Here is a 56027-nt window from a genome sequence, read left to right on the forward strand (position 1 = left end):
GGTTAGCTACGTTCGGGATGGATAACCGCTGAAAGCATCTAAGCGGGAAGCCGGCCTCAAGATGAGACTTCCATACCTTCGGGTGAGAGGCTCCCAGCTAGACTACTGGGTTGATAGGCCAGATGTGGAAGCACGGTAACGTGTGTAGCTGACTGGTACTAATAAGCCGATGACTTGATAACACACCGTTCTAGGTGTTCGCGTCCACTGAGTGGTTCTCGATGTACGGTCGAGAACCCCAACAACATGACTCGTCATGTTCTTGGTTTTGATTGAAACATCAATAGTGTTTCGGCGGCCATAGCGTGAGGGAAACGCCCGGTTACATTCCGAACCCGGAAGCTAAGCCTCACAGCGCCGATGGTACTGCAGGGGGGACCCTGTGGGAGAGTAGGACACCGCCGGACTCCTTTTAGACGAAAGAGGCCACCCAACGCAGGGTGGCCTCTTTCGCGTTAACAGGACCACCGTGAGAGGATCGCGCCATGCCGGAAGAAGAAGACCGCCGTTCGGCGTCCCGAGACGCATCGCAGCGGCCCAGCCGCCGCTTCGTCGACGGTGAGTCCCGACGCGGGTTCCGCGCTCCTCGGGATCACGGTGACCGACCTGCCGAGCGACCGCGCCCGGCGGGGAACGAACGCGGTACGCGCTCTGATTCCTCCTCCCGGGCGAATGCGCCTCGTCGTGAGGGTGATCGCCGTGAGGGCGGATTTCAGCGTCGGGATGGTGCGCCTCGTCGTGAGGGCGATCGCCGTGAGGGCGGGTACCAGCGTCGGGACGGTGCGCCTCGTCGTGAGGGCGGATATCAGCGTCGGGACGGTGCGCCTCGTCGTGAGGGCGATCGCCGTGAGGGCGGGTACCAGCGTCGCGAGGGTGCGCCTCGTCGTGAGGGCGATCGCCGTGAGGGCGGGTACCAGCGTCGCGAGGGTGCGCCTCGTCGTGAGGGCGATCGCCGTGAGGGCGGGTACCAGCGTCGGGACGGTGCGCCGCGTCGTGACGGTGCGCCTCGTCGTGAGGGCGACCGCCGAGACGGCGGCTTCTCGCGTCGCGACGGCGGGCACTCGCGCCGGGACGGTGACCGCACGCCGTATCGTTCCGAGCGGCCTCGGCGGGACCTGCGCGCTGCCGATCGGCCGCGGGACCCGGAGCTTCCCGACGAGGTCACCGCGAAGGATCTGCACCCGTCTGCGCGCAACGAGCTCAAGACCCTGAGCAAGGAGAACGCGGACGCCGTCGCCCGGCATCTGGCGATGTCGGCGATGCTGATCGACGAGGATCCCGCGCGCGCGCACGAGCACGCCCTGGCGGCGTCGCGTCGCGCGGGCCGGGTCGCCGTCGTCCGGGAGTCCGTCGCGATCACCGCCTACGCCGTGGGCGATTTCGCGCTGGCGCTGCGGGAGCTGCGCACGTACCGCCGCATCTCCGGTCGCGACGACCAGATCGCGCTGATCGTGGACAGCGAGCGCGGGATGGGGCGTCCGGACCGTGCCCTGGAGGAGGGGCGGTCAGTGGACCGCGCCGCGCTGCCGACACCGGCGCGTGTCTCTCTGGCGATCGCGATGTCGGGCGCGCGCCTGGACCGCGGTGAGACGGAACTCGCTCTCGGCGAGCTCGAGATCCCCGAGCTCGACCCCGACCGGGCCTTCGAGTGGAGCCCTGCGCTCTTCAGCGCACGGGCTGCGGTCCTCGAAGACCTCGGGCGCCACGAGGAGGCGGCCTTCTGGCAGCAGCGCGCCGACGTCGCTGCCGAGGCGCTCGGCCACGGCACCGACGACGAGCTGCTCATCGAGGACGCCCTCGTCGAGGACGCCGACGACGTCGATGGCGCGGAGGACGCGTCTCCTTCCGAGCCGGCCGAGCCGTCCGAGCCGGCCGAGCCAACTGAGCCTGCCGTGTCCACTGAGCCGGGTGAGCCTGCTGCGCCCACGGAGCCGGCTGAGTCCGCCGAGCCCGGCGAGTCCTCGCTGTGAGTCTGTTCGGCCGATCCCGGCGATCGCCGCTGACGGACGTGGATGTGGTCCTCGCCGACCTGGACGGGGTCGTCTACGCAGGACCCGGGGCGATTCCGCACGCGGTGGAGAGCCTCCGCGAGGTGGAGCGCACGCGCCGGATGGGGTACATCACGAACAACGCCTCGCGGACGGACGCCTCGGTCGCCGCGCACCTCACGTCCCTCGGGCTGCGCGTGTCCGCCGACGAGGTCGTGACGAGTCCCCAGGCGGCGATGCGTCTGCTCTCGACGATGGTGCCGGCGGGGGAGACGATCCTCGTGGTCGGCGGGGAAGGCCTCGTCGTCGAGGCGGAGAAGGCCGGCTACCGGGTCACGCGCAGCGCCGAGGACGCACCGCGCGCGGTGGTCCAGGGCTTCGCGCCCGAGGTGGGCTGGACGGATCTCGCCGAGGCCGCGTTCGCGCTCTCGCTCCCCGAGGAGGAGGGCGGCATCCCCTGGATCGCGACGAACACGGACTGGACCATCCCGCAGGCGCGGGGCATCGCTCCGGGCAACGGCACGCTCGTGTCCGCCGTGCACACCGCCGTCGGCCGCCTCGCTACCGTGGCGGGCAAGCCCGAGACGCCGATCTTCGAGGAAGCGGTCGCCCGGTTCGGCGCGACGAGCCCCCTGTTCCTGGGCGACCGGATGGACACCGACATCCTCGGCGCCAACCGGGCGGGGATCCCCTCGGCTCTGGTCCTCACGGGGATCGACCGGCCAAAGCATGTCCTCGCCGCGTCGGAGGGATCCCGCCCGACCTACCTGCTGAGTGATCTGCGAGAGCTTCACGAGCCGTACCCGGAGACCGTCGTGAAGGGCGACGTGACCTCCGTCCGCGACGCGGCGGTCCGCATCGACGGTCCCGACATCACCATCCTCCGGGAGGGGGACCGCCCCATCGACCTGCTGCGCGCCGGGGCGGCTGCGATCTGGGCGACGGGTCGTCAGATCTTCGGCTTCCGGGTGCCCGAGCGCCTGTACGCGGACCCGTTCCACCGGCCGTAGCGATTCCGGTTCCTCCGGCGTCGCTCTGCGGTCGCGCGGGGCGCCGCGTCTAGGCTGGATCCGTGAGCGACGAGAGCAGCGCGGAGCCCGCCGACGGGCTGTGGAGCAGACTGCGGCTGATCGAGGGACAGCCGCTGCAGAGTCGCGCCGAGGCGTATTCGGCTCTGCACGACGAGCTCTCCCGGCGCCTGGAGAGCGCTCCTCGCGACGACCAGGGCTCCCGTGCGCGGGACGCGTCCGAGCCCGGATGACCATGCGGTTGGACGCCGCCCTCGCCGCGCGGGGGCTCGCTCGGTCGCGCAGCCACGCGGCGACGCTCATCGCCGACGGCCTGGTGCGGGTCGACGGGAAGCCGGTCGTGAAGGCATCGACCCGGATCGAGGACGACGCCGACCTCGCCGTCGCGGAGGCCGATCACTACGTCGGACGCGCCGCGCACAAACTGATCGCGGCGCTCGACGGATTCGGCATCCCGGTCGACGGGCGCCTGGCGCTCGACATGGGCGCATCCACCGGGGGCTTCACGCAGGTCCTCCGCGAGCGCGGGGCCCGACGCGTCCTCGCCGTTGACGTCGGTCACGGACAGCTCGCTCCGGCGGTCGCCGCGGATCCCGGCGTCGCGGCCGTCGAGGGATACAACGTGCGGCACATGACCGCGGAGAGCCTGGCCGCGGCGACGGGCGAGCCGGACGCGCCCGATCTCATCGTCGGCGACCTCTCGTTCATCTCCCTGGAACTGGTGCTCCCGGCCGTCGCCACGGTCGCGCCCGAGGGCGCCGACGTCATCCTCCTCGTCAAACCGCAGTTCGAGGTCGGCCGGACCGCCGTGCGCGGCGGACTGGTCACCGACCCCGCGACCCGTGCGGACGCCGTGGCACGGGTCCTGTGGTCCGCGTGGGACCAGGGGTTCGGCGTGCTCGGGATCCTGCCCTCGCCGATCCTGGGCACGCACGGCAACGCGGAGTACCTGGCGCACCTCGCGCCCGGCCGCGGGACCAATCCGACAGAATGGTTGAGCACGATCGATCGGATCGCAGGAGGACGATGAACGAGCGCAGCCACGCGACGGCGCGGAACGCCGGACACGGCGTCCCCGGCCGCCGGACCGCCGCCCCCTCGGCCGCCGACACCCGCGCGAGGGGGACTCGATGACGGAGCGCACGATCCTCGTCGTCGCCCACGCCCACCGCGACGACACCGTCGAGGCGGCGCGTCGCGTCATCGCCGCGCTGCGCGCGGCCGGTGCTCGTCCTGTGCTGTCCGCGGACGATCGGGTCGACCTCGCCGCGGTGGACCCGGCCTTCGCCGAGGTCCCCGTCCTGGGCGCCGACGCCTCCGAGCAGGAGCTCGAGCTGGCGATCGTGCTCGGCGGCGACGGGACGATCCTGCGTGCGGCCGAGCTCGTCCGTCCCGGATCCGCCCCTGTCCTCGGCATCAACATGGGGCACGTCGGCTTCCTCGCCGAGATCGAGCGCGACGACATGGACGCCGCCGTCGCCCGCATCATCGACCGGGACTACGACGTCGAGGAGCGCATGGCCCTGTCCGTCCGGGTGAAGGACGCGGCGGGCGCCGTCGTCTACGAGACCTGGGCGCTGAACGAGGCCACGGTCGAGAAGGCCAGCCGGGAGCGGATGATCGAGGTCGTCCTGGAGATCGACGGACGACCGCTGTCCACCTTCGGGTGCGACGGGATGGTCGTGTCGACGCCCACGGGCTCGACCGCATACAACTTCTCCGCCGGAGGGCCGGTGATCTGGCCGGGGGTGGAGGCCATCGCCGTCGTGCCGTTGTCGGCGCACGCCCTGTTCGCGCGCCCGCTCGTCGTCGCGCCCGACGCGCCCATCGCGATCGAGCTTCTGGAGCGTACGGACGGCACCGGGATCCTCTGGTGCGACGGACGCCGCTCGCACGAGCTCCCTCCCGGGGCGCGGGTGATCGTCCGCCGCTCGTCCCGTCCGGTGCGTCTGGCCCGGCTTCACCCGAGCGCGTTCACGGACCGGCTGGTGCGGAAGTTCCAGCTCCCCGTCGAGGGATGGCGGGGGGCGGCGTCGTGATCGAGGAGATGCGTCTGCGCGATCTCGGGGTGATCGCCGAGGCCGTGCTGCCGATCGGTCCGGGCTTCACGGCGATCACCGGTGAGACCGGCGCGGGCAAGACCATGGTGGTGACCGGGCTCGGGCTCCTGCTCGGCGCTCGCGCCGACTCCGGCGCCGTCCGAGCGGGGGCGTCCCAGGCGTCCGTGGCCGGCGTCTGGGTCGTGCCGAACACCGGCCGCGTGGCCGAGACGGTCGCCGACGCCGGCGGAGAGCTGGAGCCGCTCGACGATCGGCGCGGTGAGCTGTATCTCTCCCGAACGCTCACCGCGGAGGGGCGGAGCCGAGCCAGCGTCGGCGGTCGCGCGGCGCCGGCGGGCGTGCTCGCCGACCTCGCCGAGGAGCTGGTCGTGGTCCACGGCCAGTCCGAGCAGCTGCGGCTGCGCTCCGCGGCCGCCCAACGCGACGCGCTCGACCGGTTCGGCGGCTCCGCGATCGCGGAGGCCCGCTCGGCGTATGCGGAGGCATGGGAGCGGTGGCGCGCGCTCGACGCGCAGCTGGAGGAGATCACCGCCAATCGCGAACGACGACAGGCCGAGGCGGAGGACCTGCGCGCCGCGCTGGCGCTCATCGAGGCGACGGACCCGCAGCCGGGGGAGGACGAGGCGCTCACGGAGCGCGCGGAGCGTCTCGCCAATGCGGAGGATCTCCGCCTGGCGGCTTCTCTCGCCCGCGCCGCGTTGTCCGACGAGGAGGGCGAGAACGACATCTCCTCGCTCGCGGCGGAGGCCCGCCGTGCGCTGGAGCGCGCCGCGGACCCCCAGCTCGCCGCGCTCGCCGAGGGGATCGCGGAGCTCGGGTACCGGGCGACGGACATCGCCGGCCAGCTCTCCGCCTACCTCGCCGATCTCGACGAGTCGGGTCCGCACGAGCTCGCCGCGGTGGAGGAGCGACGGGCGGCGCTGGGCGCCCTGATCCGCGCGCACGGATCACTGGATGCGGCGCTCGAGCTCTGGAACACCGGATCGGCGCGCCTGGCCGAGCTGGACGACGACGGCGAGCGCGTCGAGCGCCTGACGACGGAGCGCGACGAGGCGCGCGCGGCCCTGGACGAGGCCGCGACCGTGCTCACCCGGCGGCGGACCGACGCCGCCGAGCGACTGGGCGCCGCGGTGACCGAGGAGCTGCACGCCCTGGCCATGCCCGACGCCCGTCTGGAGGTGTCCGTCTCGCCCGGGTCCGAGAGCGCCCACGGGCGGGACGACGTCGCCATCCTGCTCGCGCCGCACCCGGGGGCCGAGCCCCGCTCCGTCTCGCGCGGCGCGTCCGGCGGCGAACTGTCGCGGGTGATGCTCGCCATCGAGGTCGTCATCTCGGCGACCGATCCCGTGCCGACCTTCGTGTTCGACGAGGTCGACGCCGGCATCGGAGGCGCCGCGGCGATCGAAGTCGGGCGCCGCCTGGCGCGTCTGGCCCGCACGTCCCAGGTGATCGCGGTCACCCACCTCGCCCAGGTCGCGGCGTTCGCCAGCAACCACCTCACGGTCGTGAAATCGAACGACGGACAGGTCACCGCCTCGAGCGTGCGACGGCTGGAGGGCGCGGAGCGGGAAGCGGAGATGGCGCGCCTGCTGTCGGGACTGGCCGACTCCGACGCCGCGCTGGAGCACGCGCGGGAGCTTCTCGCCCTCGCCGACTGAGCCTCCGCGTCCCGGGTCGCCGGCGTTCCTCGCGGAGCGCCGGGGGGATAGCGTGGGCACACCGAGACGAGGAGGATCCGCGATGCGCGGGACAGCGGTGATCGGCGAGGCGCTCGTCGACGTTGTGGGCGGCGAGGAGCATCCCGGGGGTTCGCCGATGAATGTCGCGGTCGGCCTGGCCCGGCTCGGCGAGCCGGTGGTGCTGCACACCCTGCTGGGCGCCGACGCGCGGGGGGACCGGATCCGGGACCACCTCGACCGTGCCGGCGTCGTGCTGGGGCCGGAGTCGTCGGGCGACGGCGCGACGTGGACGGCCACGGCGACGCTCGACGACGAGGGGCGCGCGAGCTATCGGTTCGCGCTCGACGGCGTCATCCCCGTGCCCGCTCTCGACGGGCTGCGTCTCGCCCACGCCGGATCCATCGGCGCGCTGAGGGCGCAGGAGGCGGGCGCGGTGCGCGCGGCGTTCCAGGGCGCCGACGCGGCGACCCTGCGCAGCCTCGACCCGAACATCCGCGCCGACGTCATGGGGGAGCAGGTGAGGGAGCGCATGCTCGCCTTGGCTTCCGCGTGCCACGTCGTGAAGCTCAGCGACGAGGACGCCCTCAGCCTCTTCCCGGGAGCGACCGTGCGCGAGGCCGCCGACCGGATCGCGGAGGCAGGGGCCCGGCTCGTCGTGGTGACGCGGGGCGGAGAAGGTTGCGCGGCGCTCGCCGACGGCGTCTGGTCCGAGCGCCGGGCCGCGCCCGCGACCGTGGTCGACACGATCGGTGCGGGGGACGCGTTCATGTCGGGGCTGCTGTTCGCTCTCCTCCGGGACGGCACGGACCGCCTGCTGGTCGACGGCTCCGCCCTTCCGGCGGCCGCGGTGGAATCCGCCCTCGCGACGGCGTCGGCCAGCGCCTCCATCGCCGTGTCCCGCGCCGGGGCGAACCCGCCCGACGCGGCGGAGCTCGACGCCGCGCTCGGAGCGTCGCTCGGTGACGCCACGGAGACGGGCTGATAGGATCGAAGTCCGTGATGCAGACTTCAGGCGCGCGGGCAGCGGACGACACCAACCGGACTCCTTTCACCACGAAGCACATCTTCGTGACGGGCGGTGTCGTTTCTTCGTTGGGCAAGGGACTCACCGCGGCGAGCCTGGGGAACCTCCTCACGGCGCGCGGACTGCGCGTGGTCATGCAGAAGCTGGATCCGTACCTGAACGTCGATCCCGGCACCATGAACCCCTTCCAGCACGGCGAGGTGTTCGTGACCGACGACGGGGCCGAGACCGACCTCGACATCGGGCACTACGAGCGCTTCCTGGACATCGAGCTGAGCCAGGCCGCCAACGTCACGACCGGCCAGATCTACTCCCAGGTGATCGCCAAGGAGCGGCGCGGCGAGTACCTCGGCGACACCGTGCAGGTCATCCCGCACATCACGGACGAGATCAAGCGGCGCATGCGCCTGCAGGCGGACGAGACGCCGCAGCCGGACGTCATCATCACGGAGATCGGCGGCACCGTCGGCGACATCGAGTCGCAGCCGTTCATCGAGTCGGCCCGGCAGATCCGCCACGAGCTCGGCCGCAAGAACGTCTTCTTCGTGCACGTCTCGCTCGTGCCGTTCATGGGGGCGTCCGGGGAGCAGAAGACCAAGCCGACCCAGCACTCCGTCGCGGCCCTGCGCTCCATCGGCATCCAGCCGGACGCCCTGGTGCTGCGCAGCGACCGGCCCGTCACCGAGTCCAACAAGCGCAAGATCGCCCTGATGTGCGACGTGGACGAGGATGCGGTCGTCAACGCCGTGGACGTCCCGAGCATCTACGACATCCCGACGATGCTGCACGATCAGGGCCTGGACGACTACATCGTCGAGGCGCTGGGCATGGAGCGCGCGGCGGACGTGGACTGGTCCCGCTGGCAGAAGGTCCTCCAGGCCGTGCACAACCCGAAGCACGAGGTGACGATCGGCCTCGTCGGCAAGTACATCGATCTGCCGGACGCCTACCTCTCGGTCACCGAGGCGCTCAAGGCGGGCGGCTTCGCGCACGAGGTCGCGGTGAAGATCCGCTGGATCCCCTCGGACTCCTGCGAGACCCCCGAGGGCGCGGCCAAGGCGCTGGCCGACGTGGACGGCATCTGCGTGCCCGGCGGCTTCGGCATCCGCGGCATCGAGGGCAAGCTCGGCGCGCTGCGCTTCGCCCGCGAGCAGGGCATCCCCGCGCTCGGGCTGTGCCTGGGTCTGCAGTGCATGGTGATCGAGTACGCGCGACACGTCGCGGGGATCGAGGGCGCGTCCTCGAGCGAGTTCGACCCGGAGACCCCGGAGCCGGTGATCGCGACGATGGCCGAGCAGATCGAGATCCTCGACGGCGGGGACCTCGGCGGGACCATGCGTCTGGGCCTCTACAAGGCAGCGCTCGGCGAGGGCACCCTCGCGGCGGAGCTGTACGGTGCCGACGAGGCCTCCGAGCGCCACCGCCACCGGTACGAGGTGAACAACGCCTACCGCGACCGGCTGGCCGAGGCCGGGCTGGTGTTCTCGGGCCTGAACCCGGAGCTGGACCTGGTCGAGTACGTCGAGCTGCCGCGGGACGTGCACCCGTTCTACATCGCCACGCAGGCGCACCCTGAGCTGCGGTCGCGCCCGACCGCCCCGCACCCCCTGTTCCGGGGGCTCGTCGGCGCCGCGATCGAGCGTCACCGCGCGAGCGAGCTGTTCGACGACGAGGCCTGAGGCCATGACCGAGCCCCGGACGGACCCGTCGGGCACGGCGGAGGTCTCGGACCTGCGCGACGAGCCGTTCCGCCCCGAGGTGGTCTCCAGCGAGGAGGTCTACCGCGGGGCGGTCTGGAGCATCCGCGAGGACCGTGTCCGCTACGGCGACGGCGAGATCGTGCGACAGTACACGGACCACACCGGCGCCGTGGCGGTCGTCGCGCTGGATGATGAGGGCCGGGTCCTGCTGATCCAGCAGTACCGGCACCCGATCCGGCACCGCGACTGGGAGCTTCCGGCGGGGCTGCTCGACGTGGAGGGCGAGGATCCGCTGGCCGCCGCGCGTCGCGAGCTCGCCGAGGAAGCGGACCTGGTCGCCTCCGGCTGGGAGCCGCTCGTGAGCACGTTCGTCACGCCCGGCGGCAGCGACGAGGTGATCCACCTGTTCCTGGCGACGGAGCTCTCCGCGGCGCCGCATCCGCACCCCCGCGAGGACGAGGAGGCCGACATCCGTCTCGCCTGGGTGCCGCTGGCGGGGGCGGCCGACGCCGTGCTCGAGGGGCGGTTCCGCAACGCGATCCTCGCCGTCGGCGTGCTGGCGGCCGAGCGTCGGGTCCGGAGCGGGGACGAACGGCGCTGACGTGCAGGTGGACCGTGCTCTGGACGCGTACCTGCGGCATGTGACGGTCGAGCGCGGGCTCGCCGCGCACACCCTCGCCGCGTACCGCCGCGACCTCGGCGGCTACGTGTCGTGGCTGACCGCGCAGGGGATCTCCGACACGGACGACATCGACCCGGCCGCGGTGGGACGGTTCGTCGCCGACCGTGCGGCGGCGGATCCGCCGCCGGCGGCCAGCAGCCTCGCCCGTCTCCAGTCCTCGCTGCGCGGCTGGCACCGCTTCCTGGCGCGGGAGGGGATCGCGACGGACGACCCGGCGGCGCGGCTGCGGCCGCCGAAACTGGGCCGCCGCCTCCCCAAGGCCCTGACGATCGACCAGGTCGAGCGCCTCCTGGCCGCGCCGTCGGCGGACGAGCCCCTGGGGATCCGAGACCGGGCCCTGCTCGAGCTGCTCTATGCGACCGGCGCCCGCGTCTCGGAGGCCACCGCGCTCGACGTGGACGACCTCTCGCACGGCGAGGTGCTGCGCCTGCGGGGCAAGGGGTCCAAGGAGCGGATCGTTCCGGTGGGCTCCTACGCCCGGCGGGCCGTGGACGCCTACCTCACCCGCGTCCGTCCCGCCCTGGCGGCGCACGGGCGGGCCTCGGCGCGCCTGTTCCTCGGCGCGCGCGGGGCTCCACTGTCTCGCCAGAGCGCGTGGCTGATCATCCGCGCGGCCGCCGAGCGCGCGCAGCTGGGCGTCGAGGTCTCGCCGCACACCCTGCGGCACTCGTTCGCCACCCATCTGCTGCAGGGCGGCGCGGACGTGCGCGTCGTGCAGGAGCTCCTCGGGCACGCCTCCGTCGCCACGACGCAGATCTACACGCACGTCTCGGCCGACGCCCTGCGCGACGTGTACATCACCGCGCACCCGCGCGCCCGCTGAGTCCGGCATCGCCGCGCGCCGGGGCCGGGCACGCCCGCCCTGCCGCTACAATCGAGCGAGCACGAGGAAGCAGGAGAACTGGTGGCGAAGACGAAGGACGACACACCGATCGGACCGACCGGGCGTCCCTATCAGGGGTTCGCCATCCCCAAGCCGCTCGCCTCGCACGGGCCTGCCCGCATCATCGCCCTGTGCAACCAGAAGGGTGGGGTGGGGAAGACCACGACGTCGATCAACCTCGCCGCGTCACTCGCGGAGTACGGGCGCAAGGTGCTCGCGGTCGACTTCGACCCGCAGGGCGCGCTGTCGGCGGGCCTGGGGATCGCGACGCACGACATCCCCACGATCTACGACCTCCTGCTGGACACGAAGCGCGACGTCCACGAGGTCATCATCCCGTCCGCCGTCGACGGGCTCGACGTCCTCCCCGCGAACATCGACCTGTCCGCCGCCGAGGTGCACCTCGTCAACGAGGTCGCGCGCGAGACGATCCTCTCCCGGGTGCTCCGTCAGGTCTCGGGGGAGTACGACGTCATCCTCATCGACTGCCAGCCGTCGCTGGGCCTGCTCACGGTGAACGCCCTCACGGCGGCGCACGGCGTGCTGATCCCCCTGGAGTGCGAGTTCTTCGCCCTGCGCGGCGTGGCCTTGCTCATCGAGACCATCGACAAGGTGCGCGACCGGCTGAACCCCTCGATCACGCTCGACGGCCTGCTCGCCACGATGTACGACGCGCGCACGCTCCACTCGCGCGAGGTGCTGGAGCGGGTCGTGGAGGCGTTCGGCGACGACGTTCTGGAGACCGTCATCGGACGCACCGTGAAGTTCCCCGACGCGTCGGTGTCGGGGGTCCCGATCACCGAGTTCGCGCCGGAGCACCCCGCCGCACAGGCGTACCTGCGACTGGCCCGGGAGCTGGTCGCCCGTGGCGCCGTCGCCTGATCCCGAGCAGTCCACCGCCCGGGAGACGGCGCCCGGGCCCGTGCCCGAAGCGGGCGCCCCGGTCGTCGAGACCGGCGAGGGCTTCCGGGTGTCCCTGTCGAACTTCGACGGCCCGTTCGACCTACTGCTGACGCTGATCTCCAAGCACGAGCTCGACATCACCGAGGTGTCGCTGAGCCGCGTCACGGACGAGTTCATCTCGTACCTCCGCGAGCTCGGGCCCGAGGAGGATCTCGACGAGGCCTCGGAGTTCCTCGTCGTGGCCGCGACGCTGTTGGACATGAAGGTCGCCGGACTCCTCCCGCAGGGCGAGCTCGTGGACGCGGAGGCCGTCGCGCTGCTGGAGGCGCGCGACCTCCTGTTCGCCCGGCTGCTGCAGTACCGCGCCTTCAAGGAGGTCTCGGTCTGGTTCGCCCGCAGCCTCCAGTACGAGGACCGTCGGCACGCCCGGGCGGTGCGGCTCGACGAGAAGCACCGCGCGCGCACCCCCGAGCTCGTGTGGACGCTGAGCGCCGACGACTTCGCCGCGCTGGCCCTGCTCGCGTTCGCGCCGAAGGAGATCCCCACGGTCGGGCTGGACCACCTGCACGCGCCGCTGGTGAGCATCCGAGAGCAGGCCGCCATCGTGGTCACCCTGCTGCGCGGCGCCGAGTCGGTGTCGTTCCGGGAGCTGGTGGCCGGCGTCTCCGAGCCGGGGATCGTGGTGGCGCGGTTCCTGTCCGTGCTGGAGCTGTACCGCCACGCGGCGCTGTCCTTCGAGCAGCTCGAGCCCCTGGGCGAGCTGACGCTGCGGTGGTCGGCGGAGAGCTGGTCCGACGAGATGCTGGCGACGCTGGGAGCCGACTATGACCGCTGAGCCCGACCCGACCCCGCCCCGCGTATCCGAGGCGACGCCGTACGCCGACCCGAACCCGAAGGACGACATGACCGAACCCGCGACCGAGGAGCAGGAGCCGCGACCCGCCGGCGCGCCCGTGCCGGCGGTGCCGGAGGGGCCGCTGACCGAGCGGCTGGAAGCGATCCTGCTCATCATCGAGGAGCCGCACAGCCTGGTGTCGCTCGCCGCGGCCGTCGGCGCGCCCGTGCCGGCCGTCCGCCAGGCGATCGAGACGCTCGTGGAGGAGTACGAGGGACGGGGCAAGGGACCGCGCCGCGGGTTCGAGCTGCGCGAGGTCGGCGGCGGCTGGCGTCTGTACGTGCGGGAGGAGTACGACGACCTCGTCGCGGACTTCGTCGGCGGACAGGCCCCCTCCCGGCTCTCGCAGGCGGCGTTGGAGACCCTGGCCGTGATCGCGTACAAGCAGCCGGTCACGCGCAGCCAGGTCGCCTCGATCCGCGCGGTCAACGTCGACTCGGTCGTGCGGACCCTGCTGGCCCGCGGACTCATCACGGAGCTGTTCCAGGACTCCGAGACCGGCGCCATCAACTACGGCACGACGGATGCGCTCCTGCAGAACCTCGGCATCAACTCGCTCGACGAGCTGCCGCCGATCTCCCCGCTGCTGGACGACGGCGCCGACGGCTTCGACGAGAGGACGATCTGATGACCGCGCCCACCGAACGGGACAACGGCGCCGCGCCGACGGGCGAGGGCGTGCGGCTGCAGAAGGTGCTCGCGAACGCGGGCGTCGCGTCGCGCCGGGTGATCGAGCAGTACATCGTCGAGGGACGGATCCGCGTCAACGGCGTGACCGTGACCGAGCTGGGATCCAGGATCGATCCCGAGCACGACAAGGTCGACGTCGACGGCACGGCGGTGCAGCTCGACGCCACCAAGCGGTACGTGATGCTCAACAAGCCCACCGGCGTCGTCAGCTCCATGAAGGACGAGCGCGGGCGCCCCGACCTCCGCCGCTACACGAAGGACTGGCCCGAGCGGCTGTACAACGTCGGCAGGCTCGACGCCGAGACCAGCGGCCTGCTCGTCCTCACCAACGACGGCGAACTGGCGCATGTGCTGGCTCACCCCTCGTTCGGCGTGACGAAGGTGTACATCGCCAAGGTGGAGGGACGGGTGACGCCGCAGACGATCGCGCGTCTCACGCGGGGGATCGAGCTGGAGGACGGCCCGATCGCCGCCGACCGCGCCCGGCTGTTGGACACCTCGTCCGCCTCCCGGTCCCGGGGCGCGGAGAAGGGCGGATCCAGTCTGGTCGAGCTCACGCTGCATTCGGGGCGCAACCGGATCGTGCGGCGGATGATGGCCGCCGTGGGGCATCCGGTGACCGAGCTCGTCCGTCGCCAGTTCGGCCCGCTGCACCTGGGCACGCTCCCGGTGGGGCAGGCGCGGGAACTCAGTAGAATCGAACTCGGCGCGCTGCTGACTCTCGCGCGCCAGGACGCCTCCGCGGAGGACCGATCGGACTCAGACCAGCAGGGGTGACGCAGTGAACGAGACCGTTGCCGTGCGGCTGTCGGGCACGGTCCGCATCGTCGGCGCCGGCCTCCTCGGGGCCAGCATCGGCCACGCGCTGACCGCCAAGGGCGTCGACGTGGCGCTCGCCGACACCTCCCCGGCCCAGCTCCGCCTGGCCGTGGACTACGGCGCAGGGCGACTCGCCGCCGACGACGATCGGCCTGTCCTGGTCGTCGTCGCCGTCCCGCCGGACGTGACGGCGGACGTCGTCCAGGTCGAGCTCGCCCGGTACCCCGACGCCGTGGTCACCGACGTCGCGAGCGTGAAGCTCGAGCCCTATCGGACGCTGCGCGACCGAGGCGTCGACCTCACCCGCTACATCGGCTCGCATCCGCTCGCCGGCCGTGAGCGCGGGGGCGCCATCTCCGCCCGCGCGGACATCTTCATCGGCCGCCCGTGGGTCGTGTGCCGCGACGCCGAGACCCGTCCCGCCGACCTCGCGCTCGTCGAGTCCCTCGCGCTGGAGCTCGGGGCCATGCCCCTGGAGATGACGCCCGAGGAGCACGACAGGGCCGTCGCGCTGACCTCGCACGTGCCGCAGGTCGTCGCCAGCCTCCTCGCCGGGCGTCTCGCCGACGCCGACGACGGCGCGCTGCGCCTCGCCGGGCAGGGGGTGCGCGACACCACCCGCATCGCCGCCTCCGCGCCCGAGCTGTGGGTGCAGATCCTCGGCGCCAACGCCGCCCCGGTCGTGGAGGTGCTGGATGCGCTCGCCGCGGATCTCGCCCAGGTCGCCGACGCGCTGCGGGATCCGGACAGGATGGGCGCCCGTCGCGTCATGGCGGAGGCGATCCGCCACGGCAACGAGGGCGTCGAGCGCCTGCCCGGCAAGCACGGCCAGAACCGGCGCTTCGAACAGTTCGTCGTCATGGTCGACGACACCGCGGGGCAGCTCGGGCGCCTGTTCGGCGAGCTCGGCGAGCTCGGCGTCAACGTGGAGGACCTGCGCCTGGAGCACTCGCCCGGCGCGCAGTTCGGTCTCGCCGAGATCAGCGTCGCTCCGGCGACCCTGCGCGGCGCGATCGAGGGGCTGGAGGCCAGGGGATGGCGGATTGCGAGCACGACCAATGACTGACGCCTCGACGGCTCCGTTCATCATCGCCGTGGACGGCCCGGCCGGATCCGGCAAGTCCAGCGTGTCCAAGGCGGTCGCCCGGCGCCGCGGCTACGGCTACCTCGACACCGGCGCCGCGTATCGCGCGCTCGCCTGGCACGTGCTCGAACGCGGCGCGGACACGGCCGACGAGGCCGCCGTGCTCGCGGCGGCCGCGGACTTCGCGCTGCGTCAGGGGCTCGACGCCGACGATCGGCGGGTGTTCGTCGGGGACGCCGACGTCACCGACGCGATCCGCGAGCCCCGGGTCTCCGGCGCCGTCAGCGGCGTCGCGCGCGTGCTTCCCGTGCGGGCGCAGGTGAACGACATGTTCCGCCGGATCGTGGCCGAGTCCGGGTATCCGGCGGTGGTGGTCGAGGGGCGGGACATCACGACGGTGGTCGCCCCCGACGCACCGGTGCGCATCCTGCTGACCGCCGCCCCCGAGGTGCGGGCGGCCCGCCGGGCGGGCGAGCTCGCGGGCGAGGACGCCGCCGCGGTCGCCGCGGCCCTGCACTCGCGCGATGCCAAGGACAGCGCCGTGGTGGACTTCCTCACCGCAGCGCCCGGGGTCGAGGTGGTGGACTCCACCGCCCTGGACTTCGATCAGACCATCGACGCCGTTCTCGCGGTGATCGACCGACGCGCGTCCGACGTGCAGCGAGGAGCCGACCATGGCTGACGACGACTACGACCCCTCGACCGGCTCCGGGATCGGCGACGACCGTCTCGCGGAGAAGCTGGAGGCGCTGGACGACGAGCTCGTCGAGGCGCGTGCGGCCGCCCTGCGCGCCAGCCTCGACGACTACGAGCTGGACGAGGAGGACACCGGCCTGCTCGCCGGCGTCGAGGTCGGCGAGGACGGCATCGAGTACCTCCCGGCGTTGCCGGTGGTCGCGATCGTCGGTCGTCCGAACGTCGGCAAGTCGGCGCTCGTGAACCGCATCCTCGGCCGTCGCGAGGCCGTGGTGGAGGACACCCCCGGCGTCACGCGCGACCGGGTGACGTACAAGGCCGAGTGGATGGAGCGCCGCTTCTCGCTCGTGGACACGGGCGGCTGGGAGCCGGACGCCAAGGGCATCGACCGCTCCGTCGCCGCGCAGGCGGAGGTGGCGATCGACCTCTCCGACGTCGTGCTGTTCGTCGTCGACGCCATGGTCGGCGCGACCTCGACCGACGAGCACGTCGTGCGCCTGCTGCGCAAGAGCGGCAAGCCGGTGTTCCTCGTCGCCAACAAGATCGACGACGCGCGGCAGGAGCCCGAGGCCGCGGCGCTGTGGAACCTGGGCCTGGGCGAGCCGCACACCGTGTCCGCGATCCACGGCCGCGGCGTGGCCGACCTCCTCGACACGGTGGTGAAGGCGCTCCCGGAGGTCTCCGCCGTCGCCAAGCACGAGATCGGCGGGCCCCGCCGCGTCGCGATCCTCGGCCGGCCGAACGTCGGCAAGTCCTCGCTGCTGAACAAGGCCGCGGGGGAGGAGCGCGTCGTCGTGAACGACCTCGCGGGCACCACCCGGGATCCGGTGGACGAGATCGTCGAGCTCGGCGGGAAGCTCTGGCGCTTCGTCGACACGGCGGGCATCCGCCGGCGCGTCCACCTCCAGCAGGGGGCCGACTTCTACGCGTCGCTGCGGACCTCCGCGGCGTTGGAGAAGAGCGAGGTCGCGGTGGTGGTGCTGGACGTGACCCAGCCCATCAGCGTGCAGGATCTCAACATCATCGACCTGGTGCTGGAATCCGGTCGCGCGCTCGTCCTGGCGTTCAACAAGTGGGATCGCCTCAGCGACGACGACCTGGAGAACCAGGACCGCCGCCGGTACCTGGAGCGTGAGATCGAGAAGGACCTCGCGCACGTCGCCTGGGCGCCGCGCGTGAACATCTCCGCGCGGACCGGACGCCACCTGGACAAGCTCGTCCCGGCGCTGGAGCTGGCGCTGGAGAACTGGGACCGCCGGATCCCGACCGGGAAGTTCAACGCCTTCCTCACCGAGCTCGTGGCCGCCCACCCGCACCCGCTGCGGGGCGGCAAGCAGCCGCGCATCCTGTTCGGCACCCAGGCGTCGACGCGTCCGCCCACCTTCGTCCTCTTCACGACCGGGTTCCTCGACCCGGGCTACCGTCGGTTCATCCAGCGCCGGCTGCGCGAGCTGTACGACTTCGAGGGCACTCCGATCGTCATCAACATGCGGGTCAGGGAGCGCCGCCAGAGGTAGTCCGCGGACCGGTCCGGGGAGGGCGCCGCTCCTCGCCCGGCGTGGGGGCGTGCGGCAGAATGGTCTCGGCCCGCCGCACAGCCGCGGCGGACGCAGAGCACAGCCCACAAGGCTTCGCCGAAAGAGGACCCGATGAACCGTCTGCCCCTGCCCGAATTCGCCCACGAACGCGTGGAGGTGGTGAGCGGCCGGCGAAGCGGGCTGTTCCTCGCCGTTGCCCTGCACTCGTCCGTGCTCGGGTCCGCCCTCGGCGGCGCACGCCTGTGGACCTATCCGCACTGGAGCGACGCCCTCGGCGACGCGCTGCGGTTGTCCGCCGCGATGACGCTGAAGAACGCCGCAGCCGGTCTGGACGCGGGCGGCGGGAAGTCCGTGATCGCCCTGATGCCCGGTGAGGAGCTGGACGCCGGGCGACGCCGGGATGCGTTCCTCGACCTCGGCGACGCCGTGGAGAGCCTCGGCGGCCTGTACCGGACGGCGGAGGACGTCGGCAGCACCACCGACGACATGCTCGTGGTCAGCGAGCGGACTGCGCACGTCGTCGGGCTCCCGGACGCCGTCGGCGGGTCGGGGGAGCCCGCCGGGCCGACGAGCCTGGGCGTCTACTCGTCGCTGCGCGCGGTGCTGGAGCGGATCGCGGGCTCGCCGGACGTGGCCGGACGGCGCATCACCGTGTCGGGACTGGGGCAGGTCGGCGGACGCCTCGCCCGCCGGCTGGCGGCGGAGGGCGCGGTCCTCACCGTCACCGACGTCGTGCCCGCGCGTCGCGAGCTCGCCGAGGACCTGGGCGCGGCCTGGGCGGAGCCGGGCACCGAGCACCTCGTCGACGCGGACGTCTTCGTGCCCGCGGGAATCGGCGGGATCCTCACCGACGAGGTGATCGACGCGCTCACGGCCCGCGCCGTCTGCGGCCCGGCGAACAACCCCCTCGCGGACCACTCCGGCGCCGAGCAGCTCGCCGGACGCGGCATCCTGTACGCGCCCGACTTCGTCGTGAACGCCGGCGGTGTGATCTACCTGGACCTGGAGGCCAAGCGGATCGGGAGCAGCGACGAGATCATGGCGCGCGTCGCGGGCATCGGCGACACCGTGCGGCGGATCCTGGACGACGCGGAGCGTCGCGGGATCACGCCGCTGGCAGCCGCCGAGGAGCTCGCCGCCGCCCGGCTCGCCGGTGGGGTCGCGCAGGCCCAGTCCTGACACCCGTGGTGGGTTTCGGTCGTTGAGCGAGGAGCGGAGCACCGAGACGAAACGCGGTGACCTGATGCGCCTGTTCGGTTCGGGCAGGTCTTCGTGGGTCGGGACGCGGGGCGGGTTTCGGTCGTTGAGCGAGGAGCGGAGCACCGAGACGAAACGCGGTGACCTGATGCGATCGTTCGGTTCGGCGGGTCTCCGTGGGTCGGGACGCGGATCGGGTCTCGGTCGTTGAGCGAGGAGCGGAGCACCGAGACGAAACGCGGTGACCTGATGCGCCCGTTCGGTCCGGGCAGGTCTCCGTGGGTCGGGACGCGGGGCGGGTCTTGGCCGTTGAGCGAGGAGCGGAGCACCGAGACGAAACGCGGTGACCTGATACGCCCGGTCGGTCCGCTCAGGTCGTGGGTCGGGACGCGGATCGGGCCGGAGTTGTTGCGGATCGGGTCGGGGACGGCGCGCGGGGTCGGTGAGCTGTGAAAGGCTGAACGGGTGACGATCGTCCCGCCCGAACCCGGTGAACCGCGCCGCCCCCTGGGCCCGCTGGACAGCGGTGACGCCTGGGTGATCGCGCCCACCGGGGAGCGGTACTGGGGGCGGTACGGGGCCGCGGGGCTCCTCGCGTACGACGCCGCGCGCGGGGTGCTGCTGCAGCATCGGGTCGGATGGAGCCACTTCGGCGGGACCTGGGCGCTGCCCGGCGGCGCCCTGCACGAGGGCGAGTCGGCGATCGCGGGGGCCCGTCGAGAGGCGCAGGAAGAGGCCGGCGTGCCCGACGGCGCGGTCCGAGCCCGCTTCGCGAGCGTGTTCGACCTCGGCTACTGGTCCTACACGACGGTCGTCGCGGATGTGAGCGTGCCCTTCTCGCCGGTGATCAGCGACCCGGAGAGCGTCGCCCTGGAATGGGTGCCCGTGGACGAGGTCGGCGAGCGGCCGCTGCATCCGGGCTTCGCCGCGGCCTGGCCCGCGCTCCGCGAGCTGCTCACCGTGCGTCCCGTCGTCGTGGTGGACGCCGCGAACGTCGTGGGCTCGGTGCCCGACGGCTGGTGGAAGGACCGCGCCGGTGCCGCAGGACGGCTGCGGGACCGCCTCGACGCCTGGCGCGCCAGCGGTGTGCCGGGCGCAGCTCTGGGCGTCGCCGGAAGCGAGTGGCACGGGGACGACGGGGGACAGGGCGGCGCCCCTGAGGTCTCCGACACCGCGCATGACGACCGGACCCGCATCGTGTGGTTCCCCGAGATCGATCTCGTGGTGGAGGGCGCGGCGCGGGACGTCGCGGAGCGGAGCGAACCGGCGGGTGGCGGGGACCCGTTCCCCCGCACGGAACCGCTGGCCGACGCGGGGGTGGAGGCCGGCAGGACAGGCGCGGTCGGCGTCTCCGTGGTCCGCGCGGCTGGCCATGGCGACGATGCGATCGTCGAGCGGGTCGCGGAACGGGTGGCGTCCGGGGCGCTGGTCACCGCGGTGACGAGCGACCGAGAACTCCGCGAGAGGGTGGAGACGGAGGGCGCATCCGTCCTCTCGGCCGGACGACTCCGCGCACTCCTCGACGCCTAGCCCGAGGGGAGGTGCGACACCCGGACGGGGTCGTGGGCAGCGACGGTGACCGATCGCGAGACGGGTGAGCACGTTTCGGCTCGCTGCGCTCGCTCAACGACCGGGGGTGTGCGCGGAGGGCGGGGGCGTTTCGGCTCGCTGCGCTCGCTCAACGACCAGCGGGGGTCAGTGCTCGTCGCGGCCGCGGAGGCGGTCGATCTCGCGACGCTCGCGCTTCGTCGGCCGCCCGGCGCCGCGGTCCCGGAGCCCCGCCGCTGCCACGGGTTCGCGGGGCGGCGTGCGATCCTCTGCGGCCGCTGCGGCGAGCGGGGCGCCGACGCGCTTCGAGATCGGTTGGCGGACGACGAGGATCCGATCGAAGCCCGAGATCCGCACGCGCAGCTCGTCCCCGACCCGCAGCGTCTGCGCGGCCTTGACGCGCTCCCCGTTGACGCGGACGTGACCGGCGCGGCACGCGGTGGTGGCGGCCGAGCGCGTCTTGTACACGCGGACGGCCCAGAGCCAGCTGTCCACGCGGACGGTTCTCGTCGGATCGACCTCGCTCATCGGACGACCTCCTCGGAGGCGGCGGCCGGGTTCGAGGAGGGGGAGACGCGCAGAACCCTCAGGGCGCCCCACACGAGCAGCCCCTGGCCGAGGGTGTAGGTCAGCATCACGGCGGGGCTCGTCCAGGCCGGCATGGCGTCGGGCAGGAAGAGGCGGAAGGCGAGGATCGAGTCGCTGAGCAGGAAGAACGCTCCGCCCAGGGCGATGATCGGGGTGCAGCGCGCGGCCGTCGCCGCGGTCCCCGCGAGGACGAGGCCGTACGCGCCGACACCGACGAGGAGCGGTCCGGTGTGCGGGCCGAGCGTCACCAGCATCAGCATCCACCAGACGGCGTACACGACCGTCCAGAAGGGCAGTCGGCGCACCCGTAGCACCCGGAGGAACAGGACGATGTACGCCACGTGTGCGATGCCGAAGAAGCCGAGCATGAGCGGCAGTTCCGGCGCGAACGGGAAGAAGAGTCCCGCTTCGTCGCCCAGCCAGGAGAAGAACAGCGCGCCGAGCAGGAGCATCACCGGCGTGCGGGAGCGAAGGGCGATGATCCGACGGGCGTCGAGGAGCACGGGGACCGCGAGGAGCGGCATGAGGAGCGCTTTCGTCGGCACCGCCAGGGGGCTCTGGGCCGCGAGCGCCGCCACGTGAACGATCGAGACCACCACGAACGGCAGGAACGCGCCCAGGGTGCGCATGCGGGTCGACGGCGGGGTCTGCATCCGTCCATCGTATTCAGCGCGGACGAGTAGAGTCGTGGGCATGTTCTCGTCGTCCTCCGTGGGGTGGTGGCTGCGCTCGCAGCCGTAGACGACGTGTCTCGTCGGGGGCTGCATGGTGCAGCCCCGCCGCGGGAGCGATCCGTGCAGTCCCTTCGTTCAGAAGGGAAATCGGAGATGGACTCATTCGAGGCGACCCGGGCGCGCATGCCCGAGCTGGAGCGACGGATCGATCAGGATCCCGGGGCGTTCCGCGTGCTGACGGGGGAGCGGCCGACCGGGCCGCTGCACCTCGGGCACTACTTCGGCACCCTGCGCGAGCGCGTGCGGCTGCAGGAGCGAGGGGTGGAGACGTTCGTCGTGCTCGCGGACTACCAGGTGATCACGGATCGCGAGGTCGCCGGAGACGTCGGCCGGTTCGTGCGCGAGGCGGTCCTCGACTATCTGGCCACCGGATTGGATCCTGAGCGGACGACGATCTTCACGCACTCGGCGGTTCCCGAGCTGAACCAGCTCCTGCTGCCGTTCCTGAGCCTCGTGTCGGAGGCCGAGCTGCACCGGAACCCGACGGTCAAGGCGGAGCTCGCGGCCTCGGGGCGGGCGCTCAGCGGACTCCTGCTCACGTACCCCGTGCATCAGGCCGCCGACATCCTGTTCTGCAAGGGGAACCTCGTGCCGGTGGGCAAGGACAACCTGCCGCACGTGGAGATCACTCGGACGATCGCGCGGCGCTTCGCCGAGCGGTACGGAGCGTTGTTCCCGGAACCCGAGGGGATGGTGACCGACGCGCCCGAGCTGCCGGGATTCGACGGCGGCAAGATGTCGAAGAGCCGCGGCAATGCGATCGCGCTCTCGATGACGGCCGACGAGACGGCCGCGCTGATCCGTCGTGCGCGGACCGACAACACGCGGGCGATCACGTACGACCCCGTCTCGCGCCCGGAGGTGTCCGGGCTGCTCTCCGTGGCGGCCGTGTGCTGCGGCCGGGTGCCGGAGGATCTCGCGGCGGACATCGGGTCGGCGGGCGGCGCGGCGTTGAAGGCGACGGTGACCGAGGCGGTGAACGAGTTCCTCGCTCCGTTCCGCGCGCGTCGGGCGGAGCTGGCGGCGGATCCGCGGATCGTCGACGACGTCCTCGCCGCGGGGAACGACCGTGCGCGAGCGATCGCGGCCGAGACTCTGCGGGAGGTCCGTGAGGCGATGGGGATGGGATACGCGAATCCGCCGCGGGGGTGCGCGGCCTGAGGGCCGGTGCGGGTGGCGGGTCGGCCCGGAGGCGCGCGGGGCTAGGCCCAGAGGCGTTCGCGGATCCAGGTGTCGGCGTCGCGACGGTAGCGGAGCCGCTGGTGCGCTCGGTCGGGGGACCCCTGCCAGAACTCGACCGACTCCGGGCGGATCCGCCAGACGGTCCATTCGGGCGAGACCGTGGCGGGATCCTGCTCCAGCCGTGCGGCGGACGCGGCGATGAGAGTCGCCGGATCCTCGTCGTCGCGGATCGCGTCGCCCTGGCGTCCGAGGAGGGCGATGGCCTTGGCGCCGGCGGCACGGGCGCGGAAGTCGGCGGCGGACTCCTCCGGTGACGCCGTAACGGCGACGCCTCGGATCCGGATGGCGCGGGCGAGCGGTGACCAGTAGAAGGAGAGGGCGCAGGCCGGGTTGGCGGCCAGCTGTGCACCCTTGGCGGACTCGCCGCCCGAGGCGATCTCGAAGGAGCCGTCGGCCGTCACGTCCTTGAGCGTGAGGACCCGGGCATCCGGCGACCCTGCAGCATCGACCGTCGAGAGCGTCGCGGCGTGCGGCTCGGGAACGCCGGCCGTGATCGCGGCGTCGAGCCAGTCGAGGAACAGGCGGTGCGGATCCGCCGGTGCCGAGGCCGGGTCGAACGGCGGGGGAGAGCCGACGATCGCGGGCAGGGCGCGGAGACGGTCGCGGATGCTCGGCATGGCTCCAGTATCCCTTGCGGGTGGGACAGGCGTCCTTGGGTGGGGTGCGGCGGGTCCGTACTGTCTGGCGGAGCCGGGATCTGCGGTGCGGGCAGCGGGCTGGGCCGCATACTGGTGACGTGGAACCGGTGCGGCGAATCGAGGTGCCCGAGATCGTGGGCGCGGCCGTGACGCTTCGTCGGTTCGCGCTGACGGACATCGACGCGGTGCTGGACGCATCGACGGATCCGATGATCCCTCTCGTCACGACGGTTCCGGCGGTGGCGGACCGGGCGCTCGCCGCGGCGTCGATCGCGCGTCAGCACGATCGTGCGGCCACGGGTGCCGGCTACTCCTTCGCGATCGAGGCCGAGTCGGGCTGCGTCGGGCAGATCGGCCTCTGGCTCCGCGACATCGACCGGGGCCGCGCGACGATCGGCTACTGGATCCGGCCCGGTGCTCGCCGGCGCGGTTACGCGTCCGCCGCGCTGGCCACCCTGGTCGACTGGGCGTTCACGAAGCAGGAGATCCCGCGGCTTCAGCTGTACGTGGAGCCGAACAACGTCGGTTCCTGTCGGACCGCCGAGCGGGCGGGCTTCGAGCGGGAGGGGCTGCTTCGTTCCTGGGAGCTCGTCGGTGAGCAGCGGCGCGACATGTACTCCTACGGACTTACGCGTGAACGGTGGTCGAGCGCGCCGCGGGGTCCGGTGTCGTAGCCGGACGACTCGGTCAACCCGCGGTGGTCAGCGTCACGAGGGGACGGCCGGGCTTGAGCTCTCCGGTGGCGGAGAATCCCGCGGCGAGGAACGTCGAGAGGGCGCCGTGGAAGAGGTCGTTGGAGTGGACGTTGCCGCCGGACGTGTCGATGGGGTAGCCCTCGATGACCCGGGCGCCGGCCTCGCGGGCGTAGATGACCGCGGCGTCCAGGAGCACGCGGTTGATGCCCATCCCGCGGAACTCCCGGCGCACGCTGAAGCAGCTCACCGCCCAGACGCTCTCGTCGTCCAGAGACTCCGCCGTCGCCGCCTTGATCGCGCGAGTCCGTCCGAGGCGCTGCTGGGCCGGGCGCGGGCCGATCCGGATCCACCCCGCTGCCTCGTCGTCGACGTACGCCACGATGCCCGGCGGAGGACCCTCCAGCTCGGCGCGCAGCATGTCTCGACGGGTCTCCACGGTCGTGGACTCCCACTCCTTGTTGCTGATCATGGGCCAGATGCACTGACAGCTGCGTCCGTCGCCGCCGCCGGAGAGCGCGCTCTGCACGTCCTCCCATTGCGCGGGCGTCGCCAGGGCCGTGGTGATGGTGGGCATGTCCGCACGTTACGCCGCACCTCCGACATCGGCAACGGCTCCCGGGGTTGGTGGTGTGTTCGGCTGGGGGATCGGGGGACGGCGGCGCGCCCGGTGCCCCGTTGGTTCGCGGTGGCCTCGCCGGTCGGCTACGATGGGGGAGTTGCCCGCGCTTCGGCGCGGTCGTCCACGGGCTGTGGCGCAGCTTGGTAGCGCACTTGACTGGGGGTCAAGGGGTCGCAGGTTCAAATCCTGTCAGCCCGACCATTTAGGGCCGGAATCTCGCAAGAGTTTCCGGCCCTTCTGGATGTCCGGGATCGCCAACCCCTCCAAAACCCCTCCAGTGCGCAAGGCCAATGTGAGTCAGCGATAGCCTGATGGCGTTGGATGACGGAGGACGAGATGACGACTTACACACGCCTGAGGCCCCTGCAGACGGGTGGGCAGGGTTCGGTTTGGCTGTGCCAGAGCGAGACCGGAGAGTTGGCGGCAGTCAAATACCTGCTCCTCACCAATGAAAAGGCGGTCAACGACGAGCGCCGACGTCGGTTCGCCCGTGAGGTGAAGTCGCAAATGTCGCTTCAGCACCCAGGAGTCATGCCTGTACTCGGGGCAACTCTCGATGCCGACCCGCCTTTCTTCATCATGGCGTTCTCTGAGGAAGGGTCGTTGCGGGACCGACTTCCGCTCGACGCAGATCCGCCCGTTGCGCTCCCGGAGGAAGAGGCCTGGCACATCTTCGACCAGCTTCTCGATGTGGTTGCGTTTGCCCACGAGAACGGTGTGGTGCACCGGGATCTCAAGCCGGAGAATGTGCTTTTCTACGACGGTCGAGCAGTAATATCTGACTTTGGCATGATCAAAGACATGCGTAGCGAAAGCACCTTGCTTACCGCGAGTGGTATGGTGCTCGGCACATGGGGATACATTGCCCCTGAACAGATCAAGCGGTCGAAGGACGCCGACGCGCGATGCGATGTTTATGCGCTCGGACGTATGCTGCACGAACTCCTAACTGGGTCATACTCGCCAACAGCCATCGATGTAATGGATGTGCCTCCCGCCTACCGCCACATCATTAGCAAGGCAACTCGAATGAACCCCGACGATCGGTTCCAGGACGCGTCGGAAATGCGCCGGGAGTTCGCGCTCCTCAGAAGCGACTCCGAGGATACCCAGCAGCCGTCGGAGCGAGCTGCAACCCTCGTCGCGGCTATGGCTGCCGGCGACGACACACTAGCTGACCAGTTCGTGCGACTGGTGATCGAGAACGATGACGATGTCGTTCTGCTGCGCAAGGTGGTTCCGCTGCTGCCGGAGTCTGTACTGTCGCAGATCGCGATCCGAGACCCCGAGCAATATCTCGCCTTGGTGCAGATCTTTGATCGCTACGCTGACGGCAGCTTTGCCTTTGAGTTCACTGACACAATCGCCAGGTTCCTAGTCGCTGCGTATCGAGCGACGCAGGACATTCGTGTTCACGAGGTAATTCTGAACCGGATTCTGGTGCTCGGGGCTACGCACAATCGCTTCTTCGTGCGGAACACCTTCATTGACCTCGTGGACAGTGCGATCAAGCAACCCCACTACGCGCCGATTGTTGCGAACCTACTGCGTGCGAACGAGGACGCCCTCGATTTTGTCCGTGAGCCACTGCGCGAACTGTCGCTCCCGAAGGTCATCGCAGAAGTTGTGGCTGCCTAGCCCCCGATCTGGCGCAGAGGAGCGACCGGCGCGCTGGCAGCCGAGATGCGAGCCGAGAACGCGGCGCGGTGAGCGCTGAAGTCGCGCGGCCGGACGTGCGCATAGACTTTGTCGGTGATGGCGTAGCTCGCGTGTCTCATGGCGCGGGACAGCTCGTGCATGTCGAGCGCGCGGGACTCCAGCGCGAGCGTGGCGAAGGTGTGGCGTAGCTCGTGGAAGTGCAGTCCGTCGAGACCAGCGCGGGTCGCGGCTGGCTTGAACGTGTACCGATAGAAGCCCTTGGGGTCGAAGGTGTGCCCGTAGCTGAGCTTGTTGTGCCCCGGCACCTTTCCCGGCCACAATCCGGCTTCCAGGTTGTCGCGGTGTGGGTGGTCGCGCAGGTACTTGCCCAGATCGCGGAACAGGGTCTCGTCCAGGATCGGCACATCGCGCACGGCGCGTGCGGTCTTCGGCGTGCCCACGTCGTAGCCCCTGCTGGTGTGGGTCATGCTCCGCCGCACCTGGACCTCGCCACGGCGGAGGTCGATGTCGCGAATGCGCAGCGCGGCAACCTCCCCGATACTTAGCCCGGTCAGAGCACCAAAGCGCACCAGCAAGTCGTGCCGTGGCTGAGCCGACAACTCGGCGCTGAGCCGGTTGACCTCCTCGACGGTGAGGAATCGCGCCTCGGCGGTGTCCGCCTTGGGCTTGGTGACGGCGATGCAGGGGTTGAACGGGATCAGCCGGTGCGCGTAGGCGTATGAGAACACCTTCCGCACCACCTTGTAGGCGCCGAGCGTAGGCGCCGAGCACACTCGTCGCGGTGCGCGGCTTACCGTCCGCCTTCGGCTTGGCGCGGAGGTCAGCGAGCCACGTGTCCAGGTCTGCCGCCTTCAGGGTCGAGATGCGCCGGTTCCGGAACGCGGGGTAGCGTGCACGCGCAGTGCGATCTCGTAGCCGTCGAGGGTCTTCTGCTTGAGGTGCGCGCTCGCCGCAATCATCGCCTCCGCGACCTGCCGGAACGTCTTCGACCGGCCTGCAAGGTGCTCGGTCGAATTGCCCTCGTCCAGCTCACGTTCGACCTTGTCGCGTTGCCGCTCGGCTTCGCGCTTCACATAGAACGTCTTCTCCTTGAAAGTGCCTGCTTGGGGTCGCCACTTGACGACGTACGCGGTGCCCTTCGAGGTCTCCTTGGTAGTGATGTGAGTCATCGGTTCTTCTCCTGGGGGGGAAAGCGCTCCAGGAACTCTTCGGTCGTCTCGTTGCTGTCCAACGATGCCTGGAGCGTCTCGCTCTCCTCCGGCGTCAGGAATGTGTACTGCGTGAAGGCATTCACGGAGCGGTTGCCCCGCGACCGGTGATCCTGCAACTCCTTCTTGGTCAGTGTCCGCTTGATGGGCATGGTCAGTTCTCCTTCTGGTTATAGGTGGTGGTCGGCAGTGCAGCGGCGGTCTCGGGCGAGACGACGCGGTACGGCTCCAGACCCGCTAGGATCAGGCTCCGCACGAACGCGGCTCGGCTCACTCCGGAGAGGTCGGCCAGGGTCTTGATCGCCTCCGCGACTTCGCCGGGAACGTGCGTTTCGACAACGGCGCTGTCTGGCAGCACGGTCGGGCGGTGGTTCGGCTTGGTCATGTCGTCTCCTTGTGGCGGCTTTCCCTGCGTAAGTCTCGTGTGGGTAGTCATCAGATGGCAAACGTGATTTGCGCGCTGATCAGGTAAAAGGTGCAACCTCGCGGTGTGCGCGACGGGGCGCGCGTGGAGCAGAACGGACTCGAATCGACACCCCATCAGGAGAAACCATGACCCCGAACTATGAGCAGACATTCCAGGACCGCAGTGAGTACGCGGGTGGAGGCGGACCGCAGTACCGCACGCCCGCAGGCGCGCCGCGCGATCTGAGCGTGGGGGAGCGGGCGCGGCTCCTGCGCCGCGAGGGCATCGCCAACCAGGCAACGCCCACCCACCCGGACGAGCCGATGGACTACGGCGAACGCCTGGCCTGAGAGCACCACCGCGCCCACGAGGGTGGCCAGGGCGTGAAGAAAGCCCCGACTCCGGTACGCCGGGACAGTCGGGGCTTTCTACGTGGTGAGCGTGGCGCGTAGCGGCTCAGAGGTCGGCCTTCTCTGCCGTTGCCTCTGCGGCGGCACGCACGGTGGCCGGAATCGCGTCATAGAGAAGTGCGGCCTGATTCGGCTTCGTGATCAGCTCTTCGACAACGTCGTTGATGGTCTGGAAGATGATCGGGAGCAGGTCAACGTCCTCGTCTGAGAGCAGCAGGACAACGGCGTCATCGGGCGCATCATCGACGTGGAGAGACTTGTTCCCAACGTGGCGGATGAGCGTCAGAAGCTTGCCTGTTGCAACATTGACACGGGGGATGACGCGAGCGATGTACTCGTCCAGGCGTGATCCCTTGGGTGCGTCCGGATCGAGGAGCTTCAACAGCCGTTCCAGAGTGGCACGCGCGAAGGCAGCCCCGGCGCGCTTCGAAACAGACGCAACGGCGCTGGCTTCGTCGTACAGCTCGCGCACTTCCGGCGGCATGTCCTCACTTGGCACCGGTGCGGGCGAGCTCTGAGGATAGATGAGTACATCCCCGCGCCAGACACACCGGTGCGTGCAGGAAGCGCACTCGCTCATCGACCACATTGGCGCCGTGTCGGCGTCCTCGACGTTCTCGACCTGCGGCCCGCCCGAGTTGATGTCGTAGGCAGCGGCCCAGGCATCTCCGTTCCCCCAGGCGCTTGACGTTTTGTAACTGAGGTAGTGCCAGGTGTGTGATGCGAACGAATTACAGCGCGGGCAGATGAAGCGCTCGGCGTCGAGCGCGGGCTGGCGAGAGATCGGATCGGGCATGGGCTGATGATATCGAGACCCGGAGGCTTGCTAACCCCTCCGAAACCCCTCCAGCGGCGCCTGACGTAGCCTCCCGATAGCTCCCGTCAGCGCCCGGCAAATCGGCGATATGCGCGGAAGCACGGGGCGAAACGGGGACAGGCGGGAGCTGTCGCGCTCCTCGGAAATCGCCTCGGGGCTGCCTGGGGGGTCAAGGGGTCGCAGGTTCAAATCCTGTCAGCCCGACCGAGAGGTCCCGGAAACTCAAGGGTTTCCGGGACTTTTTCTATAGGTGGATGTGATCCCGTCGTCGAAAACCCATCGCCTTGACGTTCTCGCGTCATTTTCAGGCCGCCGCGTTCCGGTAGCGGAGCGGCCGCGCCGGTTGCTCCCGAGTCGCGGGTGGGAGGAGGACGCACCTGTTCGGTATGGATACCGAACACCGCCCGACGTGATTGAAGCGCTTGATTCACTTCAGCAAGGATGGTGTTCCGACATCCCTTGAAGGCACGGCAAGGGCGGTTCCTCTGACGAAGACAGGACTCCTCGCTCGCCACAGCCCGAACGCGCATTGCCCGGATAGAGATGCCTCTGGTCGCCCCAGGATGCCTGGCAATCGAACGCGTAGCGACAGTCGGGGCGTGGCAACCGGCCGAAAAGCCACCTCAACCGGATGGTGCTGATTTGATAGAGAGATGGGTGCTAAGCAACATCCAGACCAGACACCGCCGGTGCGGCCAGTCGAATGGCGGATGGAGAAGACCGACGATCGTTGGCTCTTCGGCGGCGTCCGCAGACACGACAATGGCGCTGGTTCCATCGTTATCTCACGTCTCGATCTAAGCCGGACGCCCGTGACCGATCTGCGGAGGGCGATGCTTCGTGCTGGCAGACAGGAAATGATGCCAGGCGATGTAGGCTCAGGACGCTCGAGAGCCGGGCTTCGAGCGATAGAGACTCCTCGGGAGGCCGAAACTGCATGCGGCGTTGCACGAATCCACTAGTGTGCTCTTGAGCATTCGATAGCCGACCAGATGAGGCAGCCATGGGGTTCAAAGTACGCAAGTCCATCAAGATTGCCCCTGGCGTGCGTCTCAACGTGTCGAACAAGAATCTGGGTCTTTCCGCCGGTGTTCGTGGCGCTCGTGTCAGCGTGAACACGAACGGGCGCACGACGCGGACCGTGGGTATTCCTGGCACCGGTATCTCGCATACCTCGACGACCACGTCGGGTAGGCGGTCATCGTCTTCATCATCGAACCGTTCCAAGCAGCAACCCCGGCCGGTGAGGGCGGTCGCGCCGAAGAAAGCTAAGCCCGGTCTCACAGCTCCTGCGTGGGAGAAGCAGCTCTTCAAGCAGGTCAACAGCACGCCAGACGCAGCCGCTATCCACGCAGTCGGTCAGCAGTACCCGGCCGCTGCGGCGACCGCTGCGATGGTTGAGATGCTTCGTGTGGTCGGCCCCAACAAGGACGGTGGACGAGCCCGTGTTCTTGCTGGATGGCTGTTCGACACCGGGTACGACCCCTCCGGCGACCCGTTCATTATCAGGTACGTCGAACGCCCGGAGATCAGCATCCCTGTGGCTACCGGCGTCACTGCGGAGATGCCGTGGGATCGCCAAGCGATGGGCCTGTTCGTTGCTGAGCTGGAGCAATCTTTCGGAAACCTGGACCGTGCCATTGCCGTCGTCGAAAGCCTCGAACCTACGACGGTCGCCGCTGTGTCGCTCGCCGAACTATACGCAGAGACGGCGCGCTGGGCAGACATCGTCGACATCACCAACGGCTTGACGAATGACGATGTCGCAGCGACCTTCCTCCTGATCCAACGCGGCACGGCACTTCGTGAGCAGGGTTACTTCGAAGCGGCGCGCGAGGCGCTCAAAGAAGCTCTGCGGCCACGATCGCGCCCCGTCGAGCTGCGGCACCTCGCGCTGATCGCGCGAGGACACACCTACCTTGCCGAAGGCAAGACGAGTATGGCTCGGAAAGACTACGAGCGGGTACTTGCCGACAACGCCGCGTATCCCGGACTACGGGAGATGCTGGACGCTGCTGCCACCTGACGTGTGTGCCGAGCGTTGCGCGGCCCTTTCAACTCCGCGGAGATCGGTTCCTCCAGCGCCGATCTACTGGCTTCCGCTCGGACACGGTTCGAGCCGATGTCCTGCGCGGGAACTGGATCGATATGCGGGCACCGGATCAGCAGCGCCGCTTCAAGTCGTTGTCTCATTTTTGCGCCATCGGTGGCAACCGATGCTTGGCCCGAAACGCTTCATCGTCTGACACTCGTGGCGTCTAGCGCGCGTATACGCCGCCCGGTGCTTTGCGCGATAGCGGCTCCGCATGCACACGACCCCCGACGCGTCGCCGCGTCGAGGCTTCCGAACGCGCTGGGCCGTCCGTCAACCTCCCGAACCCGAACGACTCCACGCAGCTTGACATCGCGCGCGCTGGCCACGTACCAGAAACCCATCAGGTACCCATCTCAATCACCCGCCAAGGTCCGCCACCGGCCGGCTACACTCGTACCAAGCGAACCGCCCGGTTCCTGTACGCACAAGGGAATCCGCGAGTTCCCGAGACGATTGGCGGAGACCGGAAAAATGACCGGATCCTCCAGGGGTCGCAGGTTCAGATCCAATCAGCCCGACCGAGAACGCCCTGATGAGAACTAGCTCTCATCAGGGCTTCATCGTGTTGCGGTGCTGAGTGACACGAGCGCATGACTGGAAACAATGGGACCCTTGCACGGCACGAAGGGTGTCGCTCGGATCACTACGATGACGGGGAGACGGACGTACGTTCTCGAGGCGAGGGGCGGGGCACACGTCCCCTCGGCTGGTGCGCCGCGGCGCGCCCAACGCGCCCCGCGGAGCGATAGAAGGAGATCAGTTGAAGCGCTTGTTTTCCCGCAGCAAGAAGGCCCAGCCCGCGCCGACCGCGTCGCGGGCCCCGCGGGGGACGGACATCGTCGTACCGCTGCTCTCCGGCCAGGCGTGGGTGGACGCGAACGCGGAGAAGCTGGCGCGGATCCCGGACTTCCCGCCGGGGAACCACCCGTTCAGCCGCGAGATCGCACAGGGGCTGTACGCGGCCTATGCCGTGGATCCGGGACCCAGCTGGGAGATCGTCGACGTGGAGTCCGTCGAGCGCTTCGGCGGCGCCGACGCACTGCACCGCGTCGCTCTGGCGAACCTCCGACGGCGCGGCGATATCCGGCTCGAAGGCGACAACGGGCGGTACGCGCTCACGGTGCCCGACAACCTGGACCTGACCGCATCGATCCTGCTGGACCCCGCCCGATGGCGCGCGGCCATCCCCGCCTCGGGAGACCTCGTGGTCGCCGCCCCGACCCGCCTCTCCGTGTGGGTGTGCAGTATCGACGACCGCGAGTCCGTCGAGAAGCTCGCGTCCGCGGCGATCCACGGTTTCGAGAACGGCGAGGGGAAGCCGGTCTCACCGGACCTGTTTCGCCTCTCGGACACGTCGTTGTCCCGGTTCACCGTCGCGTAGCCCCTCGGGGCCGGGGCAGCCGCGCGCGGGGCACCCTGAACGCACGCACGCACGCCCGCCGCCGATGTCGTCGACGAACGTCCTCGCCATCGCCCGGTGTTCCTCAGCTCGGGGACTGAGGTGGCGCCTCGGGGTACTTGTCGCGCACGCCAGGATCTCGCGGGCCGTTCGGATCCGCCTCGATCAGGACGTCCACCCCGGTGGGATGCCCCGTCACGTCGTCGTGGATGATCACGACGGTGCCGCCGACGACGGGAGCGTGCTCGCGCGGCACGCACAGCCCCTCGGACACCGACCTGATGCCCGTCGCCGCACGGAACCTCGCGGTCACGGTGAACAGCGCATCGTCGTCCTCGTACGTCTGCTCCCACTGGACCGCGGTGATCCTCGCGACGGCCCGGAGACCGTCCCGGCGCAGGTGCTCACGACGCAGATGGCGGGCGTAGCGGCGGCGCAACGACCGGCGGAACGCACGCAGACCGAACAGCCCGAGCAGGACCAGCACGACCCCGAGCCCCGTGATCCCGAGGGCCATCAGCGGATGGACGAAACCCGGCCCGGCGGCGATCAGCCCGGAACCGGCGCCCAGCAGCCCCGCGACGGCCCCCGCGGCGGTCGGCGCGCCTCCGGACTCCGACCAGGGCTCCGAGGTGTCGAGGAAGATCGCGAGCCCGATCCCCGCCATCATGGTCAGGAGGACGGCGGTCACGGTCACGGCCTCGGGAACCTCCGGCCACCGGACGTCGAAGAGGTGGGTGAGCACCGGGTCCCGGTCCCTCGGACAGACGCGTCCTCCCGTCGGCGAGTCCGAGTAGCACTGCGGATCCATCTGCGGCAGTCCGGCCGCGGCGATCGTGAACGTGGCGATCGACCAGAGAGCGGCGATCGCGCCGGCCCGTCGGAGGACGTACCCCCAGCCCTCGTCGGGAACCGGCAGCGGTGCGCTCCGCTCGGGTCCCCGGTCTCCTCCGTACGTCACCGGCGTCGGCCCCGCTCGACGAGGACCGGCGGGATCGGGCGTGGATCTCGCCCGACTCATGTCAGAGCACCCCGTCCGGCCAGACGATGAGGCCGCGGTCGCCGATCACCGCACGTCGGAGGCCGGCATCAGAGGCCGTCACGAGGAGGCTCTTGGAGTTGTTCCCGGCCGCGAGCAGCACCACCTTCCCGGATGGTGCGGTGAGCACCTGTTGCGGGCCGAACACGCCCGCGAGCTCGGCGACCGTCTCGTCACCGGCGCGCATCCGCAGCCCGAAGCGCGAGTCCTCCTCGATTCGATACCCCTCGCCGGCGGGCGATCCCGTCGCGGGATCGAGCACCACGGCGCCGTCGCGGAGCGAGGGTCCGCGTGGATCGACGCCCCAGAGGGCAGAGGACTCGTCGGCTTTCGCCACGGCGACGATGCCGGGATCGGAACCGGCCTCGCAACGGGCAGGCGCCTCGGGACCGCACGCCTTGTCACCCGTCCCGGGATCGAAGCCGAAATTCCCGTTCTCGGTCGCGACGATCACCGGGCCGCCCGGGGCGGCGGACGTGACCCGGACCGGGAAGTTCGCGGCGCCCTCGGCGTCCAGCGGCTCGTCCCACAGAAGGGAACCGTCGACGAGGGAGTACGCGGCCAGCCGGATCGGAAGGATCCCGTCCTGGACCCGCATCCGATAGGGGACGACGACGACCTCGATCTGCTCGCCGTCGTGCATGGTCTCGGTGATCCCGATGCCGATCGACGCGTCAACGGGACGATCGACCTCCCAGGCGAACCGCCCGACGCCGATCACGACGACCCCGAGCAGGACAAGCGCGACGCCGCCGGCGACGAGGACGCGCAGCCAGCGGCGTCGCGGGGTCTTGTCCGGTGTCGTCACGATCGCCTCCCTCCCGTCGAGCGTCGCACATCGGTCTGCCCTCAGGGTGTCGGAGGAACGGCTCTCCCGATCACAGGACGCGCTTGGCCACACCGGCCCCGGTCATCGTGGCCCCGGGGCCCACGGCATCCCGCTGACCCGGCACCCACCGCCCCGCACGTCACCCGCGGGTGATGGAGAACCCTCCGCGGCGGACGCGGACCAGCCCGCCCTGGGCCGCCTGCCCGCGCTGGGAGCCGTCGCCCGCGTAGGTCCGGCCGGATCCGGGCGCCAGGGGATCGACGCGGACGTCGGCGTCCGTGGCGTTGGCGTAGAGGACGGCGGACCCGGTCGTCGTCGCATAGACGGCCGTCGCCACGCGCGGCTGGATCAGGAGGGCGTCCAGCCGGACGTCGCCCCGACTCGTGCACCGCACGGTCACCGGACCATCGGGCAGGTCTCCGCCGAGCCGCTCGGGGACGAGCATGCCGTCCGCCTCCGTGAGCCCGCGGTCGCCCGCGCCGCCGGCTGCCGTGCGCGTGCTCCAGACCAGGCGTTCGCCCGCGAAGCCCTCCCACTCGGCCTCGCCGGCATCCGCGGCCTGCCGCCAGACGAGTCCGTGCAGGATGCCGCCCGGCTCCGTCACGTCGAACTCCACGCTCTCCCCGGCCGGGACCTGTACGTAGGCGCCGCCGGACAGGTTACCCTCGCCGGTCCACGCTCCGCCGTCCGGCCGGACCACCGTGCAACCGGGGGAGAGCCGGGCGGACTCGGCGTCGATCGCCCGCAGCCCGGAGAAGGCGCGCAGCCCCGTGATCGACGTGGCGAGATCCGCGATGTCGGGGTGGGCATCGAGCAGCTGCATCGTCAGCAGACCGTGGATCGTCGACTCCGCTCCGGAATTGCGGTTGACCCGCCCGTCGGTCTCCACTCCGTCGAAGGTCACGCCGGTCGCGGGGTCGTACACGGGGATGCCGGCGGTGTTCGCGCCGAAGAACCACCCTGCGGCGAGCCCCGCGAGCACCCGGAACCCCTCCCCGGCGACCGCGGCGGCCTGCACGGCCCCGGCGACGCGACCGTGCGCGCCATAGGCGATCTGCGCCTCGGCGGGGAGCGGCGCCCAGGCGTTGTGCGGACCGCCCGAGGCCAGCACCTGCGGCGTGAAGCGCCCGGCATCCGCGACGGAGGCCGCGATCCAGTCCTGTCGTCCGAGCACGGCGCCCGCGCGACCGAGCGCCTCGGGAGCGGCGGCGCCCCAGGCATGCCAGAACCCTCGCGACCCGGTCCACGGCAGCACCGCGCCGAACGGCCAGCCCTGACCGGGATCCGTGGCCATCGCCGCGACCGCCTCGCCGTACGTCTCCAGCGCCGCGCGGCTGCGGACGTCGCCGGCCTCGGCCGCCGCGGTGAGGCCGAGCATCGCCTCGGCCGTGGCATCCGCCCCGCCGGCGATGAGCCACGCGGGGAGGTCCCGACCGTCGCTGCGCACCCACTGCCCGGCGCGGGAGAGCGACTCGCGGCCGAGGGCGTCGAGGGCGAGATGCAGCCGGTCGAGCAGGAACGATGCGAAGCCCGGATCCGCCCCGCGGAAGACCGCATAGCCCTCGCCGAACGCCCACACGGAACGGGTGAGCCAGTACGACTCGCCCGAGTCGGAAGGATCGGGCAGCTCCACGGGGATCGCGCTCGGGTTCAGCGCGCCGTCCTCCTGCTGCCACAGCACCACGCGTCCGGCGTTCTCCCCGGTCGTCGTCTGGAGGTAGGCCAGGGCTCGGAGCATCTCACGGGCGTCGTCCCGGCTCTGCGGGTCTCCCGTCGCGACCGCGTCCCGCAGGAAGACGACCGCGGCACGCGCGATGTCGTCGGCGTTGTACGCGCCCTGGCTCCAGTGCCCGGTGGCGGCGTCCCGGGTCCCTCCGCCGACCCGGCGGTAGCCGCCCGCGCCGTCGGCATCCGCGTAGGTCCACGGCGCCCGGACGACCGGACGCGCGCCGATCTCGTACGTCGTGTGCGCGGACGTCTCCGCGACGGGCACGTCGGCGAGCAGGAACCGCAGGTGGGCAAGGTTCGTCAGCCGGGCGCCGGGGGCCGCGGACCCCGCGCGGACGGCGCCGGAGAGCGCCGGCGTCCGGGCCTGCGCGGCCTCCGCAGGCATCAGCGCGAGCGCGGAGGCTCCGGCGGCGAGCAGAAGGAACGAGCGGCGGGTGGTGTCCATGGCGTCACCACTCCTCGTCGGCGACGCGCAGCGCGCGTCCCCACGGCTGCGCGGGGTCGTGGATCGCGACGGCCAGCGTCGTGTCGGACTGCCCGTAGTAGGCGAACCACTTGCCCCGGAACTTCACCAGCCCCTCGACGAAGGTGACGTTCGACACGAGCCCGTTGAGGTCCTCGAAGGTCTGCGGACGCAGCCACGGCTCCTGCATGCGGGCGATGACCTTGGTCGGGTCGTCCGGATCGATCGCGATCTGGCCGCACCGGTAGTCCACGTCGACCGTGCCGTCCTCGCGCACCTCGCGGGTGGCGCCGTTCGTGAGCATGACGAGCAGGCCGTTGTCGGTGACGACGGGGGAGGTCCCGATCTCCACGAGCGCCTCGTCCCAGGTGCCCGGGGTCGGCGCGTACATCGGCTCGGTGTCCGGCGCGCCCGGTGTCCAGTGGAGGAGGTCGTCGCTGGTCGCCCAGTAGATCCCGCCCTCGCCGAAGTACAGCCACCACTTCCCGTGCATCCTCTGCGGCACGATGACGCCCGCCTTCGACCAGTTGAATCCGCGCGGATCCATGGTCTTGAACGTGTCGAAGTCGTCGAACAGCGGCCCGTGCTTGGTCCAGGTGCGAAGGTCGGGGGAGGTGGCCAGGCACAGCTGCGCGCTCCGGCGATCCCACCCGGTGTACGTGAGGTAGTAGGTGCCGTCGATCAGCGCGATCCGCGGATCCTCGCAGCCGTAGCGCTCGTAGTCCTCGGAGGGGGACAGGATCGGCGCGTCCTCGCGCGTGAACGTCACGCCGTCCCGGGAGCGGGCGAGCCCGATGTGCGACACGATGTCGTCGGCGTGCGCGCGGTAGAGGAGCACGACCTCGTCGCCGTCGACCAGCGCCGCCGGGTTGTACAAGTTCGCCGACTCCCAGCTGTCGCCGCGAGGACGCAGGATCGGGTTGCCCTCGTACGGGGTGAACGGACCGAGGGGGAAGGATGCTCCGGTGAACATGGATGCCCTTTCTGGCTAGCCCTTGACGGCCGCGCCGAGGTCGGTGGCGGTGAAGAAGCGCTGGAACACGATGAACAGGATGACGACGGGGAACGCGAGCGCCGTCGCGCCCGCGAGGATCGCGCCGTTGGGGTTCGCCGTCGACTGCGCGACGTTGGAGATGTAGTTGGCGAGGGAGACGGCCAGCGGCTGCAGGCTCGCGTCCTTGGTGATGAGGAACGGCCAGAGGAACTCGTTCCACGGCCCGATGAAGGTCACGAGCACGACGGTGACGAGCACCGGCCGGATCAGCGGCAGCGCGACCGAGGTGAGCAGGCGGATCTCTCCGGCGCCGTCGATGCGCGCGGCCTCGAAGATCTCCGTCGGGAGCGCCTTGAAGAACTGCGTGAAGATGAACACGGCGGTGGTGTTGATGAGGAACGGCAGGATCATCCCGAGGTACGAGTCGCCGAGGCCGTAGTTGCGGGTGATCTGGACGTACAGCGGGATCATCAGCAGCTGGAACGGCACCATCTGCACGAGCAGCATGAGCACCCAGATCACCCCGCGCCCGCGGAAGTCGAGACGGGCCATCGCGTATCCGGCGAGCAGCCCGAACACGACCGTGCCCAGCAGCACGCCGGCGGTGAAGACCAGCGAGTTCAGCAGGGAGCCGACGAGGTCGATCCGCGCGTCGATGGCGGCGAAGTTGTCGAGCGTCCACCCGGTGGTCGGCACCAGCGACGCGGGGGAGTTGGTCGGGCTCTTCTGGAAGGCCCCGACCACCATGAAGTAGAACGGGAAGGCGAAGGCGATCGCCGCAACGGTCAGCAGGATCGTGCTGAGGATGCGCGGCAGCGGCCGGCGTCGGCGGGTCATCATCGCTCCCTCGTGGCGCGGTTGGCGAACAGCGACAGCATCCCCACGAGCACGACGAGGACCATGCCGATCGCCGCCGCGGTGTCGGGGTTCTGCTGCTGGATGCCCAGCTGGTAGATGAGCAGGACCGGGGTCGTGGACGCCCCGTCCGGACCGCCGCCGTTCGTGAGCAGGTAGGGCTCGGTGAAGAGGTTCGCCCCGGTGATGATCGACAGGATGAGCACGAGCGTGGTCGCGCTGCGCACCCCGGGCACGGTGACGTTCCAGAAGCGGGCGAGGGCGCCCGCGCCGTCGGTCTCCGCCGACTCGTAGAGCTCCTTCGGGACGTTCTGCAGCGCGGCGAGGTACAGCAGGATGTAGAACCCGAGCTGCTTCCACGTCACGTACAGGGCGATCATCGGCATGGCGAGGCCGCTGTTCACCAGCCACGACGGATCCGGGGCGAGCGGGCCGAGGATCGTGTTCACGAGCCCGCCGCGCGAGAACAGCAGCATCCACACGCCCACCAGCGAGACGCTCGCGGTCAGGTACGGCACGTAGAACGCGACGCGGTAGGCGGACGCCCAGCGGATGCCGGTGTTCAGCGCCGCCGCGAGCACCAGCGCCAGGACGGCGGTCAGGGGCACGTTGATCACGAGGAACACGAGCGTGTTGCGGAACGAGCCGAGCACCCGCGGATCCGTGAGCACGGTGACGAAGTTCTCGAAGCCGACGAACGGTCGGTCGACCACCGCGCCCGGCGCGGTGAAGAAGTAGTCGTGGAAGGCGATGTAGACGGCGAATCCGAGCGGGTAGGCGAAGATCGCCAGCACGAAGACGAAGTACGGCAGCGCGAAGAGGCCGCCGATCGGCTGCGCACCCAGCAGGCGGGCGCGCAACCGTCGGTTCTCGGTCATGGCGTCACTCGGCGACGAGCTCGTCGATCTTCTTCGCGGCGGAGGCGAGGAAGTCGTCGATCGAGGTCTTCCCGAAGATCACCGCCGACGAGTAGCCGTCGCGGAACGCCTGCCAGGCCTCGACGGAGTTCGGGATGCTCGGCACGTCCGCCGTCGCCTCCGCCTGCGTCGCGAACGCGACGTAGTCCGGGTTCGCCGCGAAGTAGTCCGCGTACGTGCTCTCCAGGTCCGTCCGCATCGGCATCTGGCCGGTCTCCTCGAGGAGCTGCCCGTCGCTGTCCTCACTGGTGGAGAACTTCAGGAACTCCCACGCCGTGCCCTGGTTCTTGCACGCGGTGAACATCGACACGCTCTTCGAGTCGGCGAAGGTCGTCGGGTTCTCGCGGCCGTCCTTCGTCGGCACCGGCATGAATCCGACGTCGACGGTGTCGGCGTAGGAGGGGATGGCCCACGGGCCGGCGAGCTGCATCGCCGTGGTGCCCGCCGACATCGCGTCGTCGGTCGACGCCTCGTTGGGGGCGAGCCTGTCGTCGTACACCGTCTTCCAGAACTCGGCCACGGTACGACCGGCGTCCGAGTCGAACGTGGCCTTGCCGTCCTCGACGAGCATCGTGCCGTCGGTCTCGGCGAGGTAGAGCGGATAGAAGTCGAACCAGGGCTGGTAGAACTCGCTGGTCGGCGCCGGCCAGATCGCGCTCTGCACACCGGAGGCCACGATCTTGCGCGAGCCGTCCAGGAACGCGTCGTACGTGTTCATCTGCGGGTTCTCGGGATCGAGGCCCGCCGCCTGGAAGAGCTTCTTGTTGTACATCACCATGACCGGGTTCGACTTCCACGGGAGCTGGTAGAAGTCGCCGTCGGTCGCGTAGGCGTCCACGTCGCCGCCGCGCTCGCTGATGTAGTCGGCGCCGCCGTCGATCCCGCTGAGGTTTACGAGACCGCCCTGCTTGACCCAGCCGGACACCGCGGCAGGGGCGACGTTGTAGACGAGGCACGGCGCCGTCCCCGCGGTGATCGCGGCGGTGATGGCCTCCTCGGACGAGGAGCCGGCGGGGATCTCCTGCGCGGTGACCTTCTCGTCGGGGTGCTCCTTGTTCCAGGCTTCGACGACGGCGGTGCCCCAGGCGAGCTCCTGCTCGTTGTTCGAGAGCCAGATCTTGATCGGCCCGGTCTGGTCGGCGGATCCGGAGGCGTCTCCTCCGCCTCCCGCGCATCCGGTCGCGGTGATCGCGACGAGGCCGATGACTGCTGTTGCGGCGATCTTCTTCATGGTGTCCTCCTCGACACGATGGGGGCGGTGGCCTCAGGCCGATGTGCTCTCACGGAAGTGCACGACGTTGCAGTCGACGACCTCGGTGCGCGGCTCCGCACCGCCGACGGCGGCCTGCAGGAGCCGTGCGGCGGCCCGTCCGCGGGCGGCGGGATCCGTCGAGACGCTGCTGAGCGCCGGGGTCAAGTGCGCGGAGAGGTGGTCGTCGTCGAACCCGGAGATGGCGAGGTCGGCGGGGATGGACAGCCCCTGCGCGCGGGCGAACGACACCCCCGCGATGGCCATCGTGTCGTTGGAGTAGACGATGGCTGTGGGGCGGTCCGGCAGGGCGAGGAGCTCCGCGGTGAGGGCGCGCCCGCTCGCCGCGGTGAAGTCGCCCTCGCGCAGCAGCGCGTCGTCGCCGATCTCGGCGACGTACGCGTCCGCACGGGCGCGCGAGTGCACGTACCGGAGGGGCCCGGACACGTGCGCGATGCGTTCGTGCCCGGCGGCGCGCAGGTGCGCGATGATCTCGCGGATGGGCGCGGCGTCGTCCGTCCGCACGCACGAGAACGGATGAGGCCCATCGTAGGCGCCGACCAGCACGGTCGGCAGGTTCAGCTCTTCCAGGAACGGCACGCGCCAGTCGTCGTCGCGCAGGTCGAGCAGCAGGGCGCCGTCGGCGCGGCCGTGGGCGAGGGAGCGATAGGCCCGCTCCTCGGCATCGCGGTCGGGGACCACCTGGAGCAGCAGCGCCGTCTCGGTCTCCGCGAGCACGGACTCGACTCCGGCGATGAAGGCCGGGAAGAACGAGTCGTTCGCGATGACGTCGGGGTTTCGCGCCAGGACGACGGCGATCGCGTTCGCGCGGCGGTTGGCGAGCGCCCGAGCGTTCTGGCTCGGCACCCATCCGAGCCGCTCGGCGGCCGCGAGGACCTTCGCGCGCGTCTCCTCGGAGATGGGCCGATTGCCGGTCAGCGCGTGCGACACCGTCGCCTTCGCCACGCCGGCCTCGCGGGCCACGTCGGCGATCGTCGTGCGGCTCATCGTCACCTCCTCGTCACCTCGTCGTGCACCGGCGCACGGTGTGAACCGGTTTGACGAGATCAATGTAAACCGGTTTGACGGGAGGTGTCAAGGGGGTGAGCGTCAAAGGCGGTCCGCGCCCGAACCGCGGCCACCGGCGGTTCGGGCGCGACACGTCACTCGCCTCGGACGGGCGCCTCCCAGACCCGTCTCAGCACAGGGCCGGTGAGGGAGACCCCGGCCCGGATCAGCAGCAGGCCGAGCAGCAGCACGAGGAGGACGGCGATGCTGAACAGCGGTGCGACCACGATCGCGACGGCCACGAGGAAGAAGGTCAGCGCGATCGATGCGAAGGCCGCTCCGGTCACCGCGATGTGCGCCGAGGTGGTCACTGTGAGCAGCCGCATGCGGTGGACCGCGGAGCGGGGCATGCCGATCCGATCGAGAGCCACGTACAGATCCCGCCCCTCCATGACCCCGGCGGTCTGCGTGATCGCGATCTGGCACGCCACCACGAGGAAGGAGACCGCCACGAGGGCGAGCAGCATCGTGCGCGCATCTGCGAACAGGAGCAGCTGATCGGGCGTCATCACCGCACGGCTCGCGCTGCGGCTGATCGTGTCGAGGTAGCCGAGGAGGGAACCGGCCGGGATCAGGACGAAGGTCGCGAGCGCCAGCGTGGACACGCTGCGCCAGGCGGCGCGGGGGTCGCCCAGGATGCCGCGGGCCGCGACCAGTCTCGACGGGTCCGTCGTGCGCGCCGCCACCTGCCGGGCCACGAACGAGACGAGGAACGGTCCGACCACGCCGAGCACGGCCATCACCGCAAGCACGGTCACGGCGAGGGCGCCCAGGAGCACGACGACGCCCCATCCGGGTGACATCATCTGCGTGACCAGAACCGCTGCGCCCACCACGAGAAGCGCGATCACGACGCGGAGCCAGCTCATCCGCGGCGCATCCTGGCGCGTGCGCACCCCGAGGGGGGAGAGGACCACCCGGCGCAGCCCGAGCAGCGCGCTGAGCGCGGCGACGAGCACCAAGGCCGGCGGGATCGCCGCGGACGCCCACCAGGGCAGCCACAGCTCGGACGCCGTCAACGGCAGGCCGTGCACCGTGAGCAGGGAGAGGGCGGACGGAAGCGCGGCGGACAGCGCGGCGCCGATCATGACCCCGACGCCGGCGACCACGCTGACCTCGGCGACCGCGACCCGACGCACGCGGCCAGCGGTCGCGCCGAGCAGACGGAGCGTGGCCAGCCGGTCGTCCCGGCTGCGGGCGGCGAGCCTCGCGGTCGCGGTGCCCAGGGTGATCAACGGGACGATCAGCAGAGCGACGAGTCCGAACGCGAGCACCTGGTAGCCCACCTCCTCAGTGTCGACGCGCCAGAAGGCCCCGGCGAGCATGGCGACCGCGAACGTCAGGAGCGTCGTGACCCCGGACGCCGCGATCTGCAGCCCGGTCGTCGTCGCGGAGATCCGATGGGGGCGGATCAGCAGGAGCGTGGCGCCCGCGCTCATGCCGCGGCCTCGATCCGTCCGTCGTGCAGGCGGATGATCCGGTCGCACCGCGAGGCGACCTGTGCGTCATGGGTGACGATCAGCACCGCGCGGTCCGCGCCGCGGCCGGTCGCCAGCAGCGCGTCGAGCACCTCATCGGCCGTGTGCGAGTCCAGGGCCCCGGTCGGCTCGTCGGCGAAGATCAGGTTCGGGCCCGTGATCAGGGCCCGGGCGATCGCGACTCGTTGCGCCTGTCCGCCGGAGAGCTGGCCGATGCGGCGATCGCCGAGCCCCGCAAGTCCGAGCCGGCGCAGCTCCGCATCGGCGCGGGGGGTCGCGTCGGCCCGGGAGAAGCCCGTCAGCAGCAGCGGCAGGGCGACGTTCTCCTCGGCCGTGAGCTCCGGCAGCAGCATCCCCTGCTGGAACACGAACCCGAAGCGCCGCAGCCTGAAGGAGGAACGGGCGTCTTCGGACAGTGCGGCGAGGTCGTCGTAGCCGCTCCCGTCGGGGCGGCTCAGGATGACGGTTCCTTCGTCTGCGGGGAGGATCCCGGCGAGCACATGCAGCAGCGTGGACTTCCCGGACCCGCTCGGCCCCATGATGGCGACCGACTCCCCGGGGGAGATGGTGACGTCCGCGCCGCACAGCGCCCTGGTCGTCCCGAAGGACTTGCCGGCGCCCCGGGCCCGCAGCAGCCAGGTCGTCGTGCTCTTCCTCTCTGCGGAGTCGGCTCGTGCAGCGGTGTCTTTCACGGGTGTCTCCCATCGTCGTGCGGTGAACGGCACTGCTCACGCTAGGAACCGGCGTCCCGAGGGCGATACCACCCACGGGTCGAACCCGCGGCGGGTGTCGGCTCCGCGTTTCCACCCACGGGTGGTGGTCGCGGGTTTCCGACCCCGATAGCGTCGAGAGGCGGAACGCCGCAGGCCAGAGCCTCGGCGCCGCCCCCGTCCTGGACCGAGAGCAGAAGGAGACGAAGGAGTGGACGACGATGCCGGCGTTCTCGACGAACCGGCCCTCCGACGCCCGCGCGTCGTACGGTGGCTCGTCGCCCACCCGCGGGTCGCCGATGTGCTCGTCATCCTCGCGTGCATCGTCCCGACGTTCGCGGCGCTCGTCCTCGCCCCGCCTCCGCATGCGTGGGCCGGCTACGTGTGCGCCGTCGGCGTCGGGGTCGCCCTTTGGTGGCGCCGCGCCCACCCCCTCATCGTGCTCCTCGTCGTCGTCGTGCTCGCGACCATCAACCCGATCGCCGCACACAGCCTCACGCCGGCGTTCTTCGAGAGCCTCTTCGCCCTTTACACGCTCGCGAGCAGGACGCGGCTCCCGAAGGCGATCGCCGGCTATCTCGCCGGCGAGGCCCTGGTCCTGGCTACAGCGGGCGTCCTGATCCTCCTCGGGCTCCGCGAGGAGTGGCCGGCTGTCCTCTTCCAGCCGGTCTCGCTGCTGGCGCTCGCCGTCGGCGTCGCCGTGCGCGCGAGCAGATCGCGCCGTGCGGCGCTCGCCGAGGTGGTCGCGCTGCGCGAGGAGCGCGCCGCTGCCGCCGAACGGGTCCGTATCGCCGCCGAGATGCACGACGTCGTCGCGCATTCGGTCACGGTGATGATCGCCCTCGCCGGCGGTGCCGCCGCGGGCTGGGAGAAGCACCCCGAGCGGGCGCGCCACGCACTCGAGCAGCTGGGCGACGTCGGGGCGCACACCCTCGAGGAGATGCAGCGGATCCTCCGCGTCCTCCACGAGAACGAGGAAGGACGGAACCCGAGCCTCGAGGGGTCCGGTCATGACCTGCCGTCCCTCGACGAACTGGTCGCCGTCTTCCGGGCAGCGGGCCTCCCGGTCACCGTCACCGTCGGCGGCGAGGACGCGCTGCGCGACGGCGCACTCGGCGACCCCGCCTTGCGGACCTCGGTCTACCGGATCGTCCAGGAGTCGCTGACCAATGCGCTTCGCCACGCGCACGAGGCCACGTATGTCGAGATCGACGTGGTCCACGACGCCGGACGAGTGACCGTGACGGTGACCGACAACGGACGCGGCAGCGCGCTCGGGCCGAGCATGGGGGCCGGCGTGGGGCTGCGCGCGATGCGGGAACGGGCGACCGCGTTCGGCGGGGAGTTCTCCGCCGGTCCGATCCCGACCCGCGACGACGCCCCGGGCAGCGGCTGGCGGACGCGGGTGTCGCTCCCCGTCGGCAGGGTGTCCGCATGAGCGATCGACCCTCCCGCAGGATCCGCGTCCTCGTCGTGGACGACCAGCCCCTGGAGCGCACCGGCAACGCCCTCATCCTCGATTCCGATGACGGGATCGTCGTCGTCGGGGAGGCCGGGGACGGCGCCGCGGCGGTCGCGGCGGTCGCTGCGGCGCGTCCCGACATCGTGCTCATGGATGTCCGGATGCCGGTGATGGACGGTCTCGAGGCGACCAGCATCATCACGGCGCGGCATCCTGAGGTGCGGATCATCGTCCTCACCACGTTCGACCTGGACGAGTACGCCTTCGGCAGCCTCAGGGCGGGGGCCAGCGCTTTTCTCCTCAAGAGCACCCGCCCCGCCGCGCTCATCGACGCCGTCAAGACCGTCGCCTCCGGGGCGGCGGTCGCCGCGCCGCGCCTCACCGCCAGGCTCATCGACCACTACCTCGGGGTTCGGGCCGCGCGCGAAGGAGTCCCGCGACGCGAGGCCGACGTTCTCGCTGTGCTCAGTCCCCGGGAACGGGACATCTTCGCGGCGATCGTCCGGGGACTCACGAATACCGAGATCAGCGATGAGCTGGTTCTCGCGCCCTCCACGATCAAGTCGCACATCAACTCGATCTTCGCCAAGCTGGGGCTGCGGGACCGGGTCCACGCCGTCATCCTCGGTCACGAGCTCGGCGACGCGGTCAGACGCGGGGAAGGGTGAGGGCCGCCTTGCGCGCCCGAACCGGCCTCACGGCGCGTGGTGGGACTGGGACGCGAGGAATCGGCTGGGGGAGTGGCCGTGGGCGCGGCGGAAGGCCCGGCTGAAGGCGGCGGCATCGGCGTATCCGACGCGTCGCGCGACCTGGGACGGATGCAGGCCGTCGCGCAGCAGCCGTCGGGCCCAGGTCATCCGTGTGCGTGCGCGCCAGGTCGCCAGCGTCGTGCCGGTGAGCGCCTCCACGGCATCGCGCAGCTCCGCCGGCGTCAGCGCGGACTGGGCCGCGAGCTCCGCCGATGATCGCCCGTCCTCGGGGTGCTCCGCCAGGCGTTCCAGGAGCACGTAGACGGCGTCGGCGACGGAGCCGGGCACACCCTCGGGCTCCCGGAGGCCGAGGATCCCCTGCAGCGCGGTCCGCGGGTCGCCCCCGCTGACGGGCTCGACGCCCCCGTACGCCCAGGCGGCGAGGCGCAGCAGCGGAGTGCGCAGTGCGTCGTCCGCTCGCGCGAGGAACCCGGCCGGGACGTCCATGCCGCCGGGAAGCCAGCCCAGTGGAATCACGGCCGCCTCGGGGCCGACGCGGAACCCCGCCGAGGTCCCTGCCGGGAGACAGGCCAGATCGCCGGCGCGCAGCGTGGTCGTCTCTCCGTCGATCCCGAGGACGGCGTCGCCCGCGGCGACCCAGATCACGATGTGGTACCCGTTGCACTGCGGACCGAGCTCGTCGCCTCGGTGACCACCGGCGGCCGTCGTCATCGTCTCCCCGCGTGCGAGGGCCGACGGCGCCACGCCCCACTCCCGGCGGAACGCGCGGGCGAACGCCTGGGGGCTGCCGTACCCGGCGTCGGCAGCGACGCCCGCGACTCCGCGACCGGCGCGGAGCCCCTCGGCAGCGCGGCCGAGCGCGTGCCGGGTGCGCCACCGCACCGGTGTCCAGCCGGTCTCGGCGCGGAACCGTCTCGCGAGGACGCTGTCACCCAGCCCGCGTGCCGCGCCCACGGCCGACGGCGCGCGGGTGGGATCTGCCAGAAGCGCCTCCGCGACGCGACGCAGATCGGGCGAGGACGGCATCGGCGGGGTCGCGATCGCGGCCGCCGGATGCCCGATCCCGCCGAGGAGGGCCGCGGCGCGGACCCCTCCGCCGTGCAGCACGCCGAGGCTGCGCGTGAAGGCTGCGAGAAGCAGGGGGACCGCATCTGAGGGCGGGGAGGCGACGAACGGCGCCGACGGGCCGGCCGCGCGGTCCTCGTCGCGGATCCGGATCGGCAGCGCCGCCGACTCCGCAGACCCTCGCAGCAGAGCTCGGTGGCCGCCCGGGATCCACAGCGCCTGCCCCGGGCCGAGCGCCCACCGCGACGAGCCGAGCGTCACCGTCACCTGCCCGGCGACCACCCACACCAGCACCGGCGCACCGGCGCGGATCTCGGCGCGTGTCGACGAGGGGATGAGCCGGGGGTCGAACGGAGGGGGAAAGGACAAGGATGCGCCGATCTGGGTGCAATGACTGAGGTAAGGCAATCCTAATCTCGATCGAGGAGCGCCCGAGCTCCGCGCCGACGTCGACGCACGCACCCGCACCCGCGGACGACTGCCCCACGGCCACCGGCCCGGGGCCAGGGAAGGAATCATGACCATCTACGCATCCGTGCGCCGCCGCGCGACCGCCGTGATCGGCCTCGCCGTGGCGAGCGCCCTCGCTCTCGTCGGCTGCGCCGGCGCCGCCGAGAAGCCCGCTGCCGAGGAGGCCGCTGCGACCACAGCAGCCGCCGAGTGGCCTCGTGTCTTCGAGAACGCCGACGGCACGACCACCGAGATCCCGGAGCAGCCCGAGCGGATCCTGTCGACGGCCGTCTCCGTGACCGGGACCCTGCTGGCGATCGACGCCCCGGTCGTGGCCAGCGGGTCGCAGGTGGGCGGCGTCTGGTTCGACCAGTGGGCCGACATCGCCGACGAGCGGGACGTGACCAACCTCTGGAGCGTCGGGGAGTTCGATCTCGAGGCGGTCATGGCGAACGAGCCCGATCTGATCGTGGTCGCCACCAGCGGACGGGATGCCCTGACCGATCAGGTCGCCGACCTGCAGTCGATCGCGCCGACGATCGTCGTGGACTACGGAGCGCAGACCTGGCAGGATCTGGCGGTCGAGCTCGGCGAGGCGACCGGGCTCGAGGAGCAGGCGGAGAAGACGATCTCCGACTTCGACGCCCTGGTGCGCGAGACGGCCGGCGCGATCACCGTTCCGAAGGGCACCGCCGACGTCATCTCCTTCAACGGGCCCGGTCAGGACAACCCGATCGCCCGCGTCGGCGGGTCCCACGCGAACCTCTTGGAGGCGCTCGGCTTCACGGTCGAGGACCCGGACCCCGCGTGGCATACGCAGGCGCAGGAGCGCGCGGACTTCGTGTGGGCGACGTACGAGAACCTGCTGCAACTGACCAGCGAGACGACGTTCATCCTGTCCGCCGACGACGAGAAGGCCCAGGGATTCGCTCAGGATCCGGTGCTGGCGAACCTCCCCTCCGTCGCGGCGGGGCAGGTGTACGGCCTAGGCGTGAACTCGTTCCGGATGGACCTCTACAGCTCGACCGAGATCGTCGAGCACATCAAGGACCTGTTCTCCTGAGACGGTTCGACCGGCCGCGCGGGGGAGCGCGGCCGGTCGAACGGGGACCATCATGATCGACACCACCTCGACGCCCGTCGAGGCGTCGGACGCTCCGCCGCGCATCGGTCGCGGGCGTCTGCTCCTCGTCCTCGGCGGCACGACCGTCGTCGTCGCCGCCCTCGTCGTCACCAGCGCGATCGTCGGCACGCGCATGCTCGCCCCCGCCGACCTGTGGGACGCGGTGCTGGCCTACGATCCGTCCGACGACGCACACCTGCTCCTGAGGAACCGCCGTCTGCCGAGGGCTGCGCTTGCGCTCCTCGTCGGCGCGGCGCTCGGGGCCGCGGGGGTCGTGATGCAGTCGCTCACCCGCAATCCCCTCGCAGAGCCGGGCCTCCTCGGCGTGAACGCGGGGGCGGCGGTCGCGGTCGCCGTGGCGGTCGCCGTGGCCGGGATCGTCGCTCCGATCGCCTACTTCGGGGCCGCCCTCATCGGGGCCGCGGTCGCCGGCGGGCTCGTCATGCTCCTGGGCGGCGTGCGCCGGGGATCGGATCCGGTGCGCCTCGTCCTCGCCGGGGCGGCGCTCTCCGTCGTCCTCGGCGCCTTGGCGCAGATCGTGATCGTGAACGGCGACGACCTGGTCTTCGACCGGTATCGCGCGTGGGCGGTCGGGTCCCTCGCCGGCCGCGACGGGGACGTGCTCCCGCCCGCGGCGCTGCTGATCGGGATCGGACTGACCCTCGCGCTCCTGCTCTCTCGTGCGCTGGACGCGGCCTCCCTCGGTCCCGAGACCGCGCGCGCACTGGGTGTGCGTCCCGCCGTCGTCTGGGCCGTGGCGGGGTTCGCGGTCGTCGTCCTCGCCGGAGGCGCCACCGCGGCCGCCGGCCCGATCGCGTTCGTCGGACTCACCGCGCCTCACGTGGCGCGGCTGATGGTCGGCTCCGATCACCGTCGGATGCTGCCGACCGCGATGGCGCTGGGCGCCGCTCTCGTCCTCGTCGCGGACGTGCTGGGGCGCGTGGTCGCACCCCCGGGCGAGGTGGGAGTCGGCATCATGGTCGCGATCCTCGGCGGCCCGTTCTTCGTGGCTCTCGTCCGCCGTCGTCGACTGGCACCGCTGTGACTCGCGTGACGGCCACGGACGCGCCGGGCGGCCGGCGGGTGCTGCGGATGGGACGCCTCGCCCTTCTCGTGCGGCCCCGGACGATCGCGGTCACGGCCGTGCTCACCGTTGTCGCGCTGATCGCGGGAGCCGTCGCGATGACGGTCGGCAGCCTGCCGGTGCCGCTGCACGCCGTTCCCGGCGCCGTACTGGGCATCGCCGACGACCCGACCGCGATCCGCGCCGTCCAGGGGGTGCGTCTGCCGCGGGTGCTGAGCGCGATCGGTGCGGGGGCGGCGCTGGGCGTGTCCGGATCTGTCTTCCAGTCGCTCGCCCGAAACGCGCTCGGATCCCCGGACGTGATCGGATTCACCACGGGAGCCGCCACCGGCGCCCTCGTCCAGATCGTCCTCTTCGGCGCGCAGCCGACGCAGGTGGCGCTCGGCACCATCCTCGGCGGACTCGTCACGGCGGGGACGGTGCTCCTCCTGGCCCGGCGCGGGGGAGGGATCGCGGGGCGCCAGCTCGTCCTCGTCGGCATCGGCGTCGGCGCGATCGCCTCGGCCGTCAACGGCCTGCTGCTGGTGCGCGGCACTATCGACGCCTCGAGCCAGGCCAACCTCTGGCTGTCCGGCTCGCTGGACGCGCGCCAGTGGAGCCACGCGCTGCCGGTCCTCGCCGGAGTCGCCATCGTGATCCCCCTCGTGCTCGTGCTGTCGCGACGAGCGGGTCTGATGGAGCTCGGCGACGACATCGCGCAGCAGTTGGGCGTGCGGGTCGAGCGCACCCGACTCCTGCTCGTGGCGTGCGCGGTGGCGCTGGCGGCGCTCGCGACGGCCGCGGTCGGACCGATCGCGTTCGTGGCGCTGGCGGCACCGCAGCTGGTGCGGCGTCTGCTGCGCGCCGACGCCCCTCCGATCGTCGGCGCCGCGGCGATGGGGGCGGCGCTACTGGTCGTCGCCGATCTCGTGACCCAGCTGCTCCCGGTGACCTTCGCCGTCCCGGTGGGCAGGATGACCGGCGTGGTGGGGGGACTCTACCTGTTGTGGCTGCTGGTGCCGAGCCGAGGCTCGACCGAAGGAAAGGGGTGGCGCTGATGCCGGACACGCTCGTCGCGGAGGGGCTGACGCTGCGGTATGACGACCGCACGATCCTGGAGGACCTGCATGCGACGCTTCCCGAGGGTCGGATCACCGTGATCCTGGGAGCGAACGCCTGCGGGAAGTCGACGCTGCTGCGGGGGCTGGCCCGCCTGCTGGCCCCGGCGTCGGGCCGGGTTCTGCTGGGCGGCGAGGACGTCCGCTCACTGGGACCGAAGGCTCTCGCGCGCCGGGTCGGGTTCCTTCCGCAGGCGGCGACCGCCCCAGGCGGGGTGACGGTCGCCGAGCTCGTCTCGCGCGGCCGGTACCCGCACCAGCGGCTGCTCCAGCAGTGGTCGCCGGAGGACGCGGACGCGGTGAACCGGGCGATGCGGTCGACCGGAGTGGCTGCCCTTGCCGGCAGACCCGTCGACGAGCTCTCGGGCGGGCAGCGGCAACGCGCCTGGATCGCGATGCTCCTGGCGCAGGAGACCCCGGTGATGCTGCTCGACGAACCGACGACGTACCTCGACGTCGCCCATCAGTTGGAGGTCCTGGAGCTGTGTCGGCGTCTCAACCGGGATGAGGGGCGCACGGTCGTGCTCGTGCTGCACGATCTCGATCAGGCCTGCCGCTATGCCGACCATCTCGTGGTCATGCGCGAGGGGCGGGTGCTGGCCACCGGCGCACCGGAGGCGGTGATGACGGCCGAGCTGATCGCCGTGGCCTTCGGGCTGGAGGCGCTGGTCCAGCCGCACCCGGTCACGGGCACGCCGATGATCGTCCCGATCGCGCCGATGGCGCCCGTCGGCGACGAGGTGGTCGCATGACGCTGACGACCGGGTTCTCGATCGCCCCGACCTGGCTGCGGGGACAGGCATGGCGACGGGAGGACTCGCGGGCCGAGGAGATCCTGTCCGGAGGGCCGATCGTCGACGCGGTCGTCCGCGCCGAGAGCGCCGGGTTCGATCTGGCCTTCCGACCGGACGCGCTCACGCTTCCGATGGGAACGATCGGGCGCGATCCCGCCCATCTGGGCCTGGACCCCCTGGTGCAGGCCGCGCAGTTGGCCGGGGCGACCCGGCGGATCGGGCTGGTCGTGACGGTCTCGGCCACGTTCACCGAACCGTATCCGGTCGCCCGGCAGCTCGCGTCGCTGGAGCACCTGGCTCCGGGGCGCATCGGATGGAACGTGGTGACGTCGCGCTCGGGGGATGAACAGTTCTCGATCGATCGGTTGCCGGACTCGTCGGCGCGCTGGCGTCGGGCCGAGGAGCTCGTTGACGTCGTCGAGTCCCTGCGCGCCGGCTTCCCCGCCGCCGCGATGCGTGTCGACCGGGGAGCGGGCGTGTTCGTGGACGTCGAGAGGGTGCGTCGCAGCGACCACGTGGGGGAGAACTTCCGGGTGGCGGGTCCGCTGCCGCTCCCGGCGCCGACCCCGGGACGCCTGCCGCTCATGGTCGCGGGCGGGGGCGCGGCGACGGTGTCCCTGGCCGGGCGACGCGCCGACGCGATGTTCGCCTCCGCGATCGAGGCCGACGCGGGCACGCAGCAGCGAGTCGCGATCAGGGCCGCTGCGGCGGAGGCCGGGCGGGAGGAACCGCCGCTGCTGCTCCCGGGGCTGTCGCTCCTGCTGGCCGACACCCGGGCGGAGGCGGCCGCGATCGAGCAGGCGACCTATCCGCCGTCCCTGGGATGGCGGCGCACTGGGCCGCACTGGTCGGTCGTGGGGACGCCGGACGACGCCGTGGCGGCGATCGCGGCCCGCGCCGACGCCGGCGCCCTCGACGGCTTCATCGCGTTCCCGGTGGGGTCCTGGCGTTCCGTCGAGCTGCTGTGCGACGAGGTCATGCCGCGGCTACGCGCCCTCCGCCTCGTCGGGGATCCGAGGGGAGGGCGGTCGAGCGGGCGATGAGGGAGAGGGACGGCGCATGCTAACTTAGGTTTACCTATCCTAAGTAGACAGGTCTCGCCCTTTTCGTTCCCACTGATTGGTTACCGTCGTGCTCCGCCGTATCTCGCTCACTGCCCTGACCGTCGCCTCCGCTCTCACCCTCGTCTCGTGTGCCTCGCCGGGGAGCGCCTCCGAGGCGTCCACGGGGGGCGGAGAAGGGGGCGTCACCTTGACGCATCCCTCGATCGACGGGCTCGAGATCACGTTCGACGCGGCGCCCAAGAGCATCGTGATGGACTGCTACGCGTACAGCTCGCTGCACGAGTACGGCATCACGCCCGTCGCACTGTTCGGATATGAGTGCGACAACCCCTTCGTGATGGGGGACGCCGAGACGAAAGACATCACGGTCGTCGGCAAGGACGGCGAGATCGACGTCGAGAAGCTCGCCGAGCTCCGCCCCGACGCGATCGTCGGCCAGGGCGACGGCGACGGGTGGTCGTGGTTCGACGAGGACGTGAACGCGCAGCTCACCCGCGTCGCGCCCTTCGTGCCTCTGCCGAGCGGTGACACCGTCGAGGGGCGGATCGCGGACACCCGCGAGGTCGCCGCGTTCCTCGGCGGGGAGGTTGCCTCGGACGCGATCGCGCAGTCCGACGAGGACCTGGCCACGGCCAAGGAGACCCTCCGCACCGCGTTCTCCGGATCCGAGCGGAAGATCATGCTCACCAGCCCCACGAAGGAGATGCTGTACACCGCCGTCGGGTTCGCACAGGCCGACCTCCTGGAGGACCTCGGTGCCACCGTCGTCGGCGCCGAGGCCCCGGCGACAGGGAACCCGTGGGGACAGGTCGCGTGGGAGGACGCGTCGACGTACGGAGCCGACATCCTGCTGGTCGAGGGCTACTCGGAAGACTTCTCGTTCCACACCGAGCTCTGGGACGCACTGCCCGCCGTGAAGGCGGCGCAGCTGGGCGCCTGGAGCTCGAAGGGAGCGATGACGGCCTCCACCTATGCGGCGTGGCTGAACGACGTTGCCGATCTCGTGGCGTCCTCGACCAAGGTCTCCTGATCCGCCGATGCCCGGTCAGACCGCGGCATCCGGCGTCTCCCCGGACACCCTCGTGTCCGGGGAGACGCCCCGTCCGCCCTCACCCCGATCGAGCGACCGCGGCCGTTGGATCGGCCTGGTCCCGCTGGCGGTGCTCTGCACCGCCGCGCTCGCCGCGAGCATGCTCGTCGGTTCCCGCAGCATCCCGCCAGCGGAGGTGCTGCAGTTCCTCCTGCATCCCGATCCCGATAACGCCGTCTCCCAGACGATCTGGTTCTCCCGCGTCCCGCGGACCGTCCTCGTGCTGGTCGCGGGCGCGGCCTTCGGCGTCGCCGGAGCGTTGATGCAGGCGGTAACGCGCAACCCGATGACCGACCCCGGGATCCTCGGGGTGAACGCCGGCGCCTCGCTCGCGGTGGTCGTCGGGCTCGCCTTCTTCGGACTGGCGGACATCTCGCAGTACATGTGGTGGTCGTTCGTCGGCGCGATGGTCACCTCCGTGCTCGTCTTCGTGATCGGCAACACCGGCACGGTGCGGGGCAACCCCGTGCGGATGACGCTGTCCGGCGTCGCTCTCGGCGCGGTCCTGTCGGGATTCTCCTCGGCGGTCCTGCTCACAGACTCCCGGATCCTGGAACGGATGCGCGGGTGGTTGGCCGGGACGACGGCCTCGCAGCCGCTCGACGGAACGCTCGCGATCTTGCCGTTCCTCCTCGTCGGGCTCGTCATCGCGCTGCTCAGCTCCCGTGCGCTCGACGTGCTTTCGCTGGGGGAGGCGTCGGCCGTGGCGATGGGTGCGCACCCGAACCGCATCCGACTCGTCGTGCTGATCGCCATCGCCCTGCTGGCCGGCGGCGCGACAGCCGCCGCGGGGCCCATCGGATTCCTGGGGCTGCTGGCGCCGCACCTTGCGCGCATGGTCGTCGGACCGCACCAGGGATGGATCATGGCGTATTCGGTGCTCATCGCTCCGACGGTCATGGGTCTGGCCGACGTGCTCGGACGAGTCATCGTGGCGGGGGAGGTCCCTGTCGGGATCGTCACCGCATTTGTCGGCGCCCCCGTGCTCATCTACATGGTCCGTCGTCACCGGGTCTCGGAGTTGTGATTCCGTGACCGACATCGACTTCGGGCGGCGGGTGCACCGATTGGGCCCGCGGGCCCGTCCGTTCCTGCTTGTGGATGCGCGCGCCGCCGGCGTCTGCCTTGCGCTGTGGTCGGCGATCGTCGTGGTCGCCGTGTACGCCGTGTCCACGGGGTCGGCACAGATCTCCCCCGCGGAGGCCCTCGGCGTTCTCGCCGGGCAGGGGGACGACTACACGACGATGGTCGTGGGGGAATGGCGCGCCCCGCGCATCGTGACGGCCGTGCTGCTCGGCGCCTGTCTCGCGCTGAGCGGCACGATCTTCCAGAACCTGACGGGCAACCCCCTGGGTTCGCCGGACGTGATCGGCTTCCAGACGGGCTCATACACCGGCGCGCTCGTGGTCATGCTGCTGCTCGGCGGCGGGTCGGCCGAGACGATGGCGGGAGCACTCGTCGGCGGTGTCGCCACGGCGTTCTTGGTGTTCCTCCTGGCGACCAAGCGCGGCGCGATGCGGGGGGTGAGGCTGATCATCGTCGGCATCGGTGTGAGCGCGATGCTCGCCTCCGTGAACGTCTGGATCCTGCTGACCGCAACCGTCGAGGACGCGATCATGGCCAGTCTCTGGGGTGCGGGAAACCTCTCAGGCGCGTCGTGGGCGACCTTCGCTGCAGCATCCGCCGGTTCCGCCGTCTTCCTTGTCGGGGCCATGCTCCTCGCGCGCCCGCTGCGGCTGCTGCAGATCGGCACGCCGTTCGCGACGGCCCTCGGCCAGAACGTGCGAGCCGTGCAGGTGGCGGCGATCGTGGTCGGGGTCGGCCTCACGGCCTT

56 protein-coding genes, 1 tRNA gene and 2 rRNA genes (1 of these 59 running past the window's edge) are annotated in these 56027 nt (G+C 71.0%); 39 read left to right on the forward strand and 20 right to left on the reverse strand.

Annotated features, from left to right (window positions below; all coding sequences use genetic code 11):
• The 22 genes from V6R91_RS15145 to V6R91_RS15250 all read left to right on the forward strand — a co-directional run.
• Nucleotides 1-182: ribosomal RNA gene (locus V6R91_RS15145) — 23S ribosomal RNA — on the forward strand; the annotation flags it as partial.
• A 108-nt stretch (nt 183-290) separates the two neighbouring features.
• Nucleotides 291-407 (forward strand): 5S ribosomal RNA (gene rrf, locus V6R91_RS15150).
• A 190-nt stretch (nt 408-597) separates the two neighbouring features.
• Complete coding sequence (locus V6R91_RS15155) at nt 598-1212, forward strand: hypothetical protein (protein WP_336395948.1); 615 nt, start codon at nt 598-600, stop codon at nt 1210-1212.
• Between the two features lie 38 nt (nt 1213-1250).
• Nucleotides 1251-1970 (forward strand): hypothetical protein, encoded by a 720-nt coding sequence (locus V6R91_RS15160; RefSeq protein WP_336395949.1) that lies wholly within the window; start codon nt 1251-1253, stop codon nt 1968-1970.
• The gene (locus V6R91_RS15165; RefSeq protein WP_067243661.1) at nt 1967-2998 is read left to right on the forward strand and encodes an HAD-IIA family hydrolase; all 1032 of its coding nucleotides are present in this window, start codon (nt 1967-1969) and stop codon (nt 2996-2998) included. Before V6R91_RS15160 ends, V6R91_RS15165 begins: the two co-directional genes overlap by 4 nt.
• Nucleotides 2999-3060: 62 nt before the next feature.
• A complete protein-coding gene (locus V6R91_RS15170) occupies nt 3061-3249 on the forward strand; it encodes a hypothetical protein (protein ID WP_067243663.1) in 189 nt (62 codons plus the stop codon).
• Entirely contained in the window at nt 3246-4046 is an 801-nt protein-coding gene (locus V6R91_RS15175; protein WP_231820497.1) for a TlyA family RNA methyltransferase, read from the forward strand. The genes V6R91_RS15170 and V6R91_RS15175 overlap by 4 nt, the downstream gene beginning before the upstream one ends.
• A 100-nt stretch (nt 4047-4146) precedes the next feature.
• Nucleotides 4147-5055, forward strand: a complete 909-nt coding sequence (locus V6R91_RS15180) for an NAD kinase (protein WP_231820498.1) — start codon at nt 4147-4149, stop codon at nt 5053-5055.
• Nucleotides 5052-6734, forward strand: coding sequence for a DNA repair protein RecN (recN, locus tag V6R91_RS15185; protein WP_336396361.1), 1683 nt, complete (start codon nt 5052-5054; stop codon nt 6732-6734). Before V6R91_RS15180 ends, recN begins: the two co-directional genes overlap by 4 nt.
• Nucleotides 6735-6816: 82 nt before the next feature.
• Entirely contained in the window at nt 6817-7737 is a 921-nt protein-coding gene (locus tag V6R91_RS15190; RefSeq protein ID WP_336395950.1) for a PfkB family carbohydrate kinase, read from the forward strand.
• Between the two features lie 17 nt (nt 7738-7754).
• A complete protein-coding gene (locus V6R91_RS15195) occupies nt 7755-9458 on the forward strand; it encodes a CTP synthase (RefSeq protein WP_336396362.1) in 1704 nt (567 codons plus the stop codon).
• 4 nt (nt 9459-9462) lie between these two features.
• On the forward strand, nt 9463-10080 hold the full coding sequence (locus V6R91_RS15200; protein ID WP_336395951.1) for an NUDIX hydrolase: 618 nt from the start codon (nt 9463-9465) through the stop codon (nt 10078-10080).
• Between the two features lies 1 nt (nt 10081).
• On the forward strand, nt 10082-10984 hold the full coding sequence (gene xerD / locus V6R91_RS15205; protein WP_336395952.1) for a site-specific tyrosine recombinase XerD: 903 nt from the start codon (nt 10082-10084) through the stop codon (nt 10982-10984).
• 78 nt (nt 10985-11062) lie between these two features.
• Nucleotides 11063-11926, forward strand: coding sequence for a ParA family protein (locus tag V6R91_RS15210; protein WP_157517908.1), 864 nt, complete (start codon nt 11063-11065; stop codon nt 11924-11926).
• 40 nt (nt 11927-11966) lie between these two features.
• The gene (locus V6R91_RS15215) at nt 11967-12782 is read left to right on the forward strand and encodes a segregation and condensation protein A (protein ID WP_336396363.1); all 816 of its coding nucleotides are present in this window, start codon (nt 11967-11969) and stop codon (nt 12780-12782) included.
• Between the two features lie 67 nt (nt 12783-12849).
• A complete protein-coding gene (gene scpB / locus V6R91_RS15220) occupies nt 12850-13470 on the forward strand; it encodes an SMC-Scp complex subunit ScpB (RefSeq protein WP_336396364.1) in 621 nt (206 codons plus the stop codon).
• Nucleotides 13470-14309, forward strand: a complete 840-nt coding sequence (locus V6R91_RS15225) for a pseudouridine synthase (protein ID WP_336395953.1) — start codon at nt 13470-13472, stop codon at nt 14307-14309. The genes scpB and V6R91_RS15225 overlap by 1 nt, the downstream gene beginning before the upstream one ends.
• 4 nt (nt 14310-14313) lie before the next feature.
• Nucleotides 14314-15417: a prephenate dehydrogenase gene (locus tag V6R91_RS15230; RefSeq protein WP_336395954.1), complete on the forward strand. Its 1104-nt coding sequence runs from the start codon at nt 14314-14316 to the stop codon at nt 15415-15417.
• Nucleotides 15410-16117, forward strand: coding sequence for a (d)CMP kinase (gene cmk / locus V6R91_RS15235; protein WP_219086324.1), 708 nt, complete (start codon nt 15410-15412; stop codon nt 16115-16117). Before V6R91_RS15230 ends, cmk begins: the two co-directional genes overlap by 8 nt.
• Complete coding sequence (gene der / locus V6R91_RS15240) at nt 16110-17648, forward strand: ribosome biogenesis GTPase Der (RefSeq protein ID WP_067243686.1); 1539 nt, start codon at nt 16110-16112, stop codon at nt 17646-17648. The genes cmk and der overlap by 8 nt, the downstream gene beginning before the upstream one ends.
• A gap of 132 nt (nt 17649-17780) precedes the next feature.
• Nucleotides 17781-18848, forward strand: a complete 1068-nt coding sequence (locus V6R91_RS15245; protein WP_336395955.1) for a Glu/Leu/Phe/Val dehydrogenase family protein — start codon at nt 17781-17783, stop codon at nt 18846-18848.
• Nucleotides 18849-19331: 483 nt separating this feature from the next.
• Nucleotides 19332-20396: an NUDIX hydrolase gene (locus V6R91_RS15250; protein WP_336395956.1), complete on the forward strand. Its 1065-nt coding sequence runs from the start codon at nt 19332-19334 to the stop codon at nt 20394-20396.
• A 165-nt stretch (nt 20397-20561) separates the two neighbouring features.
• Here V6R91_RS15250 and V6R91_RS15255 read toward each other — a convergent pair whose 3' ends face one another.
• Both V6R91_RS15255 and V6R91_RS15260 read right to left on the reverse strand, forming a co-directional pair.
• Complete coding sequence (locus V6R91_RS15255; protein WP_067243694.1) at nt 20562-20942, reverse strand: RNA-binding S4 domain-containing protein; 381 nt, start codon at nt 20940-20942, stop codon at nt 20562-20564.
• Complete coding sequence (locus V6R91_RS15260) at nt 20939-21655, reverse strand: lysoplasmalogenase (protein ID WP_336395957.1); 717 nt, start codon at nt 21653-21655, stop codon at nt 20939-20941. The genes V6R91_RS15255 and V6R91_RS15260 overlap by 4 nt, the downstream gene beginning before the upstream one ends.
• A 174-nt stretch (nt 21656-21829) precedes the next feature.
• Between V6R91_RS15260 and trpS the strand changes: the two genes are divergently transcribed.
• Entirely contained in the window at nt 21830-22897 is a 1068-nt protein-coding gene (gene trpS / locus V6R91_RS15265) for a tryptophan--tRNA ligase (protein ID WP_336395958.1), read from the forward strand.
• A 41-nt stretch (nt 22898-22938) separates the two neighbouring features.
• Here trpS and V6R91_RS15270 read toward each other — a convergent pair whose 3' ends face one another.
• Complete coding sequence (locus tag V6R91_RS15270; RefSeq protein ID WP_336395959.1) at nt 22939-23595, reverse strand: pyridoxine/pyridoxamine 5'-phosphate oxidase; 657 nt, start codon at nt 23593-23595, stop codon at nt 22939-22941.
• Between the two features lie 119 nt (nt 23596-23714).
• Between V6R91_RS15270 and V6R91_RS15275 the strand changes: the two genes are divergently transcribed.
• Nucleotides 23715-24290 (forward strand): GNAT family N-acetyltransferase, encoded by a 576-nt coding sequence (locus V6R91_RS15275; RefSeq protein WP_336395960.1) that lies wholly within the window; start codon nt 23715-23717, stop codon nt 24288-24290.
• Between the two features lie 13 nt (nt 24291-24303).
• On the opposite strand, the gene V6R91_RS15280 is transcribed toward V6R91_RS15275, so the two are convergent.
• The gene (locus V6R91_RS15280) at nt 24304-24885 is read right to left on the reverse strand and encodes a GNAT family N-acetyltransferase (protein ID WP_336395961.1); all 582 of its coding nucleotides are present in this window, start codon (nt 24883-24885) and stop codon (nt 24304-24306) included.
• Between the two features lie 169 nt (nt 24886-25054).
• Between V6R91_RS15280 and V6R91_RS15285 the strand changes: the two genes are divergently transcribed.
• Nucleotides 25055-25131 (forward strand) — tRNA-Pro (locus V6R91_RS15285).
• A gap of 120 nt (nt 25132-25251) precedes the next feature.
• On the forward strand, nt 25252-26568 hold the full coding sequence (locus tag V6R91_RS15290; protein ID WP_336395962.1) for a serine/threonine-protein kinase: 1317 nt from the start codon (nt 25252-25254) through the stop codon (nt 26566-26568).
• On the opposite strand, the gene V6R91_RS15295 is transcribed toward V6R91_RS15290, so the two are convergent.
• The 4 genes from V6R91_RS15295 to V6R91_RS15310 all read right to left on the reverse strand — a co-directional run bounded on the left by V6R91_RS15295 (nt 26565) and on the right by V6R91_RS15310 (nt 28182).
• Nucleotides 26565-27317, reverse strand: a complete 753-nt coding sequence (locus V6R91_RS15295) for a tyrosine-type recombinase/integrase (RefSeq protein WP_336395963.1) — start codon at nt 27315-27317, stop codon at nt 26565-26567. The two genes, V6R91_RS15290 and V6R91_RS15295, sit on opposite strands and share 4 nt — an antisense overlap.
• A 123-nt stretch (nt 27318-27440) precedes the next feature.
• Nucleotides 27441-27758: a hypothetical protein gene (locus V6R91_RS15300; RefSeq protein WP_336395964.1), complete on the reverse strand. Its 318-nt coding sequence runs from the start codon at nt 27756-27758 to the stop codon at nt 27441-27443.
• Nucleotides 27755-27949, reverse strand: a complete 195-nt coding sequence (locus V6R91_RS15305; protein WP_336395965.1) for a hypothetical protein — start codon at nt 27947-27949, stop codon at nt 27755-27757. The genes V6R91_RS15300 and V6R91_RS15305 overlap by 4 nt, the downstream gene beginning before the upstream one ends.
• Nucleotides 27950-27951: 2 nt before the next feature.
• The gene (locus tag V6R91_RS15310; protein ID WP_336395966.1) at nt 27952-28182 is read right to left on the reverse strand and encodes a CopG family transcriptional regulator; all 231 of its coding nucleotides are present in this window, start codon (nt 28180-28182) and stop codon (nt 27952-27954) included.
• 167 nt (nt 28183-28349) lie between these two features.
• Between V6R91_RS15310 and V6R91_RS15315 the strand changes: the two genes are divergently transcribed.
• Complete coding sequence (locus V6R91_RS15315; RefSeq protein ID WP_336395967.1) at nt 28350-28553, forward strand: hypothetical protein; 204 nt, start codon at nt 28350-28352, stop codon at nt 28551-28553.
• A gap of 106 nt (nt 28554-28659) precedes the next feature.
• On the opposite strand, the gene V6R91_RS15320 is transcribed toward V6R91_RS15315, so the two are convergent.
• Nucleotides 28660-29409 (reverse strand): hypothetical protein, encoded by a 750-nt coding sequence (locus V6R91_RS15320; protein WP_336395968.1) that lies wholly within the window; start codon nt 29407-29409, stop codon nt 28660-28662.
• Nucleotides 29410-30433: 1024 nt separating this feature from the next.
• Here V6R91_RS15320 and V6R91_RS15325 point away from each other — a divergent pair.
• Complete coding sequence (locus V6R91_RS15325; protein WP_336395969.1) at nt 30434-31456, forward strand: DUF4236 domain-containing protein; 1023 nt, start codon at nt 30434-30436, stop codon at nt 31454-31456.
• Between the two features lie 829 nt (nt 31457-32285).
• Nucleotides 32286-32906 carry a hypothetical protein gene (locus V6R91_RS15330; RefSeq protein ID WP_336395970.1) on the forward strand — a complete coding sequence of 207 codons (621 nt, stop codon included), beginning with the start codon at nt 32286-32288 and terminating at the stop codon, nt 32904-32906.
• 103 nt (nt 32907-33009) lie between these two features.
• Here V6R91_RS15330 and V6R91_RS15335 read toward each other — a convergent pair whose 3' ends face one another.
• The 10 genes from V6R91_RS15335 to V6R91_RS15380 all read right to left on the reverse strand — a co-directional run bounded on the left by V6R91_RS15335 (nt 33010) and on the right by V6R91_RS15380 (nt 44236).
• Nucleotides 33010-33885 (reverse strand): hypothetical protein, encoded by an 876-nt coding sequence (locus V6R91_RS15335; RefSeq protein ID WP_336395971.1) that lies wholly within the window; start codon nt 33883-33885, stop codon nt 33010-33012.
• A gap of 61 nt (nt 33886-33946) precedes the next feature.
• Entirely contained in the window at nt 33947-34771 is an 825-nt protein-coding gene (locus tag V6R91_RS15340; protein WP_336395972.1) for a hypothetical protein, read from the reverse strand.
• A 160-nt stretch (nt 34772-34931) separates the two neighbouring features.
• On the reverse strand, nt 34932-36965 hold the full coding sequence (locus V6R91_RS15345; RefSeq protein WP_336395973.1) for a hypothetical protein: 2034 nt from the start codon (nt 36963-36965) through the stop codon (nt 34932-34934).
• A gap of 4 nt (nt 36966-36969) precedes the next feature.
• Nucleotides 36970-37956, reverse strand: coding sequence for a glycoside hydrolase family 130 protein (locus V6R91_RS15350; protein WP_336395974.1), 987 nt, complete (start codon nt 37954-37956; stop codon nt 36970-36972).
• A 15-nt stretch (nt 37957-37971) separates the two neighbouring features.
• Entirely contained in the window at nt 37972-38814 is an 843-nt protein-coding gene (locus V6R91_RS15355) for a carbohydrate ABC transporter permease (protein WP_336395975.1), read from the reverse strand.
• Nucleotides 38814-39710 (reverse strand): carbohydrate ABC transporter permease, encoded by an 897-nt coding sequence (locus V6R91_RS15360; RefSeq protein WP_336395976.1) that lies wholly within the window; start codon nt 39708-39710, stop codon nt 38814-38816. The genes V6R91_RS15355 and V6R91_RS15360 overlap by 1 nt, the downstream gene beginning before the upstream one ends.
• Before the next feature lie 4 nt (nt 39711-39714).
• Nucleotides 39715-40980 (reverse strand): extracellular solute-binding protein, encoded by a 1266-nt coding sequence (locus V6R91_RS15365; protein WP_336395977.1) that lies wholly within the window; start codon nt 40978-40980, stop codon nt 39715-39717.
• A 33-nt stretch (nt 40981-41013) separates the two neighbouring features.
• Nucleotides 41014-42006 carry a LacI family DNA-binding transcriptional regulator gene (locus tag V6R91_RS15370; RefSeq protein WP_271061056.1) on the reverse strand — a complete coding sequence of 331 codons (993 nt, stop codon included), beginning with the start codon at nt 42004-42006 and terminating at the stop codon, nt 41014-41016.
• A gap of 155 nt (nt 42007-42161) precedes the next feature.
• Nucleotides 42162-43505 carry an FtsX-like permease family protein gene (locus V6R91_RS15375; protein WP_336395978.1) on the reverse strand — a complete coding sequence of 448 codons (1344 nt, stop codon included), beginning with the start codon at nt 43503-43505 and terminating at the stop codon, nt 42162-42164.
• On the reverse strand, nt 43502-44236 hold the full coding sequence (locus V6R91_RS15380) for an ABC transporter ATP-binding protein (RefSeq protein WP_336395979.1): 735 nt from the start codon (nt 44234-44236) through the stop codon (nt 43502-43504). Before V6R91_RS15380 ends, V6R91_RS15375 begins: the two co-directional genes overlap by 4 nt.
• A 229-nt stretch (nt 44237-44465) precedes the next feature.
• On the opposite strand from V6R91_RS15380, the gene V6R91_RS15385 reads away from it, so the two are divergent.
• On the forward strand, nt 44466-45692 hold the full coding sequence (locus V6R91_RS15385) for a sensor histidine kinase (protein WP_336395980.1): 1227 nt from the start codon (nt 44466-44468) through the stop codon (nt 45690-45692).
• Nucleotides 45689-46384 (forward strand): response regulator transcription factor, encoded by a 696-nt coding sequence (locus tag V6R91_RS15390; protein ID WP_336395981.1) that lies wholly within the window; start codon nt 45689-45691, stop codon nt 46382-46384. The genes V6R91_RS15385 and V6R91_RS15390 overlap by 4 nt, the downstream gene beginning before the upstream one ends.
• Nucleotides 46385-46411: 27 nt before the next feature.
• On the opposite strand, the gene V6R91_RS15395 is transcribed toward V6R91_RS15390, so the two are convergent.
• Nucleotides 46412-47860 carry a helix-turn-helix domain-containing protein gene (locus V6R91_RS15395; RefSeq protein WP_336395982.1) on the reverse strand — a complete coding sequence of 483 codons (1449 nt, stop codon included), beginning with the start codon at nt 47858-47860 and terminating at the stop codon, nt 46412-46414.
• Between the two features lie 148 nt (nt 47861-48008).
• Here V6R91_RS15395 and fepB point away from each other — a divergent pair, with 148 nt between their 5' ends.
• From fepB to V6R91_RS15435, 8 genes are all read left to right on the forward strand, one after another.
• Nucleotides 48009-49004, forward strand: a complete 996-nt coding sequence (gene fepB / locus V6R91_RS15400; RefSeq protein ID WP_271061925.1) for a Fe2+-enterobactin ABC transporter substrate-binding protein — start codon at nt 48009-48011, stop codon at nt 49002-49004.
• Between the two features lie 52 nt (nt 49005-49056).
• On the forward strand, nt 49057-50109 hold the full coding sequence (locus tag V6R91_RS15405; RefSeq protein WP_336395983.1) for a FecCD family ABC transporter permease: 1053 nt from the start codon (nt 49057-49059) through the stop codon (nt 50107-50109).
• Entirely contained in the window at nt 50106-51185 is a 1080-nt protein-coding gene (locus V6R91_RS15410; protein WP_336395984.1) for a FecCD family ABC transporter permease, read from the forward strand. The genes V6R91_RS15405 and V6R91_RS15410 overlap by 4 nt, the downstream gene beginning before the upstream one ends.
• Complete coding sequence (locus V6R91_RS15415) at nt 51185-51997, forward strand: ABC transporter ATP-binding protein (protein ID WP_336395985.1); 813 nt, start codon at nt 51185-51187, stop codon at nt 51995-51997. Before V6R91_RS15410 ends, V6R91_RS15415 begins: the two co-directional genes overlap by 1 nt.
• Nucleotides 51994-53082, forward strand: a complete 1089-nt coding sequence (locus V6R91_RS15420; RefSeq protein ID WP_336395986.1) for an LLM class flavin-dependent oxidoreductase — start codon at nt 51994-51996, stop codon at nt 53080-53082. The genes V6R91_RS15415 and V6R91_RS15420 overlap by 4 nt, the downstream gene beginning before the upstream one ends.
• A gap of 208 nt (nt 53083-53290) precedes the next feature.
• Nucleotides 53291-54133 carry an ABC transporter substrate-binding protein gene (locus V6R91_RS15425; protein WP_271061930.1) on the forward strand — a complete coding sequence of 281 codons (843 nt, stop codon included), beginning with the start codon at nt 53291-53293 and terminating at the stop codon, nt 54131-54133.
• Nucleotides 54134-54140: 7 nt separating this feature from the next.
• Entirely contained in the window at nt 54141-55220 is a 1080-nt protein-coding gene (locus V6R91_RS15430; protein WP_336395987.1) for a FecCD family ABC transporter permease, read from the forward strand.
• A 4-nt stretch (nt 55221-55224) separates the two neighbouring features.
• On the forward strand, nt 55225-56027 hold the 5' portion of the coding sequence (locus V6R91_RS15435) for a FecCD family ABC transporter permease (RefSeq protein ID WP_271061932.1). It continues 250 nt past the right edge of the window; the window shows 803 of its 1053 coding nt (coding positions 1-803); it begins with the start codon at nt 55225-55227; its stop codon lies off the right edge, out of view.

It is taken from the genome of Microbacterium sp. CCNWLW41, from assembly GCF_037083505.1.

Excerpts from the sequence above, each read along its gene's own strand:
- V6R91_RS15415 (WP_336395985.1), top strand. The coding sequence starts at position 51,185 with ATGCCGGACACGCTCGTCGCGGAGGGGCTGACGCTGCGGTATGACGAC.
- V6R91_RS15280 (WP_336395961.1), bottom strand. The coding sequence starts at position 24,885 with ATGCCCACCATCACCACGGCCCTGGCGACGCCCGCGCAATGGGAGGAC.
- V6R91_RS15370 (WP_271061056.1), bottom strand. The coding sequence starts at position 42,006 with ATGAGCCGCACGACGATCGCCGACGTGGCCCGCGAGGCCGGCGTGGCG.
- V6R91_RS15345 (WP_336395973.1), bottom strand. The coding sequence starts at position 36,965 with ATGGACACCACCCGCCGCTCGTTCCTTCTGCTCGCCGCCGGAGCCTCC.
- V6R91_RS15325 (WP_336395969.1), top strand. The coding sequence starts at position 30,434 with ATGGGGTTCAAAGTACGCAAGTCCATCAAGATTGCCCCTGGCGTGCGT.
- trpS (WP_336395958.1), top strand. The coding sequence starts at position 21,830 with ATGGACTCATTCGAGGCGACCCGGGCGCGCATGCCCGAGCTGGAGCGA.
- V6R91_RS15255 (WP_067243694.1), bottom strand. The coding sequence starts at position 20,942 with ATGAGCGAGGTCGATCCGACGAGAACCGTCCGCGTGGACAGCTGGCTC.
- V6R91_RS15200 (WP_336395951.1), top strand. The coding sequence starts at position 9,463 with ATGACCGAGCCCCGGACGGACCCGTCGGGCACGGCGGAGGTCTCGGAC.
- V6R91_RS15315 (WP_336395967.1), top strand. The coding sequence starts at position 28,350 with ATGACCCCGAACTATGAGCAGACATTCCAGGACCGCAGTGAGTACGCG.
- V6R91_RS15180 (WP_231820498.1), top strand. The coding sequence starts at position 4,147 with ATGACGGAGCGCACGATCCTCGTCGTCGCCCACGCCCACCGCGACGAC.
- V6R91_RS15390 (WP_336395981.1), top strand. The coding sequence starts at position 45,689 with ATGAGCGATCGACCCTCCCGCAGGATCCGCGTCCTCGTCGTGGACGAC.
- cmk (WP_219086324.1), top strand. The coding sequence starts at position 15,410 with ATGACTGACGCCTCGACGGCTCCGTTCATCATCGCCGTGGACGGCCCG.
- V6R91_RS15195 (WP_336396362.1), top strand. The coding sequence starts at position 7,755 with ATGCAGACTTCAGGCGCGCGGGCAGCGGACGACACCAACCGGACTCCT.
- V6R91_RS15355 (WP_336395975.1), bottom strand. The coding sequence starts at position 38,814 with ATGACCCGCCGACGCCGGCCGCTGCCGCGCATCCTCAGCACGATCCTG.
- der (WP_067243686.1), top strand. The coding sequence starts at position 16,110 with ATGGCTGACGACGACTACGACCCCTCGACCGGCTCCGGGATCGGCGAC.
- V6R91_RS15310 (WP_336395966.1), bottom strand. The coding sequence starts at position 28,182 with ATGACCAAGCCGAACCACCGCCCGACCGTGCTGCCAGACAGCGCCGTT.
- V6R91_RS15320 (WP_336395968.1), bottom strand. The coding sequence starts at position 29,409 with ATGCCCGATCCGATCTCTCGCCAGCCCGCGCTCGACGCCGAGCGCTTC.
- V6R91_RS15175 (WP_231820497.1), top strand. The coding sequence starts at position 3,246 with ATGACCATGCGGTTGGACGCCGCCCTCGCCGCGCGGGGGCTCGCTCGG.
- fepB (WP_271061925.1), top strand. The coding sequence starts at position 48,009 with ATGACCATCTACGCATCCGTGCGCCGCCGCGCGACCGCCGTGATCGGC.
- V6R91_RS15305 (WP_336395965.1), bottom strand. The coding sequence starts at position 27,949 with ATGCCCATCAAGCGGACACTGACCAAGAAGGAGTTGCAGGATCACCGG.
- V6R91_RS15375 (WP_336395978.1), bottom strand. The coding sequence starts at position 43,505 with ATGAGCGCGGGCGCCACGCTCCTGCTGATCCGCCCCCATCGGATCTCC.
- V6R91_RS15245 (WP_336395955.1), top strand. The coding sequence starts at position 17,781 with ATGAACCGTCTGCCCCTGCCCGAATTCGCCCACGAACGCGTGGAGGTG.
- V6R91_RS15290 (WP_336395962.1), top strand. The coding sequence starts at position 25,252 with ATGACGGAGGACGAGATGACGACTTACACACGCCTGAGGCCCCTGCAG.
- V6R91_RS15300 (WP_336395964.1), bottom strand. The coding sequence starts at position 27,758 with ATGACTCACATCACTACCAAGGAGACCTCGAAGGGCACCGCGTACGTC.
- V6R91_RS15405 (WP_336395983.1), top strand. The coding sequence starts at position 49,057 with ATGATCGACACCACCTCGACGCCCGTCGAGGCGTCGGACGCTCCGCCG.
- V6R91_RS15160 (WP_336395949.1), top strand. The coding sequence starts at position 1,251 with ATGTCGGCGATGCTGATCGACGAGGATCCCGCGCGCGCGCACGAGCAC.
- V6R91_RS15260 (WP_336395957.1), bottom strand. The coding sequence starts at position 21,655 with ATGCAGACCCCGCCGTCGACCCGCATGCGCACCCTGGGCGCGTTCCTG.
- V6R91_RS15225 (WP_336395953.1), top strand. The coding sequence starts at position 13,470 with ATGACCGCGCCCACCGAACGGGACAACGGCGCCGCGCCGACGGGCGAG.
- V6R91_RS15350 (WP_336395974.1), bottom strand. The coding sequence starts at position 37,956 with ATGTTCACCGGAGCATCCTTCCCCCTCGGTCCGTTCACCCCGTACGAG.
- scpB (WP_336396364.1), top strand. The coding sequence starts at position 12,850 with ATGACCGAACCCGCGACCGAGGAGCAGGAGCCGCGACCCGCCGGCGCG.
- V6R91_RS15270 (WP_336395959.1), bottom strand. The coding sequence starts at position 23,595 with ATGCCGAGCATCCGCGACCGTCTCCGCGCCCTGCCCGCGATCGTCGGC.
- V6R91_RS15365 (WP_336395977.1), bottom strand. The coding sequence starts at position 40,980 with ATGAAGAAGATCGCCGCAACAGCAGTCATCGGCCTCGTCGCGATCACC.
- V6R91_RS15360 (WP_336395976.1), bottom strand. The coding sequence starts at position 39,710 with ATGACCGAGAACCGACGGTTGCGCGCCCGCCTGCTGGGTGCGCAGCCG.
- V6R91_RS15190 (WP_336395950.1), top strand. The coding sequence starts at position 6,817 with ATGCGCGGGACAGCGGTGATCGGCGAGGCGCTCGTCGACGTTGTGGGC.
- V6R91_RS15420 (WP_336395986.1), top strand. The coding sequence starts at position 51,994 with ATGACGCTGACGACCGGGTTCTCGATCGCCCCGACCTGGCTGCGGGGA.
- V6R91_RS15430 (WP_336395987.1), top strand. The coding sequence starts at position 54,141 with ATGCCCGGTCAGACCGCGGCATCCGGCGTCTCCCCGGACACCCTCGTG.